Raw genomic sequence first — 57,671 nt, forward strand, 5'->3', positions numbered from 1 at the left:
TAAAAACCAATGAAAAATATACTACTTTAAATAGATTTTTAGATAAAAAATAAAGCCTGAAATTCATTTTTTAAAGGTAATATTTTATACCGTATTTTGCCATAGTCCCGTACTAGTTTTTACGGTGATAAAAATAGCAGATGATCATGGCCAGCCCCGGTAAAATCAATGTTTCGAGTCCAAATTGTTTTCCCGCATATGCCCCTAAAAAACAGCCTATCAGAAATCCAAGTATGGTAACCAACTGCTTCTTCAGGCTTGCCCAGGCTTCAGGGTGTTGAAAGCCACTTGACAGAAGCGTTCCAAAATCCAGGGAAGCCTGGGTTACATTTCCTGTCATCATGGTAGTAGGACCATGAGTTTCCTTTGCATAGAGTTTCCCGAAAGCATTCTGAAGCCCCATCGCAAAAACGGTCATCATAGCCACAGTATACATCATAACTTCTGAAAACGTTCCGTAGTAACTGAGAACGGCAACAATAATTCCGGCTAAAAAAAGCAATGTTCCTTCCCAGAATAACAGCGTGTAATGATTGATAACTTTCCCGGCAATCTTCCCTCCTGCCATAACCGCGAGAATAAAGACCGGAAAAGTAAGCAGCTTTACCCAGGCATGAATATCCGATCCCTTCACAAACTGATAGGCAAATACAATAAAGTTCCCTGTAACATGTGCCGAAAAAAGGGCATCTGCCGCTACAAATGTCACAGTATCACAGTATCCGGCAATCATGGTTAACAATAAGGTGACAAAGCCGATATTATGTTTTACTTCCATTTTCCTATTTTAAATGTGAACGGAGCATCCAGGCCATTTTCTCATGGGTTTCCAGTAATCCTGTAATGTAGTCGCTTGTCCCTGAATCACGGAATTCCACAGCGAAGTTTTCAATATTTTCACGAAGATGAATGATGATACTTTCGTGGTCGGAAAGAAGCGCTCTGATGTAAATCAGGCTGTCGTTCGATTCAAGATGGTGCTCAGACAAATGGGTTAATTCAAGATATTCCCTTAAAGTAGCCGGTGCATAATGTCCCAGCGTCCTGATTCTTTCAGCCAGATCATCAATGATGTCGTCCAGCTGCCCGTATTGTGCTTCAAAAAACAGGTGTTTATTGTAAAAATCCGGTCCTTCGACATTCCAATGTGCTTTTCTAGTTTTGGTATACAATACAAATTCGTCTGCTAAAGTGGTAACCAGTACCTCAGCAACTTTTGCTAAATTTTCGTTTTTAATTCCGATTGAAGTTTTCATTTTATAAAATATTTAATAAGTAATAATCAAGTGAATATCTTCCTGCACCCAATGCAAGAATCAGTAACAGGGAAAGGGTGTACATAAAAGGAACATCCCGCACTTCCAATGAATCCTTTCTATGAACCACAAAATATCCGATAGCCGTCACGCCGATTGTCGGTAAAACCGCAAGCCTAGTTCCCAATCCTAAAATAATCAGAAACGGAACTATCAGATCAGCAAATGAAGCGACTATGGCATTGAGTTGATCAGGCAATCCCAGAGGGTTTGGAATGACTTCCCTTTGCCCGTTTTCCAGTCTGAATTTCTTTAAGCCATGCACTCTGAACAATTGAATCGCAAGGAGTACCCGGAAAACCAGAAATGAAGCATCATTGCATGGTGAGCCTAAATCCGATGAAAGGATCTGTTTTAAAATTTCCATATGTATTGATAGTTAAAAGGCAAAGCACGAACAGCCTAGAGCTCCCCAGAATGTGTGGTAATTATTAACGGGCACATTGCTCATTCTTGCCTGGTTATGGTTATGATGGTGAATATCGCAGCTTCCTGCACAGCTGTGAATTTGTGAGGTTAGCGGGGCTTTTAAATCCTGTTTCGCATTTTTCTCAATTTCTTTCTGAAAATGTCCGCCTGCAGGGTAATATCCGTTGTAAAGATTGGTGGGAGACCAGTCCGGAAGCACAGGAATAGATGGTGGTGCATAAGATAAGAATGTTCCTTTGGCATAGACTATTTTCCCGTCTACAATGGTCATTTCCGCTTCAATATTTTTGATATCTTCATCATCAACCGTAAAATAATCCTGATCAAGAACTGCCAGATCGGCAAACATTCCTACCCTGATATCACCTTTTTTCTGCTGTTCCTGAGAAAACCATGCGCTGCCTTTTGTGTACAGTTCCAATGCTGTTGATCTGTCCAGCTTTGTTTCATGATACAATTGAAGTCCGCCAACAGTTTTACCTGCGGTCAGCCAATACATGGAAACCCACGGATTGTAGCTGCTTACCCTTGTGGCATCTGAGCCTCCACCTACAGGAACTCCCATTTCCAGCATTTTTTTTACGGGTGGTGTACTTTCTGCGGCGCCGGAACCATAACGGTCTGCAAAATATTCTCCCTGATAAGCCATTCTGCTCTGGATGGCGATTCCTCCGCCAAGCATTTTTACACGTTCTATATTTTTTTCATCAATGGTTTCTGCATGATCAAAAATCCATGGAAGACCATTAAAAGGAATATCCCGGTTTACTTTTTCAAAAACATTTAAAAAACGGGTGATGCTTTCATTATAGGTTGCATGAAGTCTGAATGGCCAGCGGTTTTCTACCAGTAAACGGACTACTTTTTCGAGATCTGCTTCCATGTTTTCAGGCAGGTCAGGTCTTGGCTGAAGAAAATCTTCAAAATCGGCTGCAGAAAATACCAGCATCTCTCCTGCCCCGTTGTGGCGGTACATATCATCCCCCTGATATAATTTTACCGTGTCGATCCAATCGCTGAAATCTTCAAATTCATGCTTAGGTTTCTGGGTAAAAAGATTATAGGCAATCCTTACGGTAAGCTGTTTTTTCTCATTCAGTTCGTTCACCACCTGATAATCTTCCGGAAAATTCTGAAATCCTCCGCCGGCATCAATGACACTGGTAATTCCGAAGCGGTTCAGTTCTGTCATAAAATGCCTTGTGGAATTCAGCTGGTGTTCGTAAGAAAGTTTCGGGCCTTTTGCTAGTGTTGAGTATAAGATCATGGCATTGGGTGTGGCAATAATCAACCCTGTGGGTTCACCATTAGCATCTCTTTCAATATGTCCGCCGGCCGGAGCCGGAGTATCTTTGGTAAATCCTACTGCTTTTAATGCAGCTCTGTTCATCAATGCCCTGTCGTATAAATGCAGAATAAAAACTGGTGTTTCGGGGGCGATAGCATTAATCTCTTCCAGGGTTGGCATCCTTCTTTCTGCAAACTGGAATTCGGACCATCCTCCTACAACACGAACCCATTGCGGAGAAGGCGTACGGTCTACCTGGTCTTTTAACATTCTGAGCGCATCGGCCAGTGAGGGAACGCCGTCCCATCTTAATTCCAGATTGTAATTCAATCCGCCACGGATCAAATGGATGTGAGAATCATTGATTCCCGGCACTACTCTTTTCTTTTTAAGGTCAATCAGTTTTGTGGCCTCATCTGCGAACTGGTTTGCCAGTCCGTCATTTCCAACCGCAATAATTTTCCCGTCTTTAATGGCCACTGCAGAAACGTCCGGAGTTTCTTTATTGAAAGTGTGTATTTTTCCGTTGTATACGATAAGATCTGCTTTCATTTGTAATTATTTGGTGTTCAACTTCGAAATCGCCTCCTGAATTCCTCCTCCGGCAACGGTGAAAAATGACGGTCCGGCCAGCAGAATCAGTTTTTTTAATTTCATTGTATCGGATAAATGCTGACTATTTAAATAAGACTGTGTACGGTAGGCATCAAAAGCGCCCAAAACCACATTTTCTGCTACCAGGGCTGTCGGAGAATCAATTCCTGCGTCTTTGATATCGCTGGCAAAGGATACAGTATGTACCTGTAGTTTCAAAGCTTCTCTCATCGCAACACTTCCTACTTCTTTCATCAGTTCGGCATCGAAAGAGTTTCTGTTACCCAGGCCTATCAACAGCAATTTTCCGGAGGCAAGGCTTCCTTTCGGAGGATTAATTAATAAGGTTTCTAAAGCGTGTCCCTTGAACTGTCCTTTTTTACGGATTTCTGTAATAATTCCTTTTAATGCTTCATCCAGATGAACCATGCCGTTCAGTTCTTTGGGAAGCGCAGGAGGATTGAAAATATCTCCTTCCGTATACTCGAAAACACAGGCGATCTGTAAATCTGCTTTAGCCGCAGATGGCCCCTGTACCATACCTATGACAGAAATCCCGTCAACAGTTCCCCATGTTTTTGAGGTCCCGATAGCTGTTTTTTCTGCAACAGCCTGTGCTGAAACGAATTGGGTTCCCGCAGTTGCCAACACCAATACTGTAAAGATTGTTTTTGACCAATTGATGTATTTTGAAATTGAATTTTGCATAATAAATGATTTAGTAATGATTAAAATTTGAATCCCAGCCTGATATTCCAGAAAACTCCGCTTTTTGCATCCTGAATGATATCTTCGATAAAAGGTCCTTTGTGGAAATACTGAAGTCCGCTCACCAAAGAGAAATGTTTGTTGAAATTATAGGTAAAGCTGGTTAAATAAGCCGTTCCGATATACCTTTCATCTGAGCTGCTTCCGGGACGGTTCAATGCTCCGCTTGGCCGGTAGACACCGTCGTTCAGGGAATATCGCCAGTTGAAGACAACATCCATCTGCATTTTGAGTCTGGAAGTCAGATCAAGGGTCATATACGGATGAATATCAATTAAATTGACAGGTCCCACCTGAGGGCTGAAGCCGAAATAGCCTCCTTTCGGATACAAAGGATTAAATGTATTGAGCTTTCCGTCGTTTTTTGAATGATCTCCCGATATATAGTCGTTTCTCAGATTGATGCTTGGGCTGAATCTAACATTTTCAAAGAGATATCCTACATCCACAGATCCCGTCCAGGCACTGATATTGTCGTTTCCAAAACGTCCGAACTGATAGGCTGCTTCCAGGTTATAAATAAATCCGCCGCCATATTTCCAGAGTCTTCCGCCAACTGTGTGACGCTTTTCTCTTGCTGTTCCGGCTTCAAAAACAGATTCATCTCTACGGATTCCGAGGTAATACAGATCCAGATTTCCGGCTTCGGGAATAATAATTTTGGAATAAAGTCCCCAAAGATTAAGCTGCTTTGAAAGGGTATTATCAAAAACTCCGGTATTGACAGAGTCTGCCATCATCGCAAAAGCATCTACGGAAATATTTTTATAGGAATACATGATTTTGGCTCCTGTAAAAGACAGCCTTGCATTCGGCCCTTCCCTTACAGAAATTAATCTTCCGGAACCGTAATCCAGCTCCTGCCTTCCCAGTCTCACTATCAGCTTCTGATCTTCCTTATTCACCAGGCCTGCATCCAGAAAGAGATTCTGAATATTCAGCTGATCTTCATCAATGCCTCTTGAACCGTTTTTTCTTCCGTTTTGTAAAGCACTTCTGATCTGTGAAAATATTCTGAAGTTTTTCCCGAAATGCCAGTCTGCATGAAGATCATAGCGTTGGAGAAAAAAGTCGTTGTGTCCTATGTTAAGCCTTCCCCAATCTTCGTTGTTGAAATCCACATATTCATACCTTGCCTCGCCACCCAATGAGAGATAGATGTCTTTCTTTTCATTGATAGGGAGATATTTAATGTTATCATAAAAGCTTTTGGTGGAATCTTTCAGATATTCATAATTTTCGTCATACCGCAGAAGTTTAAAGCTCTGGGAGGAGAACGTTTCAGAACATAAAAAAACTGTTATGATAAAAGCTTTTAAGAACAGTATTGAAGGTGCAGATTTCAACATTGAAAATGGTATATGGATTTTAATGATTCAGCATATGGTGAGCATAGTGGATTCCCAATCCGTAAGAAGCACCATATTTTTTCATCAGGTCAGTTACAGGGCCATAGGTTTCCTGACGTGCCCAGTCTCTCTGAAGTTCCAGGATATACTGAATGGAAGTCATAGGCTTTACTCCTGAATGGATCATTCTCTGTACCGCTCTTTCATGCGCCTCATCACTCACATCGCCACAGGCATCGGTAATGACATACACGTCATAGCCTTCCTCAAGTGCAGATAATGCCGGCCCCACAATACAAACGCCTGTCCATAATCCTGCAAAAACCAGTTTTTGCTTCTGGGTTCCTGTAATGGCTTTATAAGCAGTTTCATCTTCCCAGGTATTCATAGTAGTTCTGTCGATGTAGCCTGAGGTTGTCATAGGAAATGCTTCCTCAATTTCCGGGAAAACAGGACCTGAAAAGCTTTGTTCTGCAACCGTAGTAATGATGGTCGGAACATTGAATATTTTGGATGCTCCACACAGTACTGCTACATTATTACGCAGTTCGTTCATAGAGATACTTTTGGTGGCAAATGCCATTTGTCCTTCGAAATCAATAAGTACCAGTGCATGATTTTCAGGGGAAAGAAGTTTTGATGATGGTTTCATAAAGTTTATTTAGATATTTTTTTGTTTATATTTTATTGTTTAAGAAATTTCAATAACTCTTCATTGAATTTGTCTTTTTCTTCGAGGAACAGTGCATGTCCGCTGTTTTCAAAAGGAATAAGCTTAGATCCTTTAATAGCTTTGTTCATTTGCTCTGCTAAAGCATAAGCCACTATCTTGTCCTGTTTTGCCTGCATGATAAGGGTCGGAATCTTGATTTTAGGTAAATCTCCACGAAGGTCTTCGTCTCTTAAAGCGATTAACGCCTGCTCCATTGCATAAGCGGATGACTGCATTTCAATCCCTCCAAGCCAGGTTCCTATACCTGGTGAAACAGAAGTTGCGGATAAAACAAATCTTTCACCTATAGTGTTCAGTAATCCCGGTCTGTCTACGCTTACAAGGTCTATCCATTTGGTAATATCTTCTTTTGTAAATAGCGGATAAGGATAATCCGGTTTTTTGGTATGAACAGGTGCAGCAGCAGCGAATAATGCCAGTTTACTGACATGGGCACTGTTGTATTTCGCCACGTAATGCAAAGCAATCGCACCCCCCATGGAATGGCCGCCCAACGTAGCATCTTTGATATCCAGTTTATCCAAAACAGTTTTGATATCAGAAGCAAACTGGTCATAATCATATTTTCCATAAGGCTTATCCGACTGTCCGAATCCTCTCAGAGTGATTCCTATAACACGATAACCCGCTTTGATTAAAGGAAGATACTGGTACTCCCATGAAGCATCACTTACCGGATAACCGTGGATTAAAACAACCGGCTTACCTTCTCCAAGGTCGGAAACATGAAGTCTTACATTAGGTTCCACTTCGATATATTCTGCTCTGGCTTTTATAAATTTTGCCATATTTTGTGCGTTAATATTGTTAAGGAATACCGCTGACAATAGCACGGTGGCACCAAAAATTGATTTTAGTTTCATAATGATGATATTTAATGGCTGATTTTTGACAGATTTACAATAAATCTGTCAAAGTGGTATTGAATCAGCTGCCTTCCCTAAAAGGATCTCCATTTAAAAAGAAGACAGCAGATTTGAAAAAGAAATTATCTTTTTAGTAAATATTTATGCTGCCCTTCCAGAACGAGTTCAGATTTTTGGTTATAGACTCTCACTTTTGTGGTCACTATACCTCTGTCTTCCTGTGGCGTTAAATCGGTGATTTCCAACGAGGAATACAACGTATCTCCTGAATGTACCTCTTTCAAAAAATGGCATGATAATTCTAAAAAAGCAATAAAAACACTTCCGAAGTAATGAGGCAAAAGAGTCGCGCCCGGTGCGGTAAAAGCCAATACCTGCAAACCGTGAACTACTGGAGCTTCATGGCCGTATCTTTTTGCATATTCCACATCGTAATGAATCGGATGATTATCACAGGAAACCGTTTGAAAAGCTGAAGCATGTGCATCAGTAAGAGTTCTGCTTGGCGCCCTGAACAATTCACCTACTTTCAGTTCGTCAAACGTACGGGCAGGCACAATAGCAAAATCTTCAGGATTGAATTCCGCTTCGTGAGTTTTTGAGTTTTCCATATATTTTGGATTTGAATGGAATGATAATTATTCAGCAATAAATTCCAAAAGGTCTTTATTTATGGTTTGATGCTCTGTAGTGGGCATTCCGTGAGGAAACCCCGGATATGTGATCAGTTTTCCGTTCTTTAGTAATTTAATTGATTTTAATGCCGCATTGGCAATAGGGACGATTTGGTCATCCTCACCATGCATCACCAAAACAGGAATATCCACAGCTTTTAAATCTTCGGTTAAATCTGTTTCTGAAAAAGCTTTGATCCCGTCATAATGAGCAACAATTCCTCCCATCAATCCTTGTCTCCACCAGTTTCTCTGAACTCCGTCCTTTACACTCGCTCCTTCTCTGTTATAGCCATAGAAAGGGAAAGTAAGATCATAATAAAACTGGTTTCTGTTGTTCATCGTCTGTTCTCTGATATCATCAAAAACTGACATCGGAACACCGTCAGGATTATTTTCACTCTTAACCATTACCGGCGGAATGGCACTTATCAGAACCGCTTTCTTAGCTCTTCCGTTTGCATATTTGTTAACATAACGGATCACTTCTCCACCTCCTGTTGAATGCCCGATGTGTACAACATCTTTCAGATCTAAAAATTCAACCAGTTCTGCAGCATCAGAAGCGTATTGTTCAATAGTATGATTGTAGATATTCTGGCTGGAGCGTCCGTGGCCTCTTCTGTCGTGGGTAACCACTCTGTAGCCTTTCTGTAAAAAGAAAATTACCTGTGCATCCCAGTCATCAGATGATAATGGCCACCCGTGGTGAAACATCAAGACAGGTCCTTGTCCCTGATCTTTGTAAAAAATTTCTGTTCCGTCTTTTAATGTTAATGTGCTCATTGTTGTATTATTTTTTGAATTAAACTTATGAGCATAATGCCAAAAAATAACCCAAAACAACAAAACACCTGATTTACAGAATATTATTTAAAATATCATAATGAAAAAAAACTACGAAATATCGTAGTTTTATGATTGCATTATTTAGTTTTGTATAAAGAAAGTTCAATGGAAATAAATTCCATTAAAATTCCGATCATAAATAAACAAAAGCCTTTGAGGTTCCAAAGGCTTGTCTATTGTTTGCTATTTGATGTTTTCTTATTGCTGTTTTACAAACTGTAAATCGCCCGCAAGTTTAACCTCATCGCTTACCATTACTCCTCCGCCCTCAAGCGCAGCATGCCAGGTAAGTCCGAAATCTTTTCTATTGATTTTGCCTTCAAAAGAAAATCCTGCTCTTGTATTTCCGTAAGGATCTGTTTTAATTCCGTTGAAATCCACATCAAGAGTAATTGGTTTTGTAATGTGGTTAATGGTAAGATCACCCTTTACTTCATTGCTTAATGCAGAAGCTTCAAAAGTGATTACAGGATGTACTTCAACATTAAAAAAGTCTGCCGATTTCAGGTGATTGTCTCTGTCGGTATTGTATGTAGATATAGAATCTGTCTGAATAGTTGCTACTGTTTTTACATTGGTAAAAGTATCGTCTTCTGCTTCAAGCTGCACATCAAAATTGGTGAAATTTCCTTTGACATTTGAAATCATCATATGTCTTACCTTGAAAGTTATTTCACTGTGTGTTGGGTCTAGGTTCCATTTTGTAGCCATTGTAATTATATTTTAAAGGTTATTTATATCGCAAATTTACAGGCATCCAAGTCTGGAAGTTGTTGATATTTGATAATAAATATTTTGCATCAAAATGATTCAATGATTTATTTTGATAACGGATTTGATAATAACTTTTAATGACCAGATAATTTTCATTAAATTCGTAAATCAAGAAATCAGTTCAGGACCTAACTATGAATATCAATCAGGACAGTTTTTTAATTCTTTTCAGTTATATCGAAGCTCACAGCTCATCCACATTAAGTTCTGATGACAAAAAATTTATACGAGAGTTATTTGTTTACAAAAAAATTGAAAAAAAACAGTTTTTTCTAAAGCAGGGAGAAATTTGCAAATACTGTGGTTTCATCATTAAGGGAGCAATGAAACAATTTTCTGTGGACGACTCTGGAAAGGAAAATGTCATCAACCTTTATCTGGAAAACTGGTGGGTAGCTGATCGAGAAAGTCTATTAGGCTCAAAACCGTCCATTTATACTATTGAAGCCTATGAGGATACTGAGATGTTGATGATTTCAAAAGAAGACATTAACGAAATGACAAAAGTTCCGGCTTTAAATGAATTGACAAAACGATTGGATATGAACCACGGCATAGCGATGCAAAATCGCATCAATAATGCAATAAGCCTTTCCGCAGCAGAACGTTATCATAATCTTTTTAAAACTCATCCTGCATTTTTACAAAGATTTCCACAACATCTTATTGCATCGTATTTGGGAATTACAAAAGAAACTTTAAGCCGTATCCGTAAACAGAAATAGATTTGAGAAAAATTTAATAAGAATCACCAATTAAATAGTTAACGTTGTTTTGAGCGTTAATAATTAAATCAAGCAAGCTATGAATGTTTATCATGCTCTCCCATTCTTGACAGAATTACTCTTCTCAGTCTATCTTCATTCTCGTCGCCCCAACCGCCTAATACAGAAATTACAGGAATTAGTGTCTTACCAAAATCTGTGAGTGAATATTCAACTTTGGGAGGGACCTGAGCATAGATTTTTTTAGTGACAAGTTCATGCTCTTCAAGTTCTTTTAATTGAATATTTAATACACGCCTTGATGCATCCGGAATTTTACGCTGTAATTCGCTTGGACGCAGATGTCCCTGATAGATAAACCATAGCAGACGGATTTTCCACTTGCCATAAAGGACTTCACCAATAAGGTCAAGGCCACAGTTCAAATTCAAAGGTATTTTTCTTTCATGCATATACAAATGTAGCCCAATGTACCAAATTGTACAATAGGGGAATAAATTATCCCTATGCAATTCGATTTTCCGTTATTGCCTAAAATAGTGATACTTCGGAAATTTGTATCAAAGAATTAGACAATGGAAAATCAATTTAATTACAACAATGAACTTCAAGGTAAAATTGCCTTGGTAACAGGAGGAACAAAAGGGGCCGGACAAGCCATAGCAGAGAGATTGCTACAAGCCGGTGCAAAGGTTATTATTACAGCGAGAAACAAGCCTGAAAAAGAAAATGAAAACCTGCATTTTATTTCGGCCGATTTAAGTACAGCTCAAGGAACACAAAATGTCATCAGCGAAGTGCTGTCTACTTATGGCAGACTCGACATTCTTGTGAACAACCTTGGTTCTTCATCAACACCTGCGGGAGGCTTCATTGCACTGAACGATGAAGATTGGGAATCAACTCTTCGAGCCAATTTGCTTGCTCCGGTCAGACTGGACAGAGGGTTTTTACCACAAATGATAGAGCGCAAAAGCGGTGTTATTATTCATATTGCTTCAATCCAGGGTAAACTGCCGTTGTATGATTCTACTTTGCCGTATGCAGCTGCAAAGGCAGCATTGATCAATTACAGTAAAAGTTTGTCAAATGAAGTAACCCCCAAAGGTGTCCGCGTGCTGACTGTTTCACCGGGATGGATCAATACAACGGCATCCACAGCGTGGCTGGGTGAGATTGCAAGAAATGCAAATAGTACAGAAGAAGAGGCCATGCAAAGTGTTATGGATGCATTGGGTGGAATACCTTACGGCAGACCCGCAGAACCGGGAGAAGTTGCTGAATTAGTAGGTTTCCTAGTTTCACCAAGAGCCAGCTATTTAACCGGAACTGAATTTGTAATCGATGGTGGCACAGTGCCAACAGTTTAATCATCTTAAAAAAATAAAAAATGAACCTACCAAAAGTTATCACAGATTTAATCGAAGCCCAAAACAATTTTGACAGTATTGCTTATGCCAATTGTTTTAATGAAAATGCAGAAGTATTTGATGAAGGTAAAACTCATAACGGAAAAACCGAAATTGAAAAATGGATTGATAAAGCCAACAAAGATTACAATGCTACTATGAAGCCTTTAGACTATAATGAAAATGAAAATATTTTATCGGCAGAAGTTTTAGGAGACTTTCCTGGCAGCCCTATTGTTTTGAAATATCATTTTCAATTGTCTGACGGATATATTCAATCATTGAAAGTAACCGGTTAATATAATAACCGATACAATCAATTAAAGCTGGAGATTTCACTTCAGCTTTTTGGTTTATAAATCCTGCTATTCATTCTCTTTTAATAAAAAATGGCTACCATGGTAGCCATTTTTCTAAATATTTTTATGATATTTCAATCCTTCTTGGTGGTTTCTGCTTTGCATCTTCCTTCTTAGGAATAGTAAGCATAAGCAATCCGTTTTCATATTTCGCGTTAATGTTATCCTGGTCAACAACATTCTTCGGAAGTTCAAAACTACGCTGGAAGGACTGATAACTGAACTCTCTTCGGGTGAAGTTCTCTTCTTTTGTTTCACTACTGTCCTGTTTCATGGATGAAATGGTCAGCAGGTTACCATCAAGACTGATATCAAAATCATTCTTATCCATTCCGGGCGCAGCAACCTGAACCTCATACGCATCTCCGTTTTCCTTTATATTTACCGATGGTACGGTTGTACTGGTAGATGAGTAATTGTTATTACCCCAGTTAAAAAGTTCACGACTAAAAAAATCATCAAAGATGTTTGAAATGCCTAAATTGCTGTTTCCGTTTCTTTTCATTAGATTATTCATAGTAATCTCTTTTTAAATAAGTTTAACAATTATTTAATAACACATCAGCTGGCCAGCTGTACTTAAAAACCAGCAAAAAAAATACCACCGGATAAATGGTGATATTTTTTCAGAATTTCTGTCAAAATTTCATTTTTGTGACACAAAATGAGTCCTGATTGTAATCCCATATCTCTCATTCCTTATTTTTAACTGCGTACAGATTTGCGAATCTTAACAAATGCACCGCAACTGATCCAAAAGGTTGATAATAATAGAGACAAGCAGGTAATACCTAATCCGGCTTTATACAGATCATATCCTACCATATCGGATTTATAGGCAATAGATAGTGCCAGGATCCCAAATTCCCCGGTCTGAGAAAGCAATGCTCCACCATAAAAACTGTCTTTCCAGCTGAAGTTCAGAATCCGAAAGAAAACGGATGACATAATACTATTGCTTATTAAAACGACCAAGGTACCGATACCAATCAGCATATAATTGGATAAAAGATAATTAATATCCAGTCTTAGACCAATGGATACGAAAAAAAGTGAAATAAAGAAAACCTTGAAGGGCAACAAAGAGTTTTCAAGCCAGTGGAATGCCTGTATTTTTCCAACCAGAACTCCTGCTATAAAACTTCCCAATGCGGCACTCAGACCAATGGTTTCCGCAATAAGACCAAAGCCAAGACAGATAAAAAGGCCAAAAAAAACCTGCAGATCATGGTCATTTTCAAGAAAAGTACTTGAAATTCTGATCTCCCTTAAATTTCTGACCTTCCTGAATATTAAAAAAATACCGATGCATAAAGCTAAAGGAAGCACAAAGTTAAAGATGTTGAATTCTTCACCACTCCAGAACTTCAGCAGGGTCAGTACCGGAGCAAGAAGAAGGTCCTGCAATAATAGGATATTGAGTATAATTATTCCAAAGGCGGTATTTAATGTTCCATGCCTCTTCATAAAATCGACAACAACTGCTGTACTGTTGAACATGAAAAGGATGGCAATCAGGAGAATACTTTTATAGTCCAGGTGAAGTATCCTTCCTAGGAGATAGGCAAATACAAAGCTCAGCAACACTTTAATACTCTGCGCCATCACAGGCTTAATAATAAGACTTCTTTTATTCGGAATATTGATTTCCATTCCGATGAAGAACATCAGCAACAATATCCCGATCTCGCCAATAACTTCTATTTCATCTGGTTTATCTACAATTCTGAAAACATAGGGTCCCAACAATACCCCGGCAATAATATAAGCGATAAGATAGGGCTGCTTAAGTTTTTTCAGCAAAAACATCAGACCTAAAATTGTCATACACAAAACACATACTGTCCAAAGCATATCTCTATAACTATTAGGGTTTAAATATTTCAATCTTTAGATTCAAACAAGTAAAATCCGTTTAAACGGCAGTGTAAAGGTAGCTGGCCGGCTATGTGGAAAGTCAACAAAAAAAATACCAGTCGATATGCTGTGATATTTTTTCTGAAATACTGTCAAAATTTCATGGTTCCTGGTTGCTAAGATTTATTGAGGGAGGCATTCAACATACATTAATTAACTGATTATCAAAAATATATTCGTACCTTACCCCCATAAATTTAATTGTTTGCAAAGAGCGGATAATTTTATAATTCCAGCATATGCAAACCACCGCAGTACAACCGCATCCTTTATCCCACAAATCAGATAGTAACCCGTCTTCTCAGATCCGAATTGCTTATTTTATCATGGTACACCACAAGCCGGAAATATTTAAGGCAATGTTCGAAAAAATCTACACCCGTGATCAGTTTTACCTGGTTCATATAGACCGGAAAGCCAAAGAAGAGTTTACCGAGGAAATCCAGCAGTATCTGGTACATTTTCCCAACGTTTATATTCTGGAAAGCATAAATATCGTAGCTGGCGGATTCAGTATGATTCAGGCAGAACTTAATGCCATGGAATACTTACTTAATGTGAACGCAGAATGGGATTATTTTGTCAACCTAAGCGGAGAAGATTATCCGCTTAAATCACAAAATATTATCCGTCAGTTTCTCACAGTAAATAATGGCAGGAACTATCTTTTTTATTATGATCAGAAGTTTTACAGACCTGCTACGCTTCAGAGGATACAGAACCACTTCACGGAACTCACCCATAAAATCTCTTCAATGATTTATAAAAGGGCATTCATGGACGGTGTTACTCCTTATATCGGCGGAAAATGGTTTATGTTCACCCGAGAAACATGTTCCTTTTTAACCAATAACAAGCGGGTAATGGATTTTGAGGATTATTATTTACATACGCTCTTACCTGCAGAATCATTTTTTCAGACCGTGCTCATGAATACGGTTTTTAAAGATATTATTGTAAATGATGATAAAAGGGCATCTATTGAAAAATCTTTTTTTAACAGGGATCAATCCCAAAATCATCTTATCGGATTATTAAAAACTACTAACCAGCTTTTTATCCGAAAGTTAAATCATGAGATCCATCAAAATATTCTTAAATATATTGATGAAACTTACGACCTTCCACTAACTGAAGTGAACGAGGTGGAAAGAGAACTAAAAAGGGATGAGCATAACGATAAATGGTCATAATAGAGTTATTAAAACTTACCAAGTAAGTGATATTGATCTTCTATCCCCTGATAATCTGGTAAAAAGCTATTAATCTTTCAATATATACTCTTCATATACTGTATTGATCAGCTGATCGGAATGGATGTTCCGTGAAAAAATGGGATAATGAAAGCGATCCAGCTTATTGAGAATACGTATAAGTTCCATCTTTTCGTTGTAATTAAGGTTTCCTGCCACAATATTCGTGGCCTGGCGGATCTTTTCCATTTGTTTTTCTAAAACCGATAATCCCCTTTCCGTGATACGGATCAATTTGCTGCGTTTATCGACCTCGGATTCCGTCTGCTCTATAAGTCCCTGGCGCAGTAATCTTGCAATAATAAGCATACCTACCGGTTTATCATGAATATTTTTCTTGATAAGAGCCATCTTCGTCATTTCTCCGAACGCCTTTAAATTAATTAAATAGATAAAATCTTCCTGGGTGGAAAATTCAGAATCAAGAATAGCAGATTTTGAATAGGTTTTTGCATACCGATTCAGATGAACGAGCAGTGTACTGATAGCACTTTCCGGCGTCCTTCCGTTCTCTTTACCCTCCCAATAGGGCTCCTCTAAAGGATTTGATCTCATATTTCCCTGAGCAGAAATCCACGCTTTAAAGCCCTGGATATTGTCCGGATATAAATCAGGATTGGAACGGACCTCCGTTTCAAAATCCTGTAACAGATCTATACAATCTTTAATAAGCGTGTAATTCATTTTAATTAAATAGTTTACAAATATACCAAATTCCTCATACAAGTCTATAGCTTACCATTATGAGCTAGACCAAATAAAATTGATTCAGCTGCTCTTCGCAAAGTGTCCGGATGACTTCAATCCATCGGTCTTCATCATTCAGGCAAGGTATATAATTGAAATTTTCACCACCTGCTTCCAGAAAGAGTTCTTTTCCCTCAACTGAAATTTCTTCCAGGGTTTCAAGGCAATCTGAAACAAATGCAGGACAAACAATAGCAAGATTTTTAATTCCTTTTCCGGGAATCGTTTTTAATGTATGATCTGTATAAGGTTCAATCCATTTGTCTTTTCCTAATCGGGACTGAAAAGAGACAATCACTTTATCTTTAGGTAATCCCAGTTTTTTGATCACCTGCTCGGTGGTATTAAAACACTGATGGCGGTAACAAAACGAATGGCTGGGAAGAGTATCTTTATAACAGCAATCATTCATATTGCAGGTCTTCGTTGGATCCGTTTTGTAAATATGTCTTTCCGGAACCCCATGATAAGAGAACAACAAGGCATCAAAATTTTCAGGAAGTTTCTCCCGGATACTTTCTGCCAGACAATTGATATACAGGTCCCGATGATAAAAAGGCTGAATGTAATTGATCTTTATATGGGGAAATTTTTTCTTTCTTATTTCTTCAGCTTTTTCAATCACAGTTTCGGTGGTACTCATCGCATATTGGGGATAAAGCGGAAGTAAAACAATTTCTGTAACTCCCTTTTCAGCCAGGTTCCTGATGCCTGTTTCAATGCTGGGTTCAGCATACCGCATTCCTATTTCAACGGGAACATCCACGAGCTTTTGCAGCTTTTGCCGTATCTTTTTTGTTATAACAATAAGTGGAGAGCCTTCATCTGTCCAGACGGTTTTATAAGCTTCTGCTGATTTCGCCGGGCGGGTATTTAAAATAATTCCACGAACCAGAAGTGCCCGGAAAATCCACCGGTAATCAATCACTTTTTCATCCATCAGGAATTCATCCAGATATTCTTTTACATCCTCTACCGCCGTTGATCTTGGTGAACCAAGATTGATTAATAAAATTCCTTTTTTTGCCATGTCTTTTTCGTTATTCTGCTAATGCTTCCTTATAAGTTTTTAATGCTCTTTCTCTTGCTTTTGCATGTTCTACAATCGGTTCTTCCTTGTAATCTGCGGGAAGCCATTTTGTGATATATTTAGTGTCTTTATCAAATTTTTTAGTCTGCTCATATGGATTAAATATCCTGAAGTAAGGTGCGGCATCACAACCGCAACCTGCAGCCCATTGCCAGTTCCCGTTATTGGCTGCGAGATCATAGTCTAATAATTTTTCAGCAAAATAGGCTTCTCCCCATCGCCAATCAATGAGCAGATGCTTGGTAAGAAAACTTGCAGTAATCATTCTTACCCTGTTATGCATAAATCCGGTTTGATTGAGCTCTCTCATTCCGGCATCCACAATAGGATATCCTGTTTTACCTTTACACCAAGCCTTAAACTCTTTTTCATCATTCCTCCACTTAATATCTTCATATTTCTTTTTAAAACAATGATGGACAACATCTGGAAAATGATACAGAATCTGCATGAAAAATTCCCTCCAGATAAGCTCATTAAGCCAGACTTCATTATGCTTAACAGCGTACCGTATACATTTCCTTACCGAAATGGTACCGAAACGCAGCGCGATCCCAAGGTGTGTCGTATGATCCATAGCTGGAAAATCCCTGTATTTTCCGTAAGAATCTATTATATTCTTTTTCAGTTCAGGTTCTTTAAATTCAAGATCTGTTTTCTTAAATCCGATTTTTTTCAGTGAGATGATCTCCGAAGGCCCGTTATAATCTGCAAACTGATCCAATTGTATGGTAAAAGTTTCTACGTTTTTCAAATTTGCCTTCCATTTCTTAGAATACGGAGTAAAAACGGTATAAGGAGAAAGGTCATCCTTCACAATATCATTACCCTCAAACAGTACCTGATCTTTAAAATCTTTAAAATCAATATGACTTTTCAGCAGCAGATCAGCTACCCGTTGGTCCCTTTGTATGGCTGAAGGTTCATAATCCCTGTTGCAAAAAACCGTATCAATAGTAAAATCCTCCGTTAGTTTTTTAAAGGCATCGACGGGACTACCATAATAAACCGTAAGTCCGCTGTTGTATTTTTGCAAAGTCTGATGCATCCGTTGCAAAGCCTGATGAATATAATCTACTCGTTTATCATTTTTATCCGGAAGACGGTCCAGGATCTCAGTATCAAAGATAAAAACAGGAACAACCTTTAACCCTGAGGTAAGGGCATGATGAAGCCCAACATTATCTTCCAGCCTAAGGTCTCTTCTGAACCAAAAAATATTTACTTTCTCCATGAGGTATCTTTTACAATTAAAGTATAGTATTTGTTTAATAGCTGGGAATTTTCTGTTCTTTACTTTCAGTCAGTTTTTTAAAGAAATAAATAATAAGCAAAAACTGGCTGTAACCATACACAGCATCTTCGACAGGAATGGTCCCCATTCTGATCCCCATAAACTCATCAGCGTTATAATTCACCACCGGAGATTGAATCAAAGAACCGGTAAGTATTCCATTTACAGCAAAGAATCCTGGCATTAAGACCAGATACACAAAGCTTGCTTTCCCTATCCATTCTTTTTTACCTATAAAATGGAGATAACAAAGGGTAAAAATCGTAACAATGATCGTTACCAGGGTATATATTCTGTCATAAAAAAGAAGTCCTGTAACACTGAGGATAATAACGGCAGCAAATACGATCAGGTTATTGAAAGCATTGGCCCAGTCCAGATTAAAAAATTTGTCCAGACAGTAGTAGGTAAAAACACACGCAAAGGGAATGCAGAAAAAAAACAGCCACTCTTCAATAGGAAGTCCGGCCATCTTAAATCCCATAGTGTACCTGAGATCAAACCACCACACCCCTTTTGCAGTGAACCATATATCCCAGCCAATAAAAGGAATGGCTACAATAGCAGAGGAAATCAAAAACTTTCCGAAAAGCTTATGAAACTGTATTCTCTTATCAAAAGAAGCCAAAAAGCAAATGATAACAGTGAAAAAATTGATTAGTATGTAAGTATAAGGCATCATTTTTTATTGAAATACATTTTAAAATATTTTACAGGAACCCACAAAAAACCAAAGCACTCCCCGCTTTCCTTTCCCAGATGTTTATGATGCTGTTTATGGGCACGTCTGATGGCAAGGAAATACGGATTCTTTGTCTTAGTAAAGACCTTTGCCCTTTGATGAATAAAAATATCATGCACAAAGAAATAGGCCATTCCATAAAGGCTTATTCCAAGGCCTACAAAAAAAAGATAACTGAATTCCTGTTTTACTCCAAGGTATAATAGAGCAATGGCCGGGCTTGCGAAAATGAAAAAGAAGAGGTCATTTCTTTCCAGTTTTCCATCATGACTATGGTCATGATGATCGCGATGCAGGCTCCAGAGAAAACCGTGCATAATATACCTGTGGATGAGCCATGTTGCGCCTTCCATTGAAATAAAAACACCTAAGACGATCAGAAAATTCATGTTAATAATCATTATTGTTAAAAAGAGCATTTAAAACGCCGGACCTTAAATCGAATATACTTTCGAGCTTTTTCTTTATAAATAACCGATGGGCTATTCTTCCTATGATCCCCAGGGGAAGTTCATAATCTACAGTATCTTTCATCAATACTCCTTTATCATTTGGAATGAATTCATGAAAATGATTCCAATACTTATACGGACCTTTTTTCTGGAAGCCGGTAAAGCTTTTATAATCTTCTACCTGGCTGATCATCATTTCCCATTTGATCGGGCTTCCTAAAAAAGAAAAGGCCCTATACTCTATTTCCATTCCTTTAAAAACCGGCCGGTCCAGAATACCCGAAACAACCAGAAAATTCATTACTTCAGGAGTTGCTTCAGAAAAATGATCATGCGATGAGAAGAAATTCCAGACCGATTCGATAGTACAATTTAACTGTTGCTCCCTGTATAATCTGTGTAACATTCTTTTTTATTAATTAGAAATAAGCAGCTTTGTATCTTATATAGCTTTTGAACGCAACAAAAAGTTTCTGTGAATTAGCGATCCTCACCCTTTGCTGTAAAATACGATGAGAGCTTGTCTTCTTTATTTTTTCAAACAATGACAGATAGTATCTGTATGCGAGATATACTCCGAACATAGAGGAACCTGGTAATTTTTTAATTCCCTGTAATGCTTCTTTAAATTCACCTTCAATTTCTTTTTCGATCTGCCCTTTCACGGTGTTATCAAAGACAGACATATTTACAGACGGGAAATAGGTTCGTCCAAGGACCTGATAGTCATCTTTCAAATCCCTTAAAAAATTAACTTTCTGAAAAGCAGATCCCAATTTCATGGCAAACGGTTTCAGCTTTTCAAATTGCTGCTTGTCACCTTCAGTAAAAATCTGCAGACACATCAAACCCACCACCTCAGCAGAGCCATAGATATATTCATCATAGAGTTCCGAGTTATAATCAATTTTATGAAGATCCATTTCCATGCTGTGTAAAAACTGCCTGATCAGCTTTGTATCGATATCATACCTGCGAACTGTTTCCTGAAAGGAATGCAAAATGGGATTCAGCGATATACCCTCTTCCAGTGCCCGATAGGTTTCAGCTCTTAATCTTTTCAAAAGTCTCTCTTTATCATAGCAATGAAAACTATCAACAATTTCATCTGCCAGGCGTACATAACCATAAATAGCATAAATAGCAGGTCTGATGGATGGCTTCAATGCCAATATTCCTAGTGAGAAACTGGAACTGTATTTTTGTGTGGTGCTCTTACTGACTTCGTAAGACAATTCATCAAACAATTTTTTCATATTAATTTATTTTTAGTTTACTAACTTCAGCCGCTACAATTTTTCCGGAAATTACTGACGGAGGAACACCCGGTCCCGGAACAGTTAATTGTCCTGTATAAAAAAGATTCTTAATCTTTTTGTTTCTTATTTTAGGTTTTAAAACAGCCGTCTGCGATAATGTATTGGATAATCCGTACGCGTTACCTTCATAAGCATTATAATCTGAAATAAAATCGCTGACACAATAACTTCTTTTGTATTCAATTCTGGATAGGAGACCGCTTTCTCCCGTATGCTTTTCAATTCTTGCAAGCATTTTCATCAGATATTGCTCTCTTAGAGACTCTTCGTCATGTATTCCCGGAGCAAGAGGCAACAGCAAGAAAAGATTCTCGCCATCCTGAGGTGCTACATCCGGATCTGTCTTTGAAGGACAGCATACATAAAACAAGGGTTTTGACGGCCACTTCTTATCTTTATAAATACAATCTATATGATCATCAAGCTCATTTTCAAAAAACAGGGTGTGATGCTTTAAATGAGGAATTTTCCCTTTAACACCGAGATAGTAGATGAGACATGAAGGAGCAAAGGTTCTGGTTTTCCAATAGGCATCAGTATAGTTTCTGAGTGATTCAGGAATTAATGTTTCGGTATGATGATAGTCTGATGAGGCAATGACGGCATCAAATTCATGGTCTTCCCCATTGATCCTGATGGAAGTAACTTTGCCTTTTTCCGTATTGAACTGCTGTACGTTATGGTTAAAATGGAAAGTTACGCCTTGTTTTTCTGCCACCTTCTTCATGGCAAGAACAAGCTGATAAAATCCTCCCATAGGATATTTTGTTCCCAGGACATATCCTCCATAATTCATCAGGCTGTACAATGCGGGAATATGTTGCGGTGAAGCACCGAGGAATATAACCGGAAATTCCATCAGTGATCTGAGCTTCGGATCCGAAAAGTAGCCCGAAACATATTTTCTGAAATTACTTACAAGATCAAGTTTCAGAGCACTGCCCGCTATTTTTAAAGACGCGAATTCAAGCCAGCTGTAACATGGTTTTGTCACAAAGTCTTTCATCCCCGTTTCATATTTGAATTGAGCAGACTGCATAAACTGATCATAACGCCGGCCAGCTCCGGGTTCTATTTTTTCAAATAAATCCCGGATTTCACTGTTTTTCTCGGGAACTGAGACTTTCTCTTTTGAAAAAACCATTTCAAACTGAGGATCTAACGATACCAATTGAAAAAAATCGGATGCTTTATAATCAAAATCACTGAAAAAGTCTTCAATGATATCAGGCATCCAATACCAGCTTGGTCCCATATCAAAAACATACCCGTTTTCCGTTTTAAATTGTCTTGCCCGTCCGCCAGGCTGGTGATGCTTTTCAAATACATGTACTTCATGTCCTGATTTTGCAGCATACGCAGCAGCAGAAAGTCCGGAAAATCCCGAGCCTATCACGGCAATTCTTTTTCTTAAGCTATTGGTATTCGTTATCATTTATTTAATCATTTTAACACAGACTTTTAAACTTCATCAGTTCAGCTTTTTATAGACAGCGTCCAGTAATTCCTGGGCTTCCAGATTCATACGGTAAAGGGAATGATGAAATTCATCCAATTTAGAGAGTATGGCAATGAACAGCATTTGTTCAGAATGGGTAAGGTTTCCTACTACAGCCCTCGACGCTTTACGGATTTCATCCATATGCTCATTTAATACAGTAAGGCCTTCCTGTGTTAGCTGAACATGTTTTGTTCTTTTATCTTTTTGAGAAATCTCCTGTTTTACCCAGCCATTCCTGATCAAGCGATTAATAATAAGGATGCCCGAAGATTTTTCATGCACATTACGTCTTATCAATTCCATTTTGGTCATAGGTCCTACAGACTTCAGGCTTATAAGGTAAATGAAATCATCCTGGCTTGAAAAAACGGAGTGGTAGGTTGCTGATCGCGAGTAAGATTTTGCATATCTCCCCATCCTTGTCAATAAAGTATTGATAATACTGTCGGTGCTCCTTCCTGATTCCATCCCCAGCCATCCAGGTTCTGATTCAGAATCCTCAGGATGCGAAATAATTAACCATTCCGCAAAACCCTGGATGTCGTTACTGTATAGAGCTTTGTCTTCATTTTGCTCCATAAATTGCTGAATAAGCTCTACCACTGTTTTGATAAGATCATAATTCATAGCGAATAAATTAGTATACAAATATACTTATAAAAGAATATAAATATACTTTTATTGTATTTTATTTTTGTTCAAAGTCGTATAAGTCAATCGGTAAGAGCATTTAAATTAAAGAATACCATGTGATCATAAAATCCAATAACATACTGATAAACAATTAATTAAATAATTTCAAAATACCAAGGAACAGAATAAAAAGAGAGGAAAAAAAATGTATATTAATAAACTATAAACAAGCTTATAACCAAAATTTTATATATAAATCTCATAATTAATTAAAATCTCATTAATTTTTTAAGTTGAAAGACAAATATCAAATTCGGAATCTTTAATTGAGTAATTTAGCATTGGACAAATGCACTAAGATCTTTATGAAAAATATCTTCTTTTTAATGCTGATTTCAACGGTTCAACCCTTATTATCACAAACCAAACTGGAAAAAGCAATCACTAATCTTGAAAATAATTACGAACAGGAAAAAGTATACCTTCTTACCGATAAACTTCAATATGCAGCGGGAGACCAGATCTGGTTTAAAGGTTTTGTATTTGACGGTTACAACCGTTCGACATTATCCACCACCCTGTTTGTGGAATTGTACGATTCCGATAAGAAGTTAATAGACTGGAAAACAGTACTTCTTACCAATGGTGAAGGCAGCGGAGATTTCAAGCTTAAAGCAGACCTTCCGGAGCAGGTTTATTTTGTAAGGGCCTATACTCCGTACATGACGAATTTCAGCGATGATTTCCAAATTGTTAAAACCCTTCCGGTTTACAATCCTACCTCAACTAAAGCATTAGAAGTTGCTAAAAATTCAGATTGGTCCGCCAAAGCGTTTTCTGAAGGTGGAAACTTCATTAATGGTACACCTACAAAATTTGCTATAAGACTTTATAGCAATGTTTCTCTTCCGGAAAAATGGAGTGGAAAAATAATAGACGTACAAAATCCAAATGTTCCTATAACCACTTTCACCTCGCTTGATAAAAATGTAGCTTCTTTTAAAATAACACCGGCATCAGGGAAAAAATACCAGGCCATCATTGAAGATAATGCAGGAAAAAAGCAAACCATCAATTTACCCGAAGTTACAGACAGCGGTCTTCATGTAGAAGTTTCCAGCTCGAATGAAGGGATAAAATACAGTTTAAAAGGAGTTAATTTAAAACAACAGCTTCAGAATTATAAAATTGTAGGGACCATTAATAATCACTTAGCTTACAAGGCAAATATTACCCAATTAACCAGTGAAGTCTCAAGCACGATCCCTACAAAAATCAGCAATGGGGCCAATGGTGTTTTACAGCTGGCTATTTTTGATGAACAGGACAATCTGGTCGCAAAAAGACTTTGCTTTATCAAACCGAATAATTTAAAGATTGAGAAAGCAGAAATTGTTGGCCAGAATTTAAAAGAAACACCAAGATCTTTCAACAGTATCGACCTTTCACCGGAGTCTTATTTTAAAAATTATACGGTTTTGGTAAGTGAGGATGACGGAAGTAACACAACTGAAGAAGAGAATATCCTGAGCAACCTTTGGTTAACAGGAGATCTTTCTTCAAAAATAGACAGTCCAGCCCAATACTTCTCTAAAAATGCCAATACCGAAGCTTTGGATGCCCTGCTTATTTCTGAAAACTGGAAAAGGTTTGACTGGAATTCAGTACTTAGCGGAACGGTTCCCGCCATTAAAGCCAATTCTCAGAAATTTCTTTCTTACAGGATAAAACCCCTTAAAGACAACGCCCTGATGAGAGATACCAATGTAAATGTAGTTCTTAAATTAGGGGAAAACGAACCCAGTATCAATCAGTTCAGAACCGATCAGATGGGATATATTTATTTGAACAATCTTAGTTTTGATGAACCCCTGAACGTTTCCGTATTTGCAAATTCTGAGAAGGGTAAGGAATCAGAAAATGATCATTTATTCGTAACCGTAGAACCCTTAGTTATCCCAACACCCTTTAAAGGAAGCTTGCCGGCTACGAAATACACATTGGTAACAGCCACTGAGAATAAGAAACTTCCTCCGGCCATTTCAAAAGCCATCAACACTCAGAAAAATATTAAAAAGCTGGAACATATTGATGTCCAAATTGAAGAAGTACAATTAACAGGAAAAAAGAAGGATCCCAAAGAAGAATTAAACAAACAACTATCCTCGGGAATGTTCAGTTCCGTGAATTCCACTATATTCGATTTCGTTAACGAGGACCAACATGTCTCCGGATCAACCAATATATTGGACTGGCTGCAGGGAAGAGCTGCCGGTTTAACATTCCAGAGAAATAACTCAGGGATCAATGTACCCTATATCCGTGGTCAGCAAGCCAAGCTTTACCTGGATGAAACCCCTACCGATGCAAGTATGATCACCAGCCTTCCGGTCAACAATATTGCCATGGTGAAAATTATTAAGGGTTCCGGACTAATCGGTAACGCAGTACTCATCTATACAATGAGAGGCAATATGAAATCTAAAAGTAACGAGAAGGATCCTCAAAAGAACAACCTATCGGTTATAAAGGGATACGACAAACCATCAGAATTTTCTATTGAAACACTGGATACGGATGATCCTGCAAAGAAAATTGAAAATGACACCCGGGAAACGCTTTACTGGAATCCTAATCTGTATGACAGTGATTATGTTCCTCCAAGAATTAAATTCTTCAATAACGACACCGCAAAACAATATAAGGTACTGATCATCAGTTTTGATGAAGATGACAATATTCTGTATGAAAACAGGGTGTTTAAATAGTATTTATCTATCTCCAAATAAAAAGATTCGAAAACGTGCAGTTTTCGAATCTTTTATTATTTGTTAATCCGTAAGATTAATAAAATAAAGCCACAGGATCGAAAAAAACGGTTCACACATCATTCTAAGATTTACGTTTCTTACAATTTGTGGCTTTATTTTTACTTTATTCCTGATTTTGTTTTTTGTGCTTCCATTAAATGGTGATCCAAGGTTGGCAAGGTTTTGCTTGCAAATGACTTCAGTGAAGCTTCCTGACCATCAGCAGCTTCTTTTTTGAACTCTGCAATATCTTCTTTGTGGTCACTCACCATAAGATCACTATACATACGATCGAATTCTACTCCTTTTTTAGACTTCAGCTCATCGTATTTATTTTGTTTTTCAGCATCTAAACTTGTTGGTAAAGTATAACCAACTGTTGACGCCCAGCTTTTTAGTTCTTCATTCGCTTTACTGTGATCTTTTACCATCATTTCACCCAGGTTTTTTACATTTTTGTCGGAAGCATTCGTCGCGGCAAGCTTCCCCATCATTACCTCCATCAAACCTCCCTGAGCTGCCCCATCGGCAAATTTCTTATCCTGATCCGAAAGAGAGACTTTGGTATTGGTAGTGCCTGTTACAGTGGTAGAATCGGCCGTCACGGCTGGTGAATCAACGGAGGGAGCCACTGCTGTACTGTCCATCGGTTGATTAACTGTCGTTGTTTCGCTTTTCTTACAGGCCAACATCGTGGAAACTGCAAGAAGGGTTAAAATTGAATTTTTCATAATATAATTAAATTGGTTTGGTCAGTAAAATAAAAAAAATCATCCCTTACACCGGAGAAGATCATTTCTGTTTCACATCGAATTTAGAAAAGTAAAACCGGATACTTTATGACCTGAATCATATTCATCAATCACTTTTTATCTTTTTTATGTTTCTCAAGGGGTAAATCTTTCTTATGGTAAAACATTGTAAAACCAATACCTCGGTAGTCTAAAACCTATATGCTCAATTCATTAAGAAAAAAGAAAACAATACCCCAACCCAACACCTGATTTACAAAAAATAGGGGTATGCCCTGACCCACAAATTCAATTTTCATAGGAAATTAGCAATACAAACCTGGTTTATGGAGATGTTTCGGGATTCAGTTCAATAGAATTCCAGAGTTATAATGTCCCATAAGATGGAAAATCAAACCACAAAAATGGAGAGATGGAAATATCATATATCGCTTAAGAAATAATACTATGAAAGAAAAACTTGTAAAGCAAAAGGAAGAACTATCTCAGATACGAACTATTTTACAAAGCCTGGATATTGACAATGATGAAAGATTTCAATGGGGCTCAGAAGGATCACTACAGGACTATGAATATGACTTAAAGGTTGTAAAAAAAGATGTCAGCTTTTACCTGAAAGAGGATTTGTATTACATAAACCGTATAAGGCAAAATTACATCTCATCTGCACCCGATACGGAAGAGCAAAAAATCTTAGAAGCTGAGTTAAGCAGAATGAAAAAAATGTACAATTATAAGATCAATTATCTGACTATTATGTCTCACCTGAAAGATCTGGAGGATAAGCCTAAGATTGAATTGGCTAAACTTGAAAAAAGATACTCAGATCAAATTCGCCAGCTGGAATATGAACGTTCCAGACCAATACATTTCAGGCAACGTACCCATGAAGGATACAAGAGGAAAATAATCAGAAAGTCTGAGCGATCATATGACCAAAAAATAAAAAAAACAAAAAAAGACCTCGAAGATGAGAAAAAAGAAACAGCTATCAGGATAAAAAAAGAAGAAAAAGAGCTGTTCAAAGAAGTTACTCAGTTTCTGAAAATTGATGAACGTTATATATCGCTTATAAAATCCGGTGTTATGTTATTGCCTAGTGATTCACGCCTGGCAGCAATTTTCCCAAAAAACCGGTGGCTCACATTCAACAGTTTCAACAAAATTAACAGACATGAGATCATGCATCAGCATGCGCGCAAACTTTTAATGAAGCATAATTTGTTTACAGGAGAAACAGGCATATTACCTGGTAGCAGGAAAGGATGTATTTGTATTATGTACATTAAAGAGGGACATATGAAAGATCGTAGTGGAGCAACTTTCAGACCCGTCTTTGGAGCCTCTGGTATCAGGCCTTATGGTGAAAAATTTAATTTAGAAGAAGTACAGATTGAAAGAAATAGTTATATCAGCATGGGGGTCCCCGATCCCATAGATGCAGCCGGTAATTCTTATGAAAAAACAGTCGAAAGGTTACTTAAGCACGTGGATATTATGCAACGCCTTGGCATAAAACCACCTTCAATGCAATCCAGCTTATATTTCCTGCAAACTCCCGAATATAGGGACAATAAAAATAGACAAAACAGGATCACTATGCTTGAAAACTGGATGCCAAGTAACTGTGCTGAACCAGCTATTATGACGGCCATTTACCAAATGTACAGCCGGCCGGCTGATATTTACCTGTCAGTACCTTTTGAAGGTTATTTGTCTGAAGGGAAACTTTTACTTAAATATACCTGTGCGAGGTGTGCCCTATCGGAACCTGCTTTTATGTCACCAGTCGACACAAGCACAGGACAAAGGCTTACCGACATGCGCTTACAGAGTAATAGATCGTTCCTGATAAGCGATCGTATATTATCTGAAGGGCTAATGTATAATCATGCCAAGAAGAAAAACAATGAGGAGGACAAAGCTCATCCTTATAGTAAAAAGGATGTTGCTATAAAACGTACAGCTCTTCTCAATCAGGCATATGGTTTTGAACATGTAAAACGTGGACACGAGCAAGTCGCTATGGATACCACAATGATACTCATGATAGGTCTGAAATTTAAATAAAATAGATACTGACCATATACTGCAATAGTAAAATGCGGATATCCATATGGCTGCAACAATAGCATCGTTAAAGAAAATCCACATAAATTTTAGTACAATACCGCAAGTTTCGGATTTCTTATTTCTCTGTGTAAAGCTAATTTTACTTCATAAAGATCATGATATGAAAGATATGGAAAAGAGGCTTGCTGCGAAGGATTGGCATTCAGTAAAAAGGGAATTGCACGATAAGGGTTTTGTGATTGTCCGGGATATATTAACAAAAATGGAATGTGACAATTTAATTGCTTTATACAATGCAGACAACACGTACCGCAAAACCATCAATATGGAACGATATCGTTTTGGCCGGGGAGAGTATAAATATTTCCAATATCCTTTACCTGAACTCATTACCACGATCAGGGAACAGGTATATGCTGAAATAGCACCGGTGGCCAATCAGTGGATGCAGGAACTTGCTATTGAAAAAACATTCCCTTCCACACATAAAGAGATGAAAAAGCTCTGTATGGAACATAACCAGGAAAAGCCAACAGTATTAATATTAAAATATAGTGAAGGTGGATTTAACACCTTGCATCAGGATCTGTATGGTGAAATTTATTTTCCGATGCAGATCGTTTTTATGCTGGATCAGACAGAGGAAGATTATACAGGTGGAGAATTTGTTATAACAGAGCAGATTCCCCGTGCGCAATCCAAAGCTAATGTATTAAAACCCAACCGGGGCGATATGCTGATACTCACAACCAATTTCCGTCCGGTGAAAGGGTCTAAAGGGTATTACCGGGTTAATATGAAACATGGTGTAAGTCCGGTTCACAGTGGACAAAGGCACAGCCTGGGTATTATTCTCCATGACGGATTGAGTTAAGTCTTACCTCCATCAAAACGATTTAAAAGACTTTTTGAGATAAAAATAAATATGGAAACCAATATCAAGCAGTAAGATGATAAAGCATACCGATCTCGGCCAGACTTCCGAGGAAAGAAAAAAAGCGCTCAGCTCTATGATCCGTAATGGCGTTATAACACTTGGTGGTTATAAAAAAGCAAAGATTTATGGTTTACTTTCATGTTCTTCAGGTAAAAGAATGAAGACCGAAAACCGTGTTTTCTTTAAAAACGAAGAAGAAGCGCTTACATATAACTATAGGCCTTGCGGAAACTGTATGAAGGAAAAATATGAGGAATGGAAAAAGAAGACTAGTAAAGTGAGAACCACATAAGAATCATCGAATCATACATAATAAAAGTGAATATTAATCCTATATTGCTGTATCCATTATTAAATACTTTGAAAAGGAATTTACGTAATCCTCATTCGCTCCTCACATCATATTTTAATAAAGTTTATTTATGTATATTGGATATGTATTTTTTATAAAAAAATAAAAACTAAATACCAATTTTATGAAAAACTTAAAAAACTTATCCCAAAAGCTCACCAAAAGAGAACTGAAAAAAATTACAGGAGGAAATGATCCGGATCTATCTTATCCGATGTGTACACCAAGACAATGCGAGACGCTTGATATGAAATGTGACCGTCTTAACAGCTGTCCACCACTCTATCCGGATCCGGACTAGTAATGAAACATTGTGATCCACTCACATAAAAAGCATCATTATTTAATGATGCTTTTCTTATATTTATAGTATATCTGATTACTTAAGCCTGCCATTCATCTCCTTAACAAAATCATCCCATTGTTTATTCAGATACGTCAATGACCGTTTCTTTTCACTTTCATTCAGAGACGAATAATTAATCGAATTAAAAACAAGCTTCTTCAGGGCTTTTACATCAAGTTCCCAATATATATACGCAACCCAGAAATCATATCCAAGACCTTCGTATCCGTAAACACTAGGATCATCACTGTTAATGGAACACTGTATTCCGTTACTTAACAAAACTCTTGCAGGATGATTTCTCAGATCACTTACATATCCTAAAACCTGGTTACTGATCGGGCTAACCTCAACAAGCTTATTTTGTTTTTTGATCAGTTCCATAGTTTTGGGAAAATAGATCAAATTCAAACCATGTCCGATTCTTGGGTTATCCAGTGATGCAATGTCGATCATATTTTTATTAAAGACAGAAACGCTTTCCCCTGCATGAAGGAAAAGAGGCATCTTTACGCCATACTTTTTACTGAGTTCATTCAGCTTCGCCCAATCTTCCCGAAAAGAGTAAATACTATTCCCGGCAGCCTCATCAGCCACAAGGTCAAAACCTGAAATAACATCCGGAAATTCTTTTTTAAGTTCAAAAGCTGTTTCAAGTTGTTTTCCTACAGCCTGTGGGTCTAAAAATTTAAAACTTGAATAAATTAATTTCAGACTGAATTCCGGGTACTTTTTCTGTATCTCTTTCACTACTTCCTGCAAATCTGTGACTGAAGTTTTCAGAGGGTATTTTCCATGCTGAAAATCGTACAATTCATCAAAAACATATCTTATTTCTACATGCTGTACTTTATTTGCCGCTAAATCTTCAAATCCTTTCTTATAATACTCTTTGAAAAAAGGACGGTAAGGCAACAGGAGGCTTATCCTTGTAAAGCGTTTTTCAAATTCAATCCAGTAATCCGAGTACATACAGAGTGATTCCCGCTTCAGCAGAAGAAGTTCTGTCAACTGTTTTTCAAAGCCGGGTTCGGAACTCAATTTTTGATCAAGGCTGACAAATCCTTTTGGGACTTTCCCATCTTGAAAAAACGCCAGCTGCCCGAAAATAAAATCTTTGGTATCCGCCTGATCGTAGATATAGCATTCTTTATATTTTCTTGCTGCAGCAATTACCCATTTTGCATCCGTGATCCCGCCACTATGCGTGTGCAGCAGGCCTCCTTTAGGCATTGATTGAAAGATCTCAAATAATCTACTGCTTTCAATCAGAGGTTTTAATTCATTAAATGAGCTATTATACAAAGATATTTTTTGCTTTTCTGCTCCGGCCAGGAAATCTTTTCTTATCTGAAATAACTTTTGATCCAAAGCAATTTCAGCATCGGATAACTTTACATCAGCATCGAAAGCAATTGCTTTATTCTGCTGTTCAAGCTGCATCCAGTTTTGTTGATATGTAGAATTTTCAGCCACTTTGCTTTGGCATCCAAATAAAGGAAATCCAAAAAATAACAGATAAGTAATATATTTTTTCATCATAATATCTAGGGTTATATGGCACAATTCGGCATGCCTAAGAATTAATTATTATCAAAAATATAATTAATTTTTTGAGTAAAACAACTTCAACCTGGCAGAATCTCAGATAAAATAAAGGAATGCAGTCGGTAAGAACTGAGTCTCAACGACTTTATTTTTGATACTCCTGATTTATATTTTGTTCTTTTAGGATCATCAAAATTATTTCAACCTGAATGAACCCCAAACAGCATCTTATTAATAAGGCTTCTGAGATTATACTTCAGAAGCCTTATTTTTCCATATTTTCCAAAACTAAAAAATTCCTTTTTTGTGATTTGCTATTTTAGCCGTCTGGGCTGGGGTAATTCCAAAATGATCTTCAACAAGTTGCGCTGGATTAGAGGCCAGCCAGTCATTCAAGGATATATCCTGATATTCGTCAGAGTTGAAAACAATAATCAATTTAAGGGTTTCAGTGCCGGTGTTTTCTATATAGTGACCGAAACCTTGCTTGATAAAAGAAACCATACCTTTTTTATAAGGCATTGTTTTTACCCGTCCATGTGAACCAAAAATACTCAGATTTCCCTGTCCGCTCATAACGTATTGCCACTCGTCGGCATTAGGATGCCAGTGCAGTTCACGGATTGCTCCTGGTTCGATATCCATCCGTAAGGCTGTTAAAGTCTTTTGAATAGGGAATTCCTGAGCAGATACTTTTATAGTAGAACCACCAGGATATTTTTCATAAACACCATCGGTCTCCATGCGAAATTTATGGGCCGCATAACTTGGAGGTATATTGGGATCTATGTTTTGTGGTTTTTTGGCTGTGGCTATTTTCCCCGTACCAATATAAAGCTCTTTATGAGGAGAGGATGCAAATGCATTTGCCGGTAATCCGGAATTGCGTGCCAGTATCTCAGGAGAGAGATGGTTGATCCAGTCTGTGGAACTGAAAGTTCCAAATTCAGAAAAGTGACCATTGTCAAAGACTAATAAAAACAGGCATGATTGATCACCAATACACTGCAGGCAATGTCCGTGGCCCTTCGGGAAATACCAGATATCACCTTTCTCGAAATCATCTGTTGCCGTAGTTCCATCCGGAGCAACAACAGTTGTACGTACACTTCCTTCTAACACATAAGCCCATTCTGCTGCGATTGAATGCCAGTGTAATTCACGGAAGCTACCCGGGTTTAACCGCATAATTACTCCTGCAATACTTTGCGATACCGGAAATTCTTCTACAGTCGCTTCTTTGGCTGTACCACCGGGACCTACCCAGCCCTTACTTCCATTTTCAATGTCGTATACAAAATCTTCCAATTCTTCTACCTTGGGATCGTTTGACCCATTTTTTACTGAAGTTTCGGCCTTTTTTGGAATTAATAAATCTAGGCCTGTTGATGCTGTTACCAAACCAAAGCTTGATAAAGATACTGCGGAAAGAAATCCACGTCTTGTTGTTGCCATATCTTTTTATATTAATATTAAAACAAATGTAAAATTTAAATATGACATCTCAAAGCAAAACATCATATGTTTTTAAAAAACATCATATGTTTAATTTTTATACTTATATAACTGTATTGAAAGGCGTTTGATGGTAAAATAATATTTTCAACGAGTCCAACTACCTCAGAATCCTAAGGAATTATATGATGTTTACCAGAAATGTCGTATGTTTGCTGTAAAGGAGTTAGCGAATCATGAAACTTTACGAAAAGGTAATCAGTCTGATAAAGAAAGATATTTCTCAAGGGAAATACAAAGCGGGTGAAAAGATACCTTCCGAGCCTGAACTGATGAAGTTATATGGCGTAGGTCGTTCAACGATCAGAGAAGCGATTAAAACCATGGCCATTTCAGGGATTCTGAAAGTACAGCAGGGATCAGGGACTTTTGTTAATAATAGCTTCCAGGAGGTCAGCATTGAGCAGCGCTTAAGACGTGCAGATTTTGATGACGTCAATGCAGTAAGGAGACTTCTGGAGAAGGAAATTGTAAAATTGGCCGCACAAAATCGTACGGAGGAACAACTTCAGGAGATCGAACAATATTTAGAAAATCGCAGACTGGCTATTCATGCTGAAGACGCTCAGCTTTGCGCCGATACAGATATTGCTTTTCATACAGCGATTGCCAAGGCTTCCTCAAACCCAGTATTATCTGATTTATATTACAGTTTCACCTTAATCATGCGTAATTTTTTTCTTGCAAGAGAAAAGCAAGGAATCAGCCGTTTTGCAATGAATCATCATTTGCATGAACAATTATTTAAAGCGATTAAGAACAAAAAAACCAACCAAGCCCAATTAGTTCTTCAAAGAATTCTGGACAATAACTATTAAGATTTTTGATATACACCAGCCGTTATTTGTGGATCTTGTTTACAACAATAGCTACAGCTAATAATTATTGGACAGTTTCACTTTTAAGGAAAACAATAGCCCTTCTGTATTTCAGAAGGGCTACCTTTATTGCATTTCTGCTAATACATCCTTCAGTTTTTTAAGGTATTGTCCAAAATATTTATTAAATGTGTATTCACTGATCAGATAATGGAATCCGAATATCGCCGCATATATACATAATCTGAGAGGAAAATCAATTTTAGCCAGCAGGTCAAGTCCCTGAATCCAATCTACCCTATTATATCTGAGTAAAACTTCCGAAGAAATGATCAGCAATAAAAAAAGGAACCTTGTTGCTATAAGATAACGACCATTGCTTTTGATAAGTTTCCTGATCTTCATTTCAATATCTTTCTTTACCGGGCCATTAAACGTTTCCAAACCATTGATCAGTTTTAAATTAAAAAAATGATAAATGATCATTACAGGCAGAATGGCGGCCGCCACCCATATAAAAAAACTGTTTCCTGTTTTATTTGCATTTATGCCTGCAATTATTAAAAAAACGAAAAGAGCAGGTAAAATCATCAGCTGCTTTTTTGTTCTTTTTTTGAGGGCATCAAGTGGGGAGGCTATACCTTTTCTAGTAGCAGAAATAATATCAAATTCGTTCTGATCTACATTTACTGAAATTGTTTTCCAGTTGTTTTTCAATACATCTAATTCCATCTTATTTGTTGTTTGTTAAGGTTCTTAATTTGTCTTTAATCCTGTTCATCTTTACTCTCAACGTTGCATTGCTGATCCCCAGAATCTCTTCCATTTCATCGTAAGATTTATCTTCCAGGTACAACATTACAACCGATTTTTCCACATCATTCAGTTGTTGTATCGCTACATACAACTGTTGATGCTGTTCTTCTTTCAATCCCGTATCTTCTTCATAGGAGACCTGAACGTACTGCAGTTCAATATCACTGATCTGAATAGAACGTTTCGGTTTGGAAAGACTCATCAGAACCGTATTAATAGCAATCCTGTAGAGCCAGGTACTGAATTTTGACTCACCTCTGAATTTCGGATAAGATTTCCACAACTGAATAATAATATCCTGATACATCTCCTGAATAGTATTGGGATCATTGCTATACATCCTGCAAACCTTATAGATTAAAAGTTTATATTCTTTTAGCCTGAGCTCAAACTCTAATTCTAAATCTGTCTTTTTCAAATCTTTAGATTTTAGCTATTTGTTACCCGTTGTAACAAAATGTTACGAAATAATTGATCTAAAAAAATAATCCCTCCTGATGTTTTCCTGAGGGATTATTTTCTAAATCTTTTTCTAATTTATATTAATCAAACTTAATGAACATCTGATCGAAATTCATCGTCATTTTATTAAATTTTCGGATAACATCCTGCCCTATATTTCCATACACGGTTTCTTTATTGATCTTATCTTTTAATAAACGGATATCCCTTACTTCGATTTCTTTTCCAAGGATATGGAAAGTATGATTTATTTTAAATCCATCGTATTCGGCTTTTCCACCAGCTCCTCCCATGCCGATCTTACTTACTTTATAATGCTCATCGATTTCTTTTTTATTCTCCTGGTAAAAGGGAGCATATAACATCGTCTGATCTGCTCCCGTATCAAAACTATAGTGTTTTCCATCTATAAAAATAAGAGGTGAAAGACCGTCGATCGCCATATTGGAAGGACTACTTATTTTGGTTTCAGCCTCCGGTACAATAAAATAGTCATCCTGTGTCAGCTGTACTTCACGAAGTGCTTCAATAACAGGAAATCCAAGAATGCCATTGATCTGGTATTTAATTTGCGGAAAGCTAAGCGCAGTATCTGCAAACACCAAAAAAACAGCATTTTCTATGATGATATTCCCTAGCTTAAACTTTTCACAAACCGCAAGGTCAGCCTTTACGGATAGACCGGTAATTGCATCCACATCTATGCCTGCGGGAATAATCCTCATTTTCAAACGCTTAGCCGCAGATTCTGAAATAGTAGATATATTAGCTCCCGTATCGAAAATAAAATTCATAAAATCGTCACCAATCTGCACTTTGAGATTTTTTAAATTAGCCACATCTTTTTCCATTTTCATGTTTGTACTCCCTTTCATCGTAACTTTCTGACGAGGCTCCTTTTCAAGTGCCGTCCAGATTTTCAGGTTATTCTTCAGATCACTCCTCTCTTCTTCTGTCAATATCTGATCATATTTTTTCAGGGTATTCTGTACCGCAGTTTTTGCTCCCGCATAATCATATTGCTTCATACTGTTATCCTCTTTAAGATGAGATATTTTCAACAGTAGTGAATCTGGTAACGTTATTGTTTTCAACTCTTCCAGTTTCAAAATCTTCAGGTTAGACTCCCGGGGCTTATTGAATGCATTGTTAAGAATCGCTTCCGTAAAGTATTGGTATTCTACCGGCAATTTTTTCCTGGCTGTTGTAAAAATTTCACGTGCACTAAAGAAGTTTTTTTTCTGTATTTGCGCATACAAACTATTAAATTCAGAATTATGGGTCTGGCTAAAACTAAAGCTACAAACCAACAGGAAGGTCATTACCATAATTTGACCAATAATCTTATTCTTATGAAACAACTTTCCTCTTTCTAAGTTTTTTCTAAATCTTTTAAACTTAATTTTATAATTTTTCATAATAACAAACTTTTCACTAATAATTTAAATAGTTAGTCCGCTAATTTATTAAATACAGCAACGCTGCACATATAAATTACTTAAAATTTTAAACACTTACCTTCAATCCATTTTCCCTGATCATCCCTATTATCAATAATCTTGTCATATTGTTGCTGCAACCCTGTTCAATTATCAGCACTTAAACTGACCAGCTTGGTACCAAATTATTGAAGCAATTCCTCGAATTGATTCTTATTCGTTTTGTAAAAAAGACGACGTTTTTAATATTATATTTTTGTAATACAAAAAACAAATCCCTACCCGTTGAAATATTTAATTTTTATTTGTACATTTGCGTGACGTTACCGGATAATTGTAAACATTTTACAATTGAAGTGACACAGATTGTACCCGTTTAATGACCGGAATAAAAATTTAAGAAACAGATAATTAGCATTATTTGGAGTATGGATTTTATGATATGGACGTGACCATCTTTATACAAAATCAACTGAATTTTCTACCAATTCAGCCTGCTCATTTTTTCCAAATATACCCCTATTTGTATGTTATCTTTTTGTAATATTAAAAAAACAAATCTCCACCTATTGAAATATCACATTTTTATTCATATATTTGCTTAATATTGCTAAATAATTATAAATATTTATAATTATTATCACATAGATTGTACCAGTTTTTTCATAAGAATAAAAATATAAGTTTCAGGTGTTTAATGATATTTGAAGGCTAAAAAGAGGCATTGTTAAAAAATCATTACCAAATCGCCTTTATTATTAAACATATCACAGAATTAATTATTTTTATTCCATCATAACAGACGATCGTTCTATATATCGGACGTTCAGCATCCTGCTATGACATTTCCCGCCGTTTATCTCAAAATTATAAATGTAATGAAAAATCTAATCACCATCGACTTAAAGCCCCATGAAAAGAGCAATGTAGAATGCATGCCTTATAAGCACCGCTCAATAGCATTTTGGAAAACCAATTCTTTTAAAATTAAAGAATAATCATTAAATACTATTTATTATTGAATATATAATATAATTTTACTATTTTTATTCCTCCATAACAAAACAACCGGATATAACATTAAACGTTTTACCGATTGGTTATAGGAATCCTGATCACTCAATATAAAAACGCCATGAAAAACATAACTATTATTGGGCTTACTCCTTTCGAGAAGCCGGATGCCCATCTTATATTAAAACTACACCAGGCAGGTGCATTTGCTGTTTTAAGCTTGGGACATGAGTCAGCAATCGCCCAGGCAGCACTTCATCAATTAGACCAGACCGATATACCTTCTTACGGTATTTATTCCTCCGATGATAAATTCGAATCCCTTCAAATCTCTGAAAAAGTAGAATTTGTGATCCTTCCATTTGGCACTTCCGCCAATCTCTTCCCGAATTTACCGATTGTTTATCAGGTAAGCAGTCTGGAAGAAGCCAAAGAAGCTGAACGTATGGAAGCTGCAGGTATTATTATTAAAGGAAATGAAGCCGGTGGACTTGTAGGATATGAGTCAACATTTGTTTTATTTCAGCGAATCATAAAAGAAGTAACCTCTATCCCGGTATGGATCCAGGGAGGCGTAGGACTTCATACCGCTGCCGCCGCAAAAGCACTGGGAGCAACCGGTGTTGTACTGGACAGCCAGCTTTCGCTGTTTCCGGAAAGTTCTGTTCCACAGGATCTAAAAGATCTCTGCTCAAAGCTTAACGGAACCGAAACAAAAATCATTGCTAACCATCGTGTTTTGGTAAGACCCAACTCACCTTCTTTACCGGAAAATACCACCGCAGAAGACCTTAAAGAATTTTTCACAGATCTTGACCCGGCTAACAGCTATATCCCAATGGGACAGGATATTTCATTAGCAACAGATCTCTTTGAAGACTTCAAAAACCTGAAGAAAATGGTTTTTGGATTTAAAGAAGCCATGTATGGCCATCTTAAACAGGCAAAAGCCCTACAGGTAATTGACGAGGAAAATGCTTTAGCGAAAGAGCTAAACCTTCGTTATCCTATTGCTCAGGGTCCAATGACCCGTGTCAGTGATGTTCCTTCGTTCGCTAACGCTGTAGCTGATGCAGGCGCCTTGCCTTTCGTTGCCCTTTCTTTACTTAAAGGAAACCAGGCTAAAGATTTGGTTATGGATACTAAAAAGCTTGCGGGAGAAAAAACTTGGGGTGTAGGAATTTTAGGATTTGCTCCCCAGGAATTACGAGATGAGCAAACCTCTTATATATTGGAGGCAAAACCTCCTGTAGTTTTAATTGCCGGAGGAAGACCTGCCCAGGCAAAAATATTTGAAAAAGCGGGAATAACGACCTTTCTTCATGTTCCTTCACCGGCTTTGCTGGATATTTTCTTAAAAGAAGGAGCCCGAAATTTCATATTTGAAGGACGCGAATGTGGCGGACACGTAGGACCGCTTTCAAGCACTGTTCTTTGGGAAAAACAAATTGAACGTATATTAAAAGAAGAACACCCTGAAAATATCAGCGTCTTTTTTGCAGGTGGGATCCATAATGCATTTTCAACAGCATTTGTTTCTATCATGGCAGCACCTCTTGCAGCAAGAGGTGTAAAGGTTGGAGTATTGATGGGTACAGCATATCTTTATACCCAGGAAGCCGTACTTACGGGTGCTATCCAGGAAGAATTCCAGATACAAGCCATGCAGGCAAAAGACACTGTTTTATTGGAAACCGCACCGGGACATGAAACGCGTTGCCTGAACACGGCATTTGCTCAACATTTCAGTGCTGAAAAAACAAAACTTCTGGCAGCCGGAATAGATAAAAAACAGGTTTGGGAGCAGCTTGAAAAGCTCAACGTAGGCCGTCTGAGGATTGCAGCAAAAGGAGTAGATCGTCAGGGGGACCAACTCGTTAATATTCCTAAAAATCAACAGCTGGATCTTGGGATGTACATGATTGGTCAGATCGCTACCATGCACGACCGTGTTATTTCGATTTCGGACCTTCATGAAGATGTTGCTGTAGATAATTTTAAATATATACAGGATGCCGCTTTACCGGAAGAACCATCTTCTCATGAAAAACCGCTTGACATAGCAATCATAGGTATGGAATGTATATTTCCGGGTGCAAAAAATCTGGAAGAATACTGGCGTAATATCATTTTAGGAAAAGACAGTGTAACAGAGGTACCCGATGAACGATGGAATAAAGAGCTTTATTATCATCCGGATTCAGATGGACCGGATGTATCCCATTCCAAATGGGGTGGATTCATTCCGAAAATTGATTTTGATCCGCTTGCCTTCGGAATACCTCCTCAATCTCTCGCCGCTATTGAACCTACACAATTATTAACATTACTGGTGGCCAAACGTGCCATGGAAGATGCTGGTTATGGTGAGAAACATATCAACAGAGAAAATATCTCTGTAATCATAGGAGCTGAAGGTGGTAATGACCTTGCGAACAGCTACAGTTTCAGAGGGTATTACAAACAGGTTTTCGGGGAACTTCATGATGAAGTAAAAGAAGCATTCCCACATACTACAGAAGATTCATTCCCGGGTATTTTAGCCAATGTAATCGCCGGAAGAATCACCAACCGTCTGGACCTTGGAGGAAGAAACTTTACGGTGGATGCCGCTTGCGCATCATCTCTGGCCGCAATAGAACTGGCATGCCAGGAGCTTGTATTAGGCAAATCGGATATGGTGCTGGCCGGTGGAGCAGATTTGCATAACGGGATCAACGATTATCTTATGTTTTCAAGCACACATGCACTTTCCCGAAAAGGAAGATGTGCAACTTTTGATAGTGAAGCCGACGGAATTGCCCTGGGAGAAGGGGTTGCTATTCTTGTCCTGAAACGATATGAAGATGCCTTACGTGATGGTGACCGCATTTATTCGGTAATCAAAGGTGTCGGAGGATCCAGTGATGGTAAGGCTTTAGGGCTTACTGCTCCACGGAAAATTGGCCAGGTAAGAGCACTGGAACGTGCTTATGCCCAAGCAGGTATTAGCCCTGCAGCTGTAGGATTAATAGAAGCTCACGGAACTGGAACTGTAGTCGGAGATAAGACCGAACTTAATGCATTAACCAATCTATTCAGCCGCTCTGGAGCGATACCGGGCCAGACTCACCTGGGATCTGTAAAAACCCAGATCGGACATACCAAATGCGCGGCAGGATTAGCAGGGCTGATCAAAGCATCATTAGCAGTGTATCATGGTGTAAAACCACCTACCCTTCACCTTCAGCAGCCTAATGCTTATTATAATGCACAAACCAGTCCTTTTGCATTCTATGCAGAAAGCGGATTGTGGGGCGATAAAAACCGTTATGCGGGAATCAGTGCTTTTGGATTTGGCGGAACCAATTTCCATACTGTGATTGCCAATCATTCGAAACAGGAAGAGCCTGTGACCATGCAATCATGGCCATCGGAATTATTTGTATTCCGTGGAGATACTTATGAAGAAGCAAAAAGCCAGCTAAGCCAAATCACTTCTTTACTGGAAATCAATGATGATATCTCATTGAAAGATATAGCATACAGCTTAAGCGTAGGTTCTGAAAAGCCTGTCCAGTTGAGTATTGTAGCGGACACAGCTGAAGATCTGATGATGAAGATCGAGCTGATTCTGTCCGGCATCGAAACCAAAGACACTTTTACCGTTAATAAGAAAGCCGGTAAGGTAGCCTTTTTGTTCCCTGGACAAGGCAGTCAGCGTATCAATATGGCGCGTGATCTGTTTGTCGTATTCCCTGCAATGCGTAAACTTCTGGACCAGTACCCTGAGCTTGAAAAAGTAGTTTTCCCTTCTACGTCTTTCGATCCGGAAACTTTAAAGCAACAAAAAGAAACCATTAAAGATACCCGCCTAGCACAACCTCTTTTAGGAATTGTGGATCTTGCACTGGCTAAATTCCTTCAATCTCTGGGGATTGTTCCGGATATGCTGGCAGGTCACAGCTACGGAGAACTGCCTGCATTATGTTTTGCCGGTGTTTTTGAAGAAGAAAAACTTGTAGACCTTAGCAGACGCAGGGCGCATGCTATTCTGAACTCTGTGGAAGGCGGAGATCCGGGTACCATGGTAGCTGTAAGCATAACAAAAGAACGTTTATTACCGATCCTTGAAAAAACCGAAGGCTGCTATCCCGTAAACTATAATGCACCTTCCCAGTGCGTGGTTGCAGGAAGTACCAATGCAATCAATAACCTGATGACAATCCTTAAACAGGAAGGAATTTCTGCTAAAAAGCTGGAGGTTGCCTGTGCATTCCATAGCCCTGTTGTTGCCAAATCCAAAGATCTGTATACAACGGTACTCAACGATATTCCATTTGAGGAAATGCAAATTCCTGTCTGGTCGAATACTACCGCAACAGTATATCCGACAGAATCTTCAGAAATAAAGGAAAGGCTAACAGACCATCTTGTACAGCCGGTGAGATTTGTAGAGCAAATTCAGGCGATGTACGAAGACGGAGCGAGAATATTCATCGAAGTAGGACCAGGAAAAGTACTTACCGGATTAACGCAATCTTCCTTAGGTAAAGATCAGTTGACCCTGTATGTGGAAGACAACAGTCGTAATAAATTCAGCCATCTTCTGTGCATGCTTGCCCAATATTTAGGTACGGGTCGAAACTTTGACATCAGCAAGCTTTTCGATGGCCGCAATACCCGATTTATTCAGATTGACCAACCTGATCTTTATAAGAAAAACCCGGCCATCTGGCGTGTTAACGGACAAACAGCACACCCTACTACAGGTAATTTGCCTGCCAATGGTGCACTACCCATTTTAAACCCTATCCAAATGAACAACTTTACTAATAATCAAGCACCTGCAACCGAGAATTTACCCGCTGCCGAGCGTATGCTGCAGGAATATTTAAATAGTATGAAGATGATGATACAGGCTCAAAGGGATGTAATGCTTTCATTCCTGGGTCAGAATCCTCAAATTACTTCTGCTCCCGTGTATCACGCACCGGTAACAAACGGAACCAATGGAACCAACGGGGCTAACAACGTGGTTACGATACCAACTTCGCAAATCGTTACAGAAAAACCGGCAGTTGTTACTCAGACAAAACAAGCCCCAACAAAAGACGTTAAAACTTTATTACTACAGGTTGTAAGTGAAAAAACCGGATACCCGCATGAAATGCTGGGTATGGAAATGGATCTTGAAGCGGACCTTAGTATCGATTCCATCAAAAGAGTTGAGATCATAGGAACTCTTCGAAGTGAGCTGGGTGCTTTATCTATGGACAGTTCTAATGAAGACACTGTAATGGAGCAACTTGCCTCGATCAAAACTTTAAACGGGCTGGTTTCCTGGCTTACGGAATTTATGGGAGCTCCTGCTGCAGTGAATACAAAAACTGAGGCCGTAGAAGTTGCAGAACCGAAAAATCAGTCTTCTTTTTCCCTGGAAGATCTTCAAAATGCAATCCTGGATATTGTAAGTGAAAAAACAGGATATCCGAAAGAAATGCTGGGTCTGGACTTGGATCTTGAAGCAGATTTAAGCATCGATTCCATCAAAAGAATGGAAATTATCGGAGACCTGAAAACCAAGATAGGATTCGGACAGGATTTAGAGCAGGCAGATGACATCATGGAGAAACTGGCAGCGATTAAAACCCTTCGGGGACTGGCATCATGGATCAGTGAGCTTAATGGAAAAAGCAGTGAAGCCAGCCATGAAGCAGAAGCTAAAATTACTGAACAGATATCAGGAGAAGCTCAGGAACAGGCCATGTTATCACGTCTAAGGTTTGACCTTACACCAAGTGATGTTTCTGCAATACAAAATACAGAAACAATAAAAGGAAAGCGTTTCGCCATTACTCCTGCTACGATTATAGAAACATTAGCCATTAAAAATATACTTGAAAAATGCGGAGCCATCGGTGAAGTGATCGATATGGAAACGGACCTTAAAAATTTTGACGGGCTTATCATTCTTGACATCTTCTCTTCTGAAGTAAAAAACGGCATCATTGAATATGTTGACCTTATAAAGAAGCTGGACTTCGATAAAGTAAAATGGGTATACCTGATATCCGATATTCCTGCACATCTTCAGGAACTGACCGATATTAAAGTATTACGCCATTATCAGGGATATCCAGGCTTCTTTAAGAGCCTTGCCAGGGAGTATGAGCAAACTTCATGCAGACTGATCAACCTGAGTACTCCTCAGGATCTTGATCAAATTGCAGAAATCGCGTTAAAAGAAATACTTACGACAGACAAGCCATCCGAAGTTATTTATAAAGATGACCAACGTCACAAGGTAGATATTATACCATCTCCTCTATCAACCAGCCTGGAGGAAGCACACATCCAATTGAACAAAGAATCTGTAGTGCTTGTATTAGGTGGTGGACAGGGCATCACGGCTGAACTTGTTAAACACATGTCCGAAGCCTATCCTTGCACCTATATCCTTGTTGGCCGGTCTGCAGATCCGCGAGAAGGAACGTCTGATCTTAAAGAATTGGAAACCCTGAAAACGAAAGAAGAAATCAGAAGTTACCTGATTAAAACAGGACAATTTACTTCTCCTTCAGAAATAGAAAAAGAAACGGTTAGGGTATTTAAGAGCAATCAGATCCTACGGACTATCAGAGATATGGAACAACTTGGAAGTACGGTAGTTTATCATTCCCTGGATCTTTGTGACGAAGACGGATTATGCGATCTTATCAATACTATTTATGAAAAATATGGGCAGCTGGATGGTGTGATCCACGGTGCAGGCCTTTTGGAAGACAAACTATTTAAACAGAAAACAACCAGTTCGTTCGGACGTGTATTTGATACCAAAGTAAAACCGTTACGTGTATTAGCAGAACAGCTTCGTCCGGAATGCCAGTTTGTAGTTCTCTTCTCAAGCATTGCTTCCGTATATGGAAATAAAGGGCAGACGGACTACGCAGCAGCCAATAGTGTATTGGATGATTATGCCAAAGCTCTGGATAAAAAATTAAAAGGAAAAGTGATCTCCATCAACTGGGGACCATGGAAAGGTGCCGGTATGGTTTCCTCAACCCTGGAAACAGAATATGAACGTCGTGGAATCTCTCTCATTCCATTGGATCAGGGAAAAGAAATCTTCCTTAATGAGATCAAGTACGGAACGGAAAGCCAGGTGCTGATCATGTCAGGAAATAATTGGTAAATCGCTGTATCAGATAACTATGAAAAAAACAGATATTGCTGTAATTGGCCTATCCTGTGTCTTCCCCGGAGCACAGGATGCCAACACCTTTTGGCAAAATATCATTAATAAGGTAGATTCTACCCAAACTGCACCTGCGGATCGTATTGATCCGATCCATTTCAGCGATACACCAGGTTCGGTTGACCGTTTTTATTGTCAGCGTGGCGGATTCATTCCCGATTATGAATTTGACCCCACCGCCTATGGTATTTTACCGTTAGCTGTAGAAGGCACCGAACCTGATCATTTGTTAACCCTTGATCTGGTGCAAAAAGCATTAGACGATGCCGGTGTATTCAAAAAACAGGTTTCGCTCGAAAAAACAGGAATCATCATTGGTAAAGGAAATTATACAGGCCCGGGAGCTACCCGTGCTATCGAAATCGTTAGGACCGGGGAACAAATATCTTCATTGCTTCAGGAGCTGCTTCCACAAATATCTCCTGCAGAAATTGAAAAAGTAAAACATGCTTTCCAGGAAAGAAAAGGACGCTTTGCTGCAGATACTGCAATGGGACTCATCCCTAACCTTGTTGCTTCTTTAGTGGCCAACCGGTTCAATCTGGGAGGAGCCGCGTTCACAGTAGATGCCGCTTGTGCCAGTTCTCTGATTGCAGTAGACCACGCTGTTCAGGAACTTAACAGAGGCCGTTGTGATATGGTTATTGCCGGAGGCGTACACACCGGACAAAATGCAGCTTTTTGGAGTATTTTCGCCCAATTGGGCGCCATGTCACGCCAACAGCAGATCAAACCTTTCAGCATGGATGCCGATGGATTATTGATTGGAGAAGGCTGCGGATTTATTGTCCTGAAACGTCTGGAAGATGCCATCAGGGATCAGGATAAGATCTATTCCGTGATCAAAGGAGTTGGTGTAAGCAGTGACGGTAGTGGCACCAGTGTTATGAGCCCTTCTGCAAAAGGCCAGCTGAAGGCGCTGCAACAGGCATGGATCAATGCAGACCTTGATGAAAAGAAAATCGGTTATCTTGAAGCCCATGGCACTGGGACACCGCTTGGAGATAAAACAGAACTTCAGACGCTCGCTCAGTTTTTTGGAAAAGAAGAATCTGCTCTTACGGCAGGTATCGGATCCGTTAAATCCAATATCGGACATGCCATGCCGGCAGCCGGTATTGCAGGTTTAATAAAAACGTGTCTGGCCTTGCATCATGATATCCTTCCTCCAACATTATATTGTGAGAATCCTATTGCCGATATGCAGCAAACCAGATTCGCACCGGTACAGGAACCTACAAGCTGGTCTAAAACCGGCTTACCGAAAGTAGCCGCTGTTAATGCATTTGGGTTTGGAGGAATCAATGCCCACGTGGTTCTTGAAGGATACGATATGCCTAAAAAAGACCGCGTATTGCTACTGGCCAGAAAAACACATCAGGAGTTACTTTCAGCTTTACAGAATAACGAAAGTACAACCGGAGAAGGGAACTACAGAGTGGCCATGTTTGATCCTACTCCTGAAAGAATAGAAAAACTTATTAAAATTGTATCCAAGGACAAACCTTGGCGTAATAAACAGGATATCTGGTACACCAATACTCCGTTGCTTCATGATGGAGGAAAAGTTGCTTTTGTATTCCCTGGACTGGATGGACTGGCAAAAGGCGAAGTAGAAAGCGTAAGCCGTTATTTCGGATTAACAGAACCAATACAAACAGAGGGCGAAGGCTTACTTACGGATGCACTAAACATATTCAACAACTGCAGCATCCTGGATAATTCATTGAAAAAACTAGGCATAATACCGGATATGAATGCGGGACACAGTTTGGGAGAATGGCTGGCCGGCTACTCCTCTGAGCTGGCAGAAGTGAATTCTGTAAAAGCACTGATCGATGTTCTGAATCCTGAAACATTTGAACTAAAAGATTCTAAGTTTATTGCGATCGGGGCAGGTATTGATATCATCACCCCCATTATTGAAACAATTCCGAATATCTATATTTCCAATGATAACTGCCCGAATCAGGTAATCCTTTGTGGCAGTAATGCTGCACTGGAAGAACTGGTCCCTTTATTAAAAGCCCAGCAGATATTTCATCAGATACTTCCCTTCCAATCAGGATTCCATTCACCTTTTATCGCAGATAAACTGGATATAATCCTGCAGGGAATGGAAAAAGCACAATTCCAGAAAACGAAAATCCCGTTATGGTCTGCAACGACGTTGGAGCCTTATCCTTCGGACGAGGAGGCCATCAGAAAACTAAGTGCGGAACATTTGGTTCAGCCTGTACGCTTCAGGGAACTGACGGAGAAATTGTATGAAGAAGGAGCCAGATTCTTTATCCAGATAGGTACCGGAGGACTGATCGGCTTTATAGATGATACCTTGAAAGGGAGACCATTCAGTACATTAGCATCAAGTGTCGCTACCCGATCTTCTCTTGCCCAGCTACAACGTGTAGTTGCCGCATTATTTGTGGAGGGTAAAGATATTTCACTCGACTTTTTAGAAATACATCACGCTTCTAAAAAATCATCAGGTAAAGGTATTAAACTGGAATTAGGATCACCTATCATCCGTAATTTTAAAGAAGCTAAAACACTGGCTAAATCTTTTGATGTACTAGCACAAAACGGAACTTCCGCCATCGCAACGAAAAGCGGGCATCCTCTTGTGCAGGCTTTCCAGGAAAATATTGCGGATATGATCCGTATGCAGGAAGAAGTTTTAACGCTATTCCAGCACGGACCAAAGACGACAACTCAAAGTCCGGTAATTACTCAACCTAAAGCACCTGTAAGCAAGAATTTTTCAAAATCCCTGCATGTGAATCTTGATACCCATCCATACCTCATCGACCATAGTCTACTTAGACAACCTGCAGGCTGGCCTGATGTAACGGATATGGAACCTGTGATTCCCATGACCATGATCTTTGAATTACTGGCAGAAATAGCCCAGGCTGAGATCCCAGAAATGCAGGTCCATAAAATAATGAACATTAGCGTATTCCAATGGATGAACGTAGCCAAACCATTTGAAAAAACAGTGAATGGAGAATGGCGTTCTTCAACCCACGCTTATCTTGATATAGAAAATTTCGCCAATGCTGAAGTCATATTAAGATCTTCACCTCCTGTCGTACCGGTTTTTGATCTTTCGATCGGAGATCTGCTACCCATCCATCGTACTCCTGAGGAAATCTATGATAAACATATGTTCCATGGAGATGCTTATCAGGGAATTACAGAAATTTTATCCGTTGGAAGTAAAGGTATTATAGGAACGATTAAAGGAAATGGCGGAAAAGGTTCCCTGTTGGATAATGCAGGACAGCTGTTTGGCTTGTGGCTGCAGCTTACCCTTACTAAAGACAGGATTGCTTTTCCGGTAAAAATAAGGGATATTGAATTCTTCGGAAACATGGAAGACCAGGACGGATTATTCGAATGTACATGTATTCTTACCGATTTAAATGAGGAATTTGCCACCGCCAACATTATACTGAAAAGAGATGGAAAGGTGTGGTGTGCCATTACAGGCTGGCAGAACAGAAGACTTGAAATCGATGAAGCATTATGGAATGTTTCCATGTCTCCTCTTCACAACCGTCTTTCAGAAGAAATAGCACCTCAGGTATTTTTCTTCCATCAGGCTTATACCAGAGTGGCTTCCTGGGACTTTATCCTGAAGCGATATTTCAACCAGACGGAAAAACAATACCACCAAAAACTACTACCCAACAAGAAGAAAAACTGGATGGTGAGCCGCGTTGCCGTAAAAGACGCCGTAAGGAATTTACTCCGTGAACAAAAGAATCACGCCTGCTATCCTATTACATTTGAAATAGGCTCAGATGAACTGGGCAAGCCTTACCTCATCAGCGATTTCACACAGGATATCCACGTATCCCTTGCCCATAAAGGAAAGGAGGCTGTAGCTATTGCACGCCATGGTAAGTCCGTAGGAATTGATATGGAAACGATCGAGGAAAGAAGTTCCGGTTTCTATGATCTGGTATTCACAGATTCTGAGCTGGAATTATTAAAGGGCAGGGATCAGGCGGAATGGACGACCCGCTTCTGGGTTGCCAAAGAAGCCTACGGAAAGTTCCTGGGAAAAGGACTGCAAGGCAATCCTAAAGCATATGAAGTACAACTAATAAAGGATGATCATTTGTGGATCAACCAAACTGAAATAAAAACCATAAAACATCAAAATTATATTATCGGATGGACACTATGAACAACACATTAAAAATGAATCACGAGGAATTATTCACTCTTTTGAAAGGTTTTATCACTGAAGTTATAGGAGAGGAATTTGTTGAAGAGATGGATATCACTCCGGAGAGTTCATTTACTAAAGATCTTGAAATGGACAGTATAGAAATTGTCTCTTTCTCAGAAAAAATAAAAGCACATTTTGGAGATCAGATTGATTTTACAGGGTGGTTGTCTTCTATGGACCTCGACCAGCTGATCAACCTGGATCTCCGTATGATCATCAATTATATTTACGAATGCCAATAATTACAGTTGATAACAGGAAAATTCATATTCAGGAACTTAATAAAGGTGCCCGGGAAACGGTTGTGCTTATCCATGGGATGTTCAGTAATCTGTCCATTTACTATTTTAACATAGCACCCATCCTGGCACAGCATTACCACGTAGTAATGTATGATTTAAAAAGCCATGGAATGAGTGAACGTATACTCGATGGATACGATCTTGAAAATATGGCTTCCGATCTTCTTGGCCTTATTGATTTCCTTGACCTGAAAAAAGTTCATTTGGTAGGTTATAGTTTCGGGGGACTTATTGCTTTGAAAACAGCATTGAAATATGCAGACCGTATAGACCAGCTTGTAATTATGGAAGCTCCTGATCCCAGGGATGAAGAAACCCGGGGGATTATCGATCAGTACAGTAAGGAATTCCTGGAACATTATGTAGCCAACTTTACAGACACTACAAAAGTGCAGATGGGCAAAAGGCAAATGGAAAAAAATCACAGAATGTATGAATTCCTGTTTTATGAGACCAGTATCAAAGCGGATATGATCAGAGAGAAAGATTTCTTTACTGAAACCGATCTTACAAAGATAAATGTTCCGGCATTGCTTTTATATGGGAATCAGTCCAATTGTCGTCCTACGGGAGAATGGCTAGAGAAAGAACTCGGCCAGGCAAAACTTGAACTCATTCCTGGAGATCATAATATCCCGATACAGGAACCCGCTCAGATCGCTGAGGCTATTGTGCATTTTTTATCCAAATCATTATCTAAATCTAACACCTTAACACAAAATCATGGCTAAATTTGTATTTGTTGTTCCACCGTTGACGGGCCATGTCAACCCTACCCTGAGTATCGGGGCTGAATTATTGAACAGAGGACATGAAGTGGCATGGATCAGTCTTGACAAAAATCTTAATACCAAACTTCCGGCAGGAGGAGAGCTCCTGCTTATCCAATACGATCAAACTGACGAAGAAAAAAGAGATAGCGAACAGTACCTGGATATTATTTCCAAAAAAGTAGTATACGGTATAGACAGCATCAAATTTCTTTACGATGATGTACTTATCCCACTGAACAGGCATTGCTATAATGGTATTGTCCATTTACTCGATTCTTATAAACCTGACCTTGTAATCGGTGATCATCAGCTATTTGCAGCTGCTATTGCTGCAAAAAAGCTAAACCTTCCTTACAGTACTACTGTTACTGCACCCGCTGCCATCAAAATCATGGATGAATTACCAAAGGTTCATGAGTGGGAAGTAAATAAAATCATTGAACTGCAAAAGGAACTGGGAATAATGGAAGACTATTCTTTGGCTTCCTCAGACCTCTTAACAATGGTTTTAACGTCCAGATATTTCTTTGGTGAAATGGAACTACCTTCCAATTACCAGTTTACAGGTCCTGTTCTAACGGAACGCCGGATATCCTGTGAGTTCGACTGGGAAAGGTTTAACAGCAGCACTCAAAAGAAAATTCTTGTAAGTATCGGTACGACTTTCGATCATGATCATAAAAAAGCTTTTTTCCAAAAAGTAATTGACGCATTTAAAGATGAAGACCTAACGGTTGTAGTTGTTTCAGATCCTCAGCTTTTCGACAGCTGGCCGGAAAATTTCATGGTATATCAGCAGGTTCCCCAATTGGATCTCTTGCCGCATCTTGATGGTGTCGTTTGCCATGGGGGACATAATACGGTATCCGAAACGCTTTCAAACGGACTGCCGTTGGTTGTTATTCCGATTGCCTATGACCAGTCCCATGTTGCAGGACGTGTAGTACGTACAGGAGCGGGTGAGCGTCTTAATTTTAACCGGTTCAAATCAAACCATTTAAAAGAGGCGGTACAGCAGATCCTTAACAATCCTGATTATCGTAAAGCAGCAGAAATCATCCGTCAGTCTTTTATTGAGGCCGGAGGTACGGTAACAGCTGCCAATTTACTGGAAAAAGCTATTACCGATGCCACACAAAAGATAAAATCCCGTTCGAAATTCCTTTTTGTTATCCCTCCTTTTTTTGGACATATCAGTCCTACTCTGAGCGTCGGTGTAAGCCTTATAGCAAGAGGACACGAAGTAAAATGGTTCGGGATTACCCCGCTAGGAGATGAACATATTCCGGAAGGAGGATCGTATTTCTACCCTGAAGAAGATCTTATTCCCTATCAGGATGAGATCAAACGTATTTTAAAAAGACAGGATGACGGACCCGCCTGTTCCGGGCCTGAAGTTATGAAACTGGCATTAGAGGAAACTTATGTTCCTTTTGCCAAAATGATGATGCCCGGATTAAGCCGTCTTACTGAAAACTGGAAACCTGATGTTATCGTTAATGACTGTATTACTTTCGGTGGTGCCCTTTTTGCTCATAAACACAATATTCCATGTGTAACAACTACTCCTGTACCTCCAGATGTTATGGGAGATACAGAAAAAAGTGCTCCAAAAATATTTGAATGGCAACAAAACCTCATCAAAGATCTCCAAAAAGAAGTTGGGATTGATGATGATGGAATTTTCATCCATTCCCATAAATTAAACCTTGTATTTACATCTCAGGCTTTCGCAGGTTTTGAAACAGTACCTGACCATATGAAATTTGTAGGTCCTGTGAAAGGACGTCCCAATGATGCTCCTTTTGACTGGGATCGTTTGCATGCGGCTACTACACCCAAAATATTTGTATCATTAGGAACACTCCTTGTAGACATCAGAAAAGCCTTTTTCGAAAAGATCATTGCGGCATTCGCGGATCAGCCGGTAACTATCGTTGCGGCCACGCCACCGGATATTTTTGAAGAATGGCCTTCTAATTTCATTGTAAACAGTTTTGTACCTCAATCGGCATTAATGCCTCATATGGATATGGTAATTTGCCACGGAGGTTTTAATACAGTTAATGATACATTCCGTAACGGATTACCAATGCTGATCACACCGATTGCCTACGATCATTTCCACATCGCAAAGCTCATCGAACAGGCTGGTTGTGGCAAGAGTATCCGTTATAAAAGATTACGCATAGATTCACTCCGTGAAACGGTTTTTGAATTGCTGGAAGATCCTGCTTACCGCAATGCAGCAAAAGAAGTTCAGACAACATTCCTTACTGCCGGAGGTAATGATAAGGCTGTAGAGCTACTGGAGAATTTTGTACAACAAGAACAATCAACATTAGTTTCTGTTTAAATCATGAAAAGAAGATTGTTATTTGGTGAGCGCATGTTGCTGGGGGATGGAACGGAACCCTTCAATGCAATTATTCCCTTCCGGTTAAAAGGAGATTTCAGGGAAGAAGACGTGCGGCATGCCTTATATCAGATCCAGGCCAAGCACCCTTGGCTGAGAGCACTCATCATACATGATGAAAAGAAAGTACCGTGGTTTGAAGTACCGGATCCTATTGTTCCTATTCCTGTAAGAACTGTGGTCAGAAAAGGGGAAAACGATTGGCAGGAAGAATCCATAAAGGAATGGCAAACCGTTTTTAAGTATGACCAATTTCCTCTTATCCGGTTTGTATGGATCAAGGGAGAAGGAGTATCAGATATGCTTTTTGTTTTCCATCATTGTCTGTCTGACGGTGGTTCTGCAATGGCATTTTTAGATGAATTTCTAAAGGTATTGGATAATCCATTGACAGATATTGGAACAGAGAATCCGATATTGGGAATTGAGGATGTGGTTCCATCAGCTATTTTATTGAACCGGAGACAGCGTCTGAAAGCAAAATTTATCGGGAGAGTCGCTGCCACAGCGATAAAATACATGCCCGTGAACAAAAAAGCCATTGACCGGAAAAATGACTACTTTATCCACTGGAAATTTGATCGTGAGACAAGCAGCCAACTGATCTCTTACTGTAAAGCCATGAAGGTTACCGTGAATACTTTTTTGAGCGCTTCATTACTTAAGGCTTTTAAGAAAGTAAAAGGTCCGGCGGCTTTCAATAAAGTTTCCTGTCCTGTAGATATCAGACGTTTTGCCTCACAGATAAAAGAGGATCATATCTTTGCTTTCGGGCTGATGATTACCCTATCATCCAATGAAAAAGTGAGCTTTGAAGACAATCTGACGCTTATGCAGGAAGATGTGGAACGTAAAACATCCAAGCTTAACCCGTACATGGTAATGATGGTAATGGAGTCCGGACACGATGCCCTGAAAAACTTCACCAGGCTTCTGAAACAAGGAAGGTCTACCAATGATTGTATGTTCTCCAATCTGGGAAGGATCCAGATTCCTGAGAACTATAAAGAATTTTCCGTTGAAACCATATTCAGTCCTTCTGTAATCGGTCCTCTGGGTAATACAACAACCATGGTAACATCTACCTACAGGGGAGAAATGGATTTTTCTTTTATGGGTAGTGAGGGATATTTACCATACACTGAAGCTTTAGCCATACGTGATGAGATGATTGAGTCCATTCAACTTAAACTGGAATATGCCGAAGTATTATGATCAGATAAAAATCAGTGATATGAACTAAAAGATTGATAAAGTTACTTCTTGTCCGGTATTATTCGGGAAGCAGATGAAGTAAACGGAATGATATAAAACTAAAGAGATCCATTTTGGATCTCTTTGCAGCAGACAGCAAGAATGTAGGTTGGAATGATCAGAAAGCTTTTTGCATAAAAAACAAGAAAAACATTAATTTGATATAACCTATGAAAAGAAAACTACTATTTGGAGAACGAATGATATTAGGAGATGGAACAGAGGCTTTTAATGGCATTATCCCGTTCAGATTAAGGGGTACGTTCAAATTGGAAGAAATTCAGCGGGCTCTGGCTTTGCTTCAAAATAAACATCCCTGGTTAAAAGCACATGTAACCCATGACGAAGAAAACCTTCCATGGTTTGAAGTGCCCCAGAAAGTTGTACCCATTCCTATAAGAATTGTGATCCGGCAGGGAGAAGACGACTGGCAGAAAGAATCCATGAAAGAATGGTATATGCCTTTCGATCATGAAAAGTTCCCCCTGATAAGGTTTGTATGGATCAAAGGAGAAGAAGTTTCAGACATGTTTTTCTCATTTCACCATTGTTTATGCGATGGAGGTTCCGCAATGACATTATTGTATGAGTTTTTACAGGTATTGGACAACCCTTCCGCCGATATTGGTGTAGAGAATCCTATCCTCGGAATCCAGGATATTGTTCCTGCAAACATCTTAAACAGCCGAAGGCATAAGCTTAAAGCAAAAGTACTCGGCAGAGTGGCATCTACCATCATTAAATATGCTCCTGTAAACAAAAAACCAATAGAGAGGCAAAACGATTATATGATCCATTGGAAGTTTGACAAGGAAATGACTCAACAAGTAATTTCCTATTGTAAATCCAATGGTTTTACCGTGAATACTTTTCTTTGTGCAATTGTTCTTCAGGCATTTAAAAAAATAAGGGGGAAAGCTGCATTGAATAAAATTTGCTGCCCTGTGGATATCAGACGTCTAACAACACAAATCAAACATGATCATATTTTTGCCTTCGGGCTGATGGTTGAAGTTTCGATTAATGAAAAATTGAATTTTCTGGATAATGTACGGAAGATGCAGAAGCACGTGAAGCGTAAGACCTCAAAACTGGATCCATATACCAAGATGATGATCATTGAATCATGGCATTATGCCCTGGATAATTTCACGAGAATCCTGAGAAATGGAAAAGCAACCAATGACTGTATGCTTTCTAATCTTGGCCTTATTCAGGTGCCCCATGAATACAGGAACTTTACCGTAGATACCGTTTTCAGCCCTTCAGCTTTGGGCCCTCTGGGCCAGACTACCGGATTTGTAGTTTCAACCTTTCAGGGAGAAATGGATTTTTGCTTTATCGGTAGTGAAGGATATCTACCTTACTCAGATGCACAGGCCATTCGTAAGGACATCCTTGATACTATAAAATTAAAACTTGAATATTCAGCAGTATCATGATCAAGAGAAAACTAATGATGGTGGAGAGAATCATGTATGTTGATTCCGGAACACCCCTCAATTGCGTATTTACAGCAAAGATCAAAGGAACACTTCATGAAGCAGATTTTAAAACAGCTTTAGAAAAAATCCAGAAAAAACATTCTTTGCTCAGATCCAGGATCGATACCGATACTGAGCAATATCCCTTTTTTATAGAAGAAAGAGAGATGGAAGCCATTCCCCTTCGGATCATAGACCGGGAATCCGATGAAGATTGGTTGCGTGAGTCTGAAAAAGAATGGTTCCGCATGTTTGAAGATCATCGGAAACCTTTGGCTCAACTGGTATGGATTAAAGGAAATGAGGTTTCCGAAATTCTCTGGGTACTTCCCCACTGCATTTGTGATGGAACTTCCCAGGTAACTCTGATGCGGGAGCTTCTCTGCCTGCTGGATGATCCAACTATGGAACTGGATACATACCAGGCATTCAGCTCAGTTGATGACTTCCTGCCTTCCGGTTTTAATACCAAAAAGAAAGTACGCAAAGCAAGGCTATACCTGCTTATGGCCAGGCTCTTCTTTCTGATGCAAAAGAAAAGTAAAAAAAGAAATCTTGGAAAAAACTATGTGATCCATTGGAAACTGAACCCGGAAATAACGAACCAGATCACCAGCAAGTGTAAAGCGCATGGTGTTTCTGTACACTCGCTGTTGTGTGCTTCATTCATGCAGGCATTTCAGGAAATCCGGGGAGCTGAGGCTAAAAGAAAAGTGATCAGCCCCGTGGACGTGCGCCATTTTATTCCGGAAATAAAGCAGGATCATGTATTTGCTTTTGCTCCTACCATAGAACTATCATTGAAAAAAGGAAATCATGGGATATTTGACCAGGCAGGACACATCAAAAAAGACCTTCTTGAGAAATTAGAAAAAATAGAAGCACGGGAACTTCTTTGGATGGGTGAACAGATGCACCCGCTTGTCGAACGCATGATCAGCATGCTTAAATCAACCCATGGCGGACATGATATTACCCTATCCAACATGGGAAAAATTAATATTCCGGATCAATATCAGCGTTTTGAGCTCGAAACGATTATGAGTCCCACCGTTGCTTTTCCTTGGCTCAATTCGAACACCCTGGTTACCACTACCTACAAGCAGGAAATGGATTTTACGCTTATGTCGAATGAAGATTTCCTATCCAGACAGAAAGCCACAGAAATTAAAGATAAAGCCCTTGAACTACTTACTGTATCTTTACAGAACTAAACATGAAAACGGATAAATCCCCTACTATAAAAAAGAAAACCACTCTCAAACGCTTTTTATTAACGCGGACGATCTACTATGTTCTTCCGAATGCATTTCTTAATTTTATTATTGCCTATGCAAGCTTTCACGAGCTGGGTTATACTCATTTCTTCTCAGGTACCCAGAATCTGGCCCGGCTAACCTTGCCAATGGCCATTTTCCTGCCGGTTATCCTCACGATCGATATCACCAAAAGAGTCACTGCCGCTGCAGAAGAGGGAACAATAGAATTCATGGTAGATAACAAGCTGAATACAAAAAAGTTCATGACGAAATTCAGTATATTACATGGTGTTATCAGTGGGCTTCTTGTACTTTCTCTTCTGGTATTTGCTCAGTACAAATTTTCAACAAACTACAAGCTCGATGCTATGGCAATGGCCATACTCGTAGGAGCACTTGCAGGAATACTGTCTGTACTTTCCGTCTATTTACCCGTTAATAAACTAAGGAAATACCTGTATAAACCTGTTCCAGCAAACACTTCAGAATAATTGAATAGTAAATTCCGTGTTTATCAGACTCATCTGTTCAAAACATAAAGACCTGCCATTGTAGGGTCACTGTTCAAAAATTTTCCAAACTTTTGGGATAAATTGAATTAATTAAATTTAATATCATAGATTTGTCTTAGTAACACAATTAAAACACATGAAAAATTTATTTTACCCATTTCTTACCGGATATCTATTCCGGGTGATCTGTTCCCCGCAACTTTCTGTTATCCAAAATCATATTACTCTTTT

At 38.8% G+C, this 57,671-nt stretch carries 49 protein-coding genes (1 of these 49 cut by a window edge); 19 read left to right on the plus strand and 30 right to left on the minus strand.

Going from position 1 to position 57,671, the window contains the following annotated elements; genetic code table 11:
- The 12 genes from G9C87_RS05975 to G9C87_RS06030 form a co-directional block, all read right to left on the minus strand.
- Nucleotides 1-67: the start of a histidine kinase dimerization/phosphoacceptor domain -containing protein gene (locus G9C87_RS05975; protein ID WP_172279119.1), read on the minus strand. Its footprint begins 2,201 nt before the window's first position; the window shows 67 of its 2,268 coding nt (coding positions 1-67); its start codon is at nucleotides 65-67; its stop codon lies beyond the left edge, outside the window.
- Between the two features lie 45 nt (nucleotides 68-112).
- A complete protein-coding gene (locus G9C87_RS05980; protein ID WP_172279121.1) occupies nucleotides 113-778 on the minus strand; it encodes a YoaK family protein in 666 nt (221 codons plus the stop codon).
- 4 nt (nucleotides 779-782) lie between these two features.
- Nucleotides 783-1,256, minus strand: coding sequence for a Dps family protein (locus tag G9C87_RS05985; RefSeq protein ID WP_172279123.1), 474 nt, complete (start codon nucleotides 1,254-1,256; stop codon nucleotides 783-785).
- 1 nt (nucleotide 1,257) lies between these two features.
- Nucleotides 1,258-1,683 (minus strand): DoxX family protein, encoded by a 426-nt coding sequence (locus tag G9C87_RS05990; protein ID WP_172279125.1) that lies wholly within the window; start codon nucleotides 1,681-1,683, stop codon nucleotides 1,258-1,260.
- A gap of 12 nt (nucleotides 1,684-1,695) precedes the next feature.
- Nucleotides 1,696-3,585: an amidohydrolase gene (locus G9C87_RS05995; protein WP_172279127.1), complete on the minus strand. Its 1,890-nt coding sequence runs from the start codon at nucleotides 3,583-3,585 to the stop codon at nucleotides 1,696-1,698.
- 6 nt (nucleotides 3,586-3,591) lie between these two features.
- Nucleotides 3,592-4,335, minus strand: coding sequence for a M17 family peptidase N-terminal domain-containing protein (locus G9C87_RS06000; protein ID WP_172279129.1), 744 nt, complete (start codon nucleotides 4,333-4,335; stop codon nucleotides 3,592-3,594).
- A gap of 20 nt (nucleotides 4,336-4,355) precedes the next feature.
- Entirely contained in the window at nucleotides 4,356-5,744 is a 1,389-nt protein-coding gene (locus tag G9C87_RS06005; protein WP_172279131.1) for an alginate export family protein, read from the minus strand.
- 19 nt (nucleotides 5,745-5,763) lie between these two features.
- On the minus strand, nucleotides 5,764-6,396 hold the full coding sequence (locus tag G9C87_RS06010) for a hydrolase (protein WP_172279133.1): 633 nt from the start codon (nucleotides 6,394-6,396) through the stop codon (nucleotides 5,764-5,766).
- Between the two features lie 32 nt (nucleotides 6,397-6,428).
- Nucleotides 6,429-7,340 carry an alpha/beta fold hydrolase gene (locus tag G9C87_RS06015; protein ID WP_172279135.1) on the minus strand — a complete coding sequence of 304 codons (912 nt, stop codon included), beginning with the start codon at nucleotides 7,338-7,340 and terminating at the stop codon, nucleotides 6,429-6,431.
- A 125-nt stretch (nucleotides 7,341-7,465) separates the two neighbouring features.
- A complete protein-coding gene (locus G9C87_RS06020) occupies nucleotides 7,466-7,954 on the minus strand; it encodes a MaoC family dehydratase (RefSeq protein WP_172279137.1) in 489 nt (162 codons plus the stop codon).
- Between the two features lie 27 nt (nucleotides 7,955-7,981).
- Nucleotides 7,982-8,803: an alpha/beta fold hydrolase gene (locus G9C87_RS06025; RefSeq protein ID WP_172279139.1), complete on the minus strand. Its 822-nt coding sequence runs from the start codon at nucleotides 8,801-8,803 to the stop codon at nucleotides 7,982-7,984.
- Nucleotides 8,804-9,064: 261 nt separating this feature from the next.
- On the minus strand, nucleotides 9,065-9,577 hold the full coding sequence (locus G9C87_RS06030; protein ID WP_172279141.1) for a YceI family protein: 513 nt from the start codon (nucleotides 9,575-9,577) through the stop codon (nucleotides 9,065-9,067).
- A 197-nt stretch (nucleotides 9,578-9,774) separates the two neighbouring features.
- Between G9C87_RS06030 and G9C87_RS06035 the strand changes: the two genes are divergently transcribed.
- Nucleotides 9,775-10,365, plus strand: coding sequence for a Crp/Fnr family transcriptional regulator (locus G9C87_RS06035; protein ID WP_172279143.1), 591 nt, complete (start codon nucleotides 9,775-9,777; stop codon nucleotides 10,363-10,365).
- A gap of 77 nt (nucleotides 10,366-10,442) precedes the next feature.
- On the opposite strand, the gene G9C87_RS06040 is transcribed toward G9C87_RS06035, so the two are convergent.
- A complete protein-coding gene (locus tag G9C87_RS06040) occupies nucleotides 10,443-10,796 on the minus strand; it encodes a winged helix-turn-helix transcriptional regulator (protein WP_228456963.1) in 354 nt (117 codons plus the stop codon).
- Between the two features lie 144 nt (nucleotides 10,797-10,940).
- On the opposite strand from G9C87_RS06040, the gene G9C87_RS06045 reads away from it, so the two are divergent.
- Together G9C87_RS06045 and G9C87_RS06050 are read left to right on the plus strand one after the other, a co-directional pair.
- Entirely contained in the window at nucleotides 10,941-11,735 is a 795-nt protein-coding gene (locus G9C87_RS06045) for an SDR family oxidoreductase (protein WP_172279147.1), read from the plus strand.
- Between the two features lie 20 nt (nucleotides 11,736-11,755).
- The gene (locus G9C87_RS06050; RefSeq protein WP_172279149.1) at nucleotides 11,756-12,073 is read left to right on the plus strand and encodes a nuclear transport factor 2 family protein; all 318 of its coding nucleotides are present in this window, start codon (nucleotides 11,756-11,758) and stop codon (nucleotides 12,071-12,073) included.
- Between the two features lie 124 nt (nucleotides 12,074-12,197).
- Here the strand turns inward: G9C87_RS06050 and G9C87_RS06055 are convergent, their stop codons facing one another.
- Both G9C87_RS06055 and G9C87_RS06060 read right to left on the minus strand, forming a co-directional pair.
- Nucleotides 12,198-12,650: an Hsp20/alpha crystallin family protein gene (locus tag G9C87_RS06055; protein ID WP_172279151.1), complete on the minus strand. Its 453-nt coding sequence runs from the start codon at nucleotides 12,648-12,650 to the stop codon at nucleotides 12,198-12,200.
- A 188-nt stretch (nucleotides 12,651-12,838) separates the two neighbouring features.
- A complete protein-coding gene (locus G9C87_RS06060; protein ID WP_172279153.1) occupies nucleotides 12,839-13,960 on the minus strand; it encodes a cation:proton antiporter in 1,122 nt (373 codons plus the stop codon).
- A 329-nt stretch (nucleotides 13,961-14,289) separates the two neighbouring features.
- Between G9C87_RS06060 and G9C87_RS06065 the strand changes: the two genes are divergently transcribed.
- Entirely contained in the window at nucleotides 14,290-15,243 is a 954-nt protein-coding gene (locus tag G9C87_RS06065; protein WP_172279155.1) for a beta-1,6-N-acetylglucosaminyltransferase, read from the plus strand.
- Nucleotides 15,244-15,312: 69 nt separating this feature from the next.
- Here the strand turns inward: G9C87_RS06065 and G9C87_RS06070 are convergent, their stop codons facing one another.
- From G9C87_RS06070 to G9C87_RS06110, 9 genes are all read right to left on the minus strand, one after another.
- Nucleotides 15,313-15,987, minus strand: coding sequence for a MarR family winged helix-turn-helix transcriptional regulator (locus tag G9C87_RS06070; protein WP_172279157.1), 675 nt, complete (start codon nucleotides 15,985-15,987; stop codon nucleotides 15,313-15,315).
- Between the two features lie 64 nt (nucleotides 15,988-16,051).
- Nucleotides 16,052-17,080, minus strand: coding sequence for a ferrochelatase (gene hemH, locus G9C87_RS06075; RefSeq protein ID WP_172279159.1), 1,029 nt, complete (start codon nucleotides 17,078-17,080; stop codon nucleotides 16,052-16,054).
- A gap of 10 nt (nucleotides 17,081-17,090) precedes the next feature.
- On the minus strand, nucleotides 17,091-18,374 hold the full coding sequence (locus G9C87_RS06080; RefSeq protein WP_172279161.1) for a cryptochrome/photolyase family protein: 1,284 nt from the start codon (nucleotides 18,372-18,374) through the stop codon (nucleotides 17,091-17,093).
- Between the two features lie 34 nt (nucleotides 18,375-18,408).
- Nucleotides 18,409-19,116: a lycopene cyclase domain-containing protein gene (locus tag G9C87_RS06085; RefSeq protein WP_172279163.1), complete on the minus strand. Its 708-nt coding sequence runs from the start codon at nucleotides 19,114-19,116 to the stop codon at nucleotides 18,409-18,411.
- Complete coding sequence (locus G9C87_RS06090) at nucleotides 19,113-19,565, minus strand: sterol desaturase family protein (protein ID WP_172279165.1); 453 nt, start codon at nucleotides 19,563-19,565, stop codon at nucleotides 19,113-19,115. The genes G9C87_RS06085 and G9C87_RS06090 overlap by 4 nt, the downstream gene beginning before the upstream one ends.
- A gap of 1 nt (nucleotide 19,566) precedes the next feature.
- On the minus strand, nucleotides 19,567-20,034 hold the full coding sequence (locus G9C87_RS06095) for an SRPBCC family protein (RefSeq protein WP_172279167.1): 468 nt from the start codon (nucleotides 20,032-20,034) through the stop codon (nucleotides 19,567-19,569).
- Between the two features lie 13 nt (nucleotides 20,035-20,047).
- On the minus strand, nucleotides 20,048-20,884 hold the full coding sequence (locus G9C87_RS06100; protein ID WP_172279169.1) for a phytoene/squalene synthase family protein: 837 nt from the start codon (nucleotides 20,882-20,884) through the stop codon (nucleotides 20,048-20,050).
- 1 nt (nucleotide 20,885) lies between these two features.
- Complete coding sequence (locus G9C87_RS06105; RefSeq protein ID WP_172279171.1) at nucleotides 20,886-22,382, minus strand: phytoene desaturase family protein; 1,497 nt, start codon at nucleotides 22,380-22,382, stop codon at nucleotides 20,886-20,888.
- A 36-nt stretch (nucleotides 22,383-22,418) separates the two neighbouring features.
- Nucleotides 22,419-23,075 carry a MarR family winged helix-turn-helix transcriptional regulator gene (locus G9C87_RS06110; RefSeq protein WP_172279173.1) on the minus strand — a complete coding sequence of 219 codons (657 nt, stop codon included), beginning with the start codon at nucleotides 23,073-23,075 and terminating at the stop codon, nucleotides 22,419-22,421.
- A gap of 371 nt (nucleotides 23,076-23,446) precedes the next feature.
- On the opposite strand from G9C87_RS06110, the gene G9C87_RS06115 reads away from it, so the two are divergent.
- On the plus strand, nucleotides 23,447-25,849 hold the full coding sequence (locus G9C87_RS06115; protein ID WP_172279175.1) for a hypothetical protein: 2,403 nt from the start codon (nucleotides 23,447-23,449) through the stop codon (nucleotides 25,847-25,849).
- A gap of 161 nt (nucleotides 25,850-26,010) precedes the next feature.
- Here the strand turns inward: G9C87_RS06115 and G9C87_RS06120 are convergent, their stop codons facing one another.
- A complete protein-coding gene (locus tag G9C87_RS06120; protein WP_172279177.1) occupies nucleotides 26,011-26,622 on the minus strand; it encodes a DUF4142 domain-containing protein in 612 nt (203 codons plus the stop codon).
- Between the two features lie 468 nt (nucleotides 26,623-27,090).
- Here G9C87_RS06120 and G9C87_RS06125 point away from each other — a divergent pair, with 468 nt between their 5' ends.
- From G9C87_RS06125 to G9C87_RS06140, 4 genes are all read left to right on the plus strand, one after another.
- The gene (locus G9C87_RS06125) at nucleotides 27,091-28,713 is read left to right on the plus strand and encodes a hypothetical protein (RefSeq protein WP_172279179.1); all 1,623 of its coding nucleotides are present in this window, start codon (nucleotides 27,091-27,093) and stop codon (nucleotides 28,711-28,713) included.
- A 163-nt stretch (nucleotides 28,714-28,876) separates the two neighbouring features.
- Nucleotides 28,877-29,590 carry a 2OG-Fe(II) oxygenase gene (locus tag G9C87_RS06130; RefSeq protein ID WP_172279181.1) on the plus strand — a complete coding sequence of 238 codons (714 nt, stop codon included), beginning with the start codon at nucleotides 28,877-28,879 and terminating at the stop codon, nucleotides 29,588-29,590.
- A 76-nt stretch (nucleotides 29,591-29,666) separates the two neighbouring features.
- Nucleotides 29,667-29,945 (plus strand): Ada metal-binding domain-containing protein, encoded by a 279-nt coding sequence (locus G9C87_RS06135; protein WP_172279183.1) that lies wholly within the window; start codon nucleotides 29,667-29,669, stop codon nucleotides 29,943-29,945.
- 184 nt (nucleotides 29,946-30,129) lie between these two features.
- Nucleotides 30,130-30,306: a hypothetical protein gene (locus G9C87_RS06140; RefSeq protein WP_172279185.1), complete on the plus strand. Its 177-nt coding sequence runs from the start codon at nucleotides 30,130-30,132 to the stop codon at nucleotides 30,304-30,306.
- A gap of 78 nt (nucleotides 30,307-30,384) precedes the next feature.
- Here the strand turns inward: G9C87_RS06140 and G9C87_RS06145 are convergent, their stop codons facing one another.
- Together G9C87_RS06145 and G9C87_RS06150 are read right to left on the minus strand one after the other, a co-directional pair.
- Nucleotides 30,385-31,893 (minus strand): adenosine kinase, encoded by a 1,509-nt coding sequence (locus G9C87_RS06145; protein WP_172279187.1) that lies wholly within the window; start codon nucleotides 31,891-31,893, stop codon nucleotides 30,385-30,387.
- 294 nt (nucleotides 31,894-32,187) lie between these two features.
- Nucleotides 32,188-33,354, minus strand: a complete 1,167-nt coding sequence (locus tag G9C87_RS06150; RefSeq protein WP_172279189.1) for a cupin domain-containing protein — start codon at nucleotides 33,352-33,354, stop codon at nucleotides 32,188-32,190.
- A gap of 236 nt (nucleotides 33,355-33,590) precedes the next feature.
- On the opposite strand from G9C87_RS06150, the gene G9C87_RS06155 reads away from it, so the two are divergent.
- Nucleotides 33,591-34,232 carry a FadR/GntR family transcriptional regulator gene (locus G9C87_RS06155; RefSeq protein WP_172279191.1) on the plus strand — a complete coding sequence of 214 codons (642 nt, stop codon included), beginning with the start codon at nucleotides 33,591-33,593 and terminating at the stop codon, nucleotides 34,230-34,232.
- Nucleotides 34,233-34,358: 126 nt separating this feature from the next.
- Here the strand turns inward: G9C87_RS06155 and G9C87_RS06160 are convergent, their stop codons facing one another.
- From G9C87_RS06160 to G9C87_RS06170, 3 genes are all read right to left on the minus strand, one after another.
- Nucleotides 34,359-34,964: a hypothetical protein gene (locus G9C87_RS06160; RefSeq protein WP_172279193.1), complete on the minus strand. Its 606-nt coding sequence runs from the start codon at nucleotides 34,962-34,964 to the stop codon at nucleotides 34,359-34,361.
- A 1-nt stretch (nucleotide 34,965) separates the two neighbouring features.
- Nucleotides 34,966-35,466 (minus strand): RNA polymerase sigma factor, encoded by a 501-nt coding sequence (locus G9C87_RS06165; RefSeq protein WP_228456965.1) that lies wholly within the window; start codon nucleotides 35,464-35,466, stop codon nucleotides 34,966-34,968.
- Between the two features lie 124 nt (nucleotides 35,467-35,590).
- A complete protein-coding gene (locus G9C87_RS06170; protein ID WP_172279195.1) occupies nucleotides 35,591-36,928 on the minus strand; it encodes a retropepsin-like aspartic protease in 1,338 nt (445 codons plus the stop codon).
- Nucleotides 36,929-38,084: 1,156 nt separating this feature from the next.
- Between G9C87_RS06170 and G9C87_RS06175 the strand changes: the two genes are divergently transcribed.
- From G9C87_RS06175 to G9C87_RS06215, 9 genes are all read left to right on the plus strand, one after another.
- Nucleotides 38,085-45,137 carry a type I polyketide synthase gene (locus tag G9C87_RS06175; protein ID WP_172279197.1) on the plus strand — a complete coding sequence of 2,351 codons (7,053 nt, stop codon included), beginning with the start codon at nucleotides 38,085-38,087 and terminating at the stop codon, nucleotides 45,135-45,137.
- A gap of 19 nt (nucleotides 45,138-45,156) precedes the next feature.
- Nucleotides 45,157-49,395, plus strand: coding sequence for a type I polyketide synthase (locus G9C87_RS06180; protein WP_172279199.1), 4,239 nt, complete (start codon nucleotides 45,157-45,159; stop codon nucleotides 49,393-49,395).
- A 14-nt stretch (nucleotides 49,396-49,409) separates the two neighbouring features.
- Entirely contained in the window at nucleotides 49,410-49,682 is a 273-nt protein-coding gene (locus G9C87_RS06185) for an acyl carrier protein (RefSeq protein ID WP_228456966.1), read from the plus strand.
- Complete coding sequence (locus G9C87_RS06190; RefSeq protein ID WP_172279203.1) at nucleotides 49,673-50,473, plus strand: alpha/beta fold hydrolase; 801 nt, start codon at nucleotides 49,673-49,675, stop codon at nucleotides 50,471-50,473. The genes G9C87_RS06185 and G9C87_RS06190 overlap by 10 nt, the downstream gene beginning before the upstream one ends.
- A complete protein-coding gene (locus G9C87_RS06195) occupies nucleotides 50,466-52,871 on the plus strand; it encodes a glycosyltransferase (RefSeq protein ID WP_172279205.1) in 2,406 nt (801 codons plus the stop codon). Before G9C87_RS06190 ends, G9C87_RS06195 begins: the two co-directional genes overlap by 8 nt.
- Before the next feature lie 3 nt (nucleotides 52,872-52,874).
- Nucleotides 52,875-54,146 (plus strand): condensation domain-containing protein, encoded by a 1,272-nt coding sequence (locus G9C87_RS06200; protein WP_172279206.1) that lies wholly within the window; start codon nucleotides 52,875-52,877, stop codon nucleotides 54,144-54,146.
- Nucleotides 54,147-54,355: 209 nt separating this feature from the next.
- A complete protein-coding gene (locus G9C87_RS06205) occupies nucleotides 54,356-55,627 on the plus strand; it encodes a condensation domain-containing protein (RefSeq protein WP_172279208.1) in 1,272 nt (423 codons plus the stop codon).
- Complete coding sequence (locus G9C87_RS06210; RefSeq protein WP_172279210.1) at nucleotides 55,624-56,883, plus strand: condensation domain-containing protein; 1,260 nt, start codon at nucleotides 55,624-55,626, stop codon at nucleotides 56,881-56,883. The genes G9C87_RS06205 and G9C87_RS06210 overlap by 4 nt, the downstream gene beginning before the upstream one ends.
- A 2-nt stretch (nucleotides 56,884-56,885) precedes the next feature.
- A complete protein-coding gene (locus G9C87_RS06215; RefSeq protein ID WP_172279212.1) occupies nucleotides 56,886-57,419 on the plus strand; it encodes a hypothetical protein in 534 nt (177 codons plus the stop codon).
- The last annotated feature ends 252 nt before the right edge of the window (nucleotides 57,420-57,671 follow it).

Source organism: Chryseobacterium sp. LAM-KRS1, from assembly GCF_013184525.1.
Taxonomy (GTDB): Bacteria; Bacteroidota; Bacteroidia; order Flavobacteriales; family Weeksellaceae; genus Chryseobacterium; species Chryseobacterium proteolyticum.

Excerpts from the sequence above, each read along its gene's own strand:
- hemH (WP_172279159.1), bottom strand. The coding sequence starts at position 17,080 with ATGGCAAAAAAAGGAATTTTATTAATCAATCTTGGTTCACCAAGATCA.
- G9C87_RS06030 (WP_172279141.1), bottom strand. The coding sequence starts at position 9,577 with ATGGCTACAAAATGGAACCTAGACCCAACACACAGTGAAATAACTTTC.
- G9C87_RS06155 (WP_172279191.1), top strand. The coding sequence starts at position 33,591 with ATGAAACTTTACGAAAAGGTAATCAGTCTGATAAAGAAAGATATTTCT.
- G9C87_RS06200 (WP_172279206.1), top strand. The coding sequence starts at position 52,875 with ATGAAAAGAAGATTGTTATTTGGTGAGCGCATGTTGCTGGGGGATGGA.
- G9C87_RS05985 (WP_172279123.1), bottom strand. The coding sequence starts at position 1,256 with ATGAAAACTTCAATCGGAATTAAAAACGAAAATTTAGCAAAAGTTGCT.
- G9C87_RS05980 (WP_172279121.1), bottom strand. The coding sequence starts at position 778 with ATGGAAGTAAAACATAATATCGGCTTTGTCACCTTATTGTTAACCATG.
- G9C87_RS05995 (WP_172279127.1), bottom strand. The coding sequence starts at position 3,585 with ATGAAAGCAGATCTTATCGTATACAACGGAAAAATACACACTTTCAAT.
- G9C87_RS06050 (WP_172279149.1), top strand. The coding sequence starts at position 11,756 with ATGAACCTACCAAAAGTTATCACAGATTTAATCGAAGCCCAAAACAAT.
- G9C87_RS06060 (WP_172279153.1), bottom strand. The coding sequence starts at position 13,960 with ATGACAATTTTAGGTCTGATGTTTTTGCTGAAAAAACTTAAGCAGCCC.
- G9C87_RS06135 (WP_172279183.1), top strand. The coding sequence starts at position 29,667 with ATGATAAAGCATACCGATCTCGGCCAGACTTCCGAGGAAAGAAAAAAA.
- G9C87_RS06175 (WP_172279197.1), top strand. The coding sequence starts at position 38,085 with ATGAAAAACATAACTATTATTGGGCTTACTCCTTTCGAGAAGCCGGAT.
- G9C87_RS06080 (WP_172279161.1), bottom strand. The coding sequence starts at position 18,374 with ATGGAGAAAGTAAATATTTTTTGGTTCAGAAGAGACCTTAGGCTGGAA.
- G9C87_RS06015 (WP_172279135.1), bottom strand. The coding sequence starts at position 7,340 with ATGAAACTAAAATCAATTTTTGGTGCCACCGTGCTATTGTCAGCGGTA.
- G9C87_RS06055 (WP_172279151.1), bottom strand. The coding sequence starts at position 12,650 with ATGAATAATCTAATGAAAAGAAACGGAAACAGCAATTTAGGCATTTCA.
- G9C87_RS06105 (WP_172279171.1), bottom strand. The coding sequence starts at position 22,382 with ATGATAACGAATACCAATAGCTTAAGAAAAAGAATTGCCGTGATAGGC.
- G9C87_RS06070 (WP_172279157.1), bottom strand. The coding sequence starts at position 15,987 with ATGAATTACACGCTTATTAAAGATTGTATAGATCTGTTACAGGATTTT.
- G9C87_RS06120 (WP_172279177.1), bottom strand. The coding sequence starts at position 26,622 with ATGAAAAATTCAATTTTAACCCTTCTTGCAGTTTCCACGATGTTGGCC.
- G9C87_RS06010 (WP_172279133.1), bottom strand. The coding sequence starts at position 6,396 with ATGAAACCATCATCAAAACTTCTTTCCCCTGAAAATCATGCACTGGTA.
- G9C87_RS06140 (WP_172279185.1), top strand. The coding sequence starts at position 30,130 with ATGAAAAACTTAAAAAACTTATCCCAAAAGCTCACCAAAAGAGAACTG.
- G9C87_RS06210 (WP_172279210.1), top strand. The coding sequence starts at position 55,624 with ATGATCAAGAGAAAACTAATGATGGTGGAGAGAATCATGTATGTTGAT.
- G9C87_RS06095 (WP_172279167.1), bottom strand. The coding sequence starts at position 20,034 with ATGTTACACAGATTATACAGGGAGCAACAGTTAAATTGTACTATCGAA.
- G9C87_RS06185 (WP_228456966.1), top strand. The coding sequence starts at position 49,410 with ATGAATCACGAGGAATTATTCACTCTTTTGAAAGGTTTTATCACTGAA.
- G9C87_RS06205 (WP_172279208.1), top strand. The coding sequence starts at position 54,356 with ATGAAAAGAAAACTACTATTTGGAGAACGAATGATATTAGGAGATGGA.
- G9C87_RS06045 (WP_172279147.1), top strand. The coding sequence starts at position 10,941 with ATGGAAAATCAATTTAATTACAACAATGAACTTCAAGGTAAAATTGCC.
- G9C87_RS06110 (WP_172279173.1), bottom strand. The coding sequence starts at position 23,075 with ATGAATTATGATCTTATCAAAACAGTGGTAGAGCTTATTCAGCAATTT.
- G9C87_RS06130 (WP_172279181.1), top strand. The coding sequence starts at position 28,877 with ATGAAAGATATGGAAAAGAGGCTTGCTGCGAAGGATTGGCATTCAGTA.
- G9C87_RS06005 (WP_172279131.1), bottom strand. The coding sequence starts at position 5,744 with ATGTTGAAATCTGCACCTTCAATACTGTTCTTAAAAGCTTTTATCATA.
- G9C87_RS06085 (WP_172279163.1), bottom strand. The coding sequence starts at position 19,116 with ATGATGCCTTATACTTACATACTAATCAATTTTTTCACTGTTATCATT.
- G9C87_RS05990 (WP_172279125.1), bottom strand. The coding sequence starts at position 1,683 with ATGGAAATTTTAAAACAGATCCTTTCATCGGATTTAGGCTCACCATGC.
- G9C87_RS06035 (WP_172279143.1), top strand. The coding sequence starts at position 9,775 with ATGAATATCAATCAGGACAGTTTTTTAATTCTTTTCAGTTATATCGAA.
- G9C87_RS06145 (WP_172279187.1), bottom strand. The coding sequence starts at position 31,893 with ATGATGAAAAAATATATTACTTATCTGTTATTTTTTGGATTTCCTTTA.
- G9C87_RS06170 (WP_172279195.1), bottom strand. The coding sequence starts at position 36,928 with ATGAAAAATTATAAAATTAAGTTTAAAAGATTTAGAAAAAACTTAGAA.
- G9C87_RS06025 (WP_172279139.1), bottom strand. The coding sequence starts at position 8,803 with ATGAGCACATTAACATTAAAAGACGGAACAGAAATTTTTTACAAAGAT.
- G9C87_RS06215 (WP_172279212.1), top strand. The coding sequence starts at position 56,886 with ATGAAAACGGATAAATCCCCTACTATAAAAAAGAAAACCACTCTCAAA.
- G9C87_RS06115 (WP_172279175.1), top strand. The coding sequence starts at position 23,447 with ATGAAAAATATCTTCTTTTTAATGCTGATTTCAACGGTTCAACCCTTA.
- G9C87_RS06100 (WP_172279169.1), bottom strand. The coding sequence starts at position 20,884 with ATGAAAAAATTGTTTGATGAATTGTCTTACGAAGTCAGTAAGAGCACC.
- G9C87_RS06150 (WP_172279189.1), bottom strand. The coding sequence starts at position 33,354 with ATGGCAACAACAAGACGTGGATTTCTTTCCGCAGTATCTTTATCAAGC.
- G9C87_RS06125 (WP_172279179.1), top strand. The coding sequence starts at position 27,091 with ATGAAAGAAAAACTTGTAAAGCAAAAGGAAGAACTATCTCAGATACGA.
- G9C87_RS06020 (WP_172279137.1), bottom strand. The coding sequence starts at position 7,954 with ATGGAAAACTCAAAAACTCACGAAGCGGAATTCAATCCTGAAGATTTT.
- G9C87_RS06065 (WP_172279155.1), top strand. The coding sequence starts at position 14,290 with ATGCAAACCACCGCAGTACAACCGCATCCTTTATCCCACAAATCAGAT.
- G9C87_RS06090 (WP_172279165.1), bottom strand. The coding sequence starts at position 19,565 with ATGAATTTTCTGATCGTCTTAGGTGTTTTTATTTCAATGGAAGGCGCA.
- G9C87_RS06160 (WP_172279193.1), bottom strand. The coding sequence starts at position 34,964 with ATGGAATTAGATGTATTGAAAAACAACTGGAAAACAATTTCAGTAAAT.
- G9C87_RS06195 (WP_172279205.1), top strand. The coding sequence starts at position 50,466 with ATGGCTAAATTTGTATTTGTTGTTCCACCGTTGACGGGCCATGTCAAC.
- G9C87_RS06190 (WP_172279203.1), top strand. The coding sequence starts at position 49,673 with ATGCCAATAATTACAGTTGATAACAGGAAAATTCATATTCAGGAACTT.
- G9C87_RS06000 (WP_172279129.1), bottom strand. The coding sequence starts at position 4,335 with ATGCAAAATTCAATTTCAAAATACATCAATTGGTCAAAAACAATCTTT.
- G9C87_RS06180 (WP_172279199.1), top strand. The coding sequence starts at position 45,157 with ATGAAAAAAACAGATATTGCTGTAATTGGCCTATCCTGTGTCTTCCCC.